Raw genomic sequence first — 56,402 nt, 5'->3', positions numbered from 1 at the left:
CGAGCAGTTCGAGGGCCCCTGGTGAGGGTACGACGCTGCCGGGCACCCGGCAGTCAACGCAGACACATCCGCCCGCGGCGACCGAGAAGAACCGGTTCGGTCCGGGCAGCCCGCACTTGGCGCAGTCGCCGAAGCTGGGCGCGTAGCCGTTGACGGCGAGGGAGCGAAGCAGGAAGGCGTCCAGAACAAGATGGGGCTCGTGTTCCCCCCGGGCGAGGGTGCGCAACCCACCCACCAACAGCAGATACTGCTGCACGGCGGGCTCCCCTTCATGATCGGTGAACCGCTCGGCGGTCTCCAGCATGGCCGTGCCGGCGGTGTAGCGGGCGTAGTCGGTGACGATGCCGCCACCGTACGGGGCGATGGTCTCGCTCTGTGTGCACAGGGGAAGCCCACGCCCGATCAGCTCACTGCCGCGCGCGAAGAACTGCACGTCGACGTGGGAGAAGGGTTCGAGCCGGGCCCCGAACTTGGACTTGGTCCGCCGCACCCCCCTGGCCACCGCGCGCACACGGCCGTGCCCGCGGGTCAGCAGCGTGATGATGCGATCGGCCTCACCCAACTTCTGAGTCCGCAGCACGACACCGTCGTCCCGAAACAGGCTCATGGGGTCATTGTCTCGTATGGCGCGGGGGTGCTGGGACGGAGTGGGGGACCGGTGACCGGCAGACACCCTCCCCTGACGTCCGGACAGGGTCCGACACCAGCTAGTAGCGCGTGCAGGACGCGGTCTGGTCGCGGATGATGTTGCCGCTGATCTCGGCGGGGCCCCATGCGTGGTCGGTGCCGGCGGCGCCGAAGAGGTGAGGGTGGGCGCTGACCAGCGGGTATGCGGGATTAGCAACCAATGGTTGCGCGATGGGGAGGCGTCGGCTAATGTGATGCGCAACCGAACGTTGCACATTGATCCGAAAGGTGACGCACATGGAGTACGGCAGTATCGAGCGGCAGATCCACGTCGACGCCTCTCCCGAGGTGGTCTTCAAGGTGGTCAGCAGCCCTGAGCACATCGCGGAATGGTGGTCCGACGCCGCCGACTTCGAGGCGACCCCCGGCGCGGTCGGTGAGCTTGTCTGGGGCGATCGGGTGGACGTCGCCCCCATCAGCGTGGTGAAGGCCGAGCCGCCCCACCTGTTCGCGTTCCGCTGGTGCTACCCCGACGGCAAGCTGGACGAGTCCGCCGACTCGCTGCTGGTCACCTTCGAACTCACCCCGTCCGGCACCGGCACCACGGTCCAGCTCACCGAGACCGGGTTCCGGGAGATGGGCTGGGAGGCCGCGAAGCTGGAGGAGCAGTACCGCGAGCACATCGGCGGCTGGGACCGGGCCATGTCCGGACTCGGCGAGTACGTCGCACGGCTGGTGTCGACCCCGTGACCACCGCCGTCGACGACGATCTGTGGTCGGCGGTCGGTGATCCGACCCGGCGGCGGATGCTCGATCTGCTGCTGGCGGACGGCCACGGCACGGCCACCACCCTCAGCGAGCGACTGCCCGTGACCCGGCAGGCCGTCGCGAAACACCTCGGCGTGCTCGACCGCGTCGGGCTGGTGCACGGGACGCCCGCCGGACGCGAGCGCAGATACCGGGTGGACGAGGCCCAACTCGGCCGAGCGATAGCCCAGTTCTCCTCCGTCGGAGCGGCCTGGGACGCCCGGCTCCGGCGCATCAAGCGCATCGCCGAGGCCATCCAGCACGAGCAGGACCAGCTCGACACGCGCCCATAAGAACCACAAGAAGCAAGCGGGGGCGTCAACACCCGAGAGAAGGATCCATCATGGTCGACATTCTGCACAGGGTCGCCATCACAGCACCCGTGGCGGACGTCTACGCCGCCCTGACCACCCCCGACGGACTCGCCGGCTGGTGGACCACCGACACCCACGGCGAGGGCGACCGTGTCGACGGCGCGCTCAGGTTCCGGTTCGGGGCCGGTGGCTTCGACATGAAGGTCATCGAACTCGCCCCGGGCCGGCGCGTGGTGTGGGAGGTGGTCGACGGGCCCGAGGAGTGGATCGGCACCCAGGTGTCCTGGGACCTCGCTCAGGTCGGTGACTACACCGTCGTCCTGTTCAAGCACCAGGGCTGGAAGGAGCCGGTGGAGTTCATGCACCACTGCAGCACCAAGTGGGCGCTCTTCCTGATGAGCCTGAAGTCGCTCATCGAAACCGGCAAGGGCGCCCCGGATCCCCACGACGTCAAAATCGACAACTGGAACTGACGCCCCCTTTCACTCACCGCACCACCCGCCCGCCGGCACCCCTGCCGGGCACCCGCACCCCGCCCAGCCACCCGTGCCGGGGCGGGGCGGGGTGCGGGCACATCCTCACCCCTCCGTCCGGATGATCTCCACTCCCCCGGCGTCCAGCCCCGCCCCCTCCGGTGACAGTGGCAGTACCACATGGATTTTCGTGCCGTCCTTCGCCAGCCGTGTCCTCGCCTGGGTGCCCGGTGGCAGGTTCGGGAGGGTCGGGGGGACGCCGGTCTCCTCCCGTACCCGGTCCATCAGGGACCGCAGTTCCAGTGCGGGCAGGTCCGTACCCACGTACCACGCCGTCCCGCGCCCGTACGCGTGCCGTGTCACCGCCGGGCCGCCGCCGCTCGCCTCGTCCAGGCGGAGTACCGCCTCCGCGCCCTCCAGGCGGATGACCTCCTCCCACCGGCCGTCCGCGCGTGGCGCGAACTCCTCCACCGTCAGGCCGAGCAGGGTGCGGAACGGGGCCGGGTAGCCGCCGAGATGGACCCGGTCGTGCTCGTCGGTGATGCCCGAGAAGTACGACATCAGCACGGTGCCGCCCGCGTCCACGTACTCCCGGATGCGTGCCGCCGTCTCCTCGCTCACCGCGTACAGGTTCGGGACCAGCAGCAGTTTGTAGGGCAGGAGATCCGACTCCACCGACACCACGTCGCACGCCACCGACGCCTCGTACAGCGGACGGTGATACGCCAGCGCGGCGTCCAGCATCGACACCTTCGCGCTCGGATGCGCGTCCAGCTCCAGGGCCCACCAACTGCGCCAGTCCAGGAGCAGGGCCGCGTCGGCACGGAGGGGAACAGAACCGACCAGATCCTCCGCCGACCCCAACTCCGCGCCCAGTTCGGCCACTTCGCGGAAGATCCGGGTGTCCCTGCCGCCGTGCGGGACCATCGCCGAGTGGTACTTCTCGGCGCCGCCGCGCGACTGGCGCCACTGGAAGAACAGGGTCGCGTCGGCGCCGTGCGCCACCGCCTGCCAGGTGTCGAGCCGCATCCGCCCAGGTGGCTTACGGCCGTTCACCTCACGCCAGTTGACCGCCGAAGGGGCCTGTTCGAGCAGCAGCCAGGGGCGGCCGTCCTTGAGGCCCCGCATCACGTCGTACGAGAACGCCGTCCGGTGGAAGGAGTCCGGGTCGTGCGGGTCCGGGTACGAGTCGTACGACACGATGTCCATCGACCTGGCCCACCTGAAGAGGTCCAGGGTCTTCGCCACCGGTACGAAGTTCGTCGTCACCGGCACCTGAGGGGTCAGCCGGTCCAGTACCTCTTTCTCCGCCTCGTAGCAGGCCAGGAGTTCGTCCGAGGAGAAGTGCCAGTAGTCGAGTTGCTGCGTCGGGTTGCGGAAGGACGGTGCCGTGCGCGGCGTGCGGATCTCGTCGAAGGAGCCGTACCGCTGGGACCAGAAGTCCGTCGACCAGGCGTCGTTGAGGGCGTCGACCGTGCCGTACCGGGCCCGCAGCCAGATGCGGAACGCCCGCGTCGACACCCCGCAGTGGCAGTGCCGCGAGATATGGCAGCCGTACTCGTTGCCGATGTGCCAGAGGGCGAGCGCCGGGTGCCGCGCGTACCGGGTGGCGAGTTCCGAGACCAGGCGGACCGCCTGGTCCCGGAACACCGGGCTCGACGGGCACCAGTGCTGACGCGACCCGGCGTGCAGCCGGGTGCCGTCCTCCATCACGGGCAGGATCTCGGGGTGCAGCCGGCTCAGCCACGGCGGCGGGGACGCCGTCATCGTCGCGAGCGAGACCGCGACGCCCGCCTCCGCGAGCCGGTCCATGTGCGGGTCCAGCCAGCCGAAGTCGTAGACGCCCGGGGCCGGTTCGGAGCGGGCCCAGCCGAAGATGCCGAGCGTGACCAGGTCGACGCCGGCCTCCCGCATCAGTTTCATGTCCTCGACATGGACGTCGGCGCCCCACTGTTCGGGGTTGTAGTCGCCGCCGTATCCGATGCCGCGCAGCCGTGCCCGGAACCCCGCGAGCCGGTCCCGGTCCTGAAGCTCCGCCGGCCGGTCACCCGCGCCGTTCATCCGACCCCCCACACCGGTCATCCGACCCCCCTCGTCGCCTGTCCCGCACGTGATTCGATGCCCCGGAAGTGGTCCGCCATCGCGCGCTGCGCCTGCTGTACGTCGCGGGCGCGCAGTGCGGTGAGGATGTCGCGGTGGCGGCGGACGGTGAGCGCGGGCGACGGGTCATCCGTCCAGCCACGCACCCCGGCGACCCGCCGGAAAACGTTCCAGAACGCGCCGAGCAACTGCGGTACGAGCACATTGCCGAGCGACTGGTACAGCAACTCGTGGAAGGCGCGGTCGAGTTCGGGGAAGGGATCACCCGCGCGGCCCGCCTCCTCCATCCGGACGACGATGCCTTCCAGCTCATCGAGTTCGGCGTCCGTGACGGTGGCGGCGACCCGGCGTATCAGGCCCTCCTCCAGAACCTCGCGGACCTGGAGGATCTCCAGGAGCGCACGGGTGTCGTCGGCCTGCTGGGAGAGTGCGCGGAAGGTGAGGCCGTCGACCAGGGGCGTGAGGGACACCTCGCCGACATACGTGCCGTAGCCGTGCCGGATCTCCACGATGTCCAGGGCCTGGAGCGCCTTCAGTGCCTCGCGCACCGAGTTGCGGCTGACGCCGAGGCTGTCCATCAGATCGGCCTCGGTGGGCAGGGGGGTACCGGGCCTGAGCCCCTGGTCGAGGATCAACTGCATGACCTCGCGCTGGATCTGGCTGCTCACCCGCCGCTCGCGCGCGGGCCGCCCCCGGGAGTTTTTCGGCTCCTCAGACATGCGGCACATGGTACGCGCGTCAGACATCCCACGTCCCATGTCCGACAGAACTTTCCCTTCCGGTCCCGTACGCAGGCACTGCGGGGGTGCCTCCGGTGTCACACGAGACCCCCACCCCACACAAGGCCCCGCAGTCCCACGCAAGACCCTGGCCCCACACAGGAGCCCCACCGTTCCCCCACCGGACCTCCGCACGCAAGCCCCCGGACGCCCCCGGTTCCCCGAAATCCCCCACCCCCCGATCGGCGGGCCGCACACCGACCCTCCACGGGTGATTCGTGCGCACCCCCTTGACCACCCCGGCACCCGCTTCTATGGTCACGGCGACGTAGGACGTCCCATCTCCTGTATGGAGGCACTGTGCGAAACGTGACCGACGGACCGGCACTGCACCGCCGGTCCTTTCTTCAGTACTCCGGTGCGATCGGCGCCGCGGCCGTCATCACCTCGACGCTCTCCGCGTGTTCGTCCGGACCGAAGTCGACGAACGAGACGGACGGTGGCGGCAAGGGCGCCCTGGAGACCCTGACCGCCGTCATCGGCTATGGAAACGACGGCAGTTGGGACCCGACGCAGACCGCGTCGGCGTTCGCGGTGGCCGCCAACCACCACATCTACGAGGGCCTGCTCGACACCGACCCGATCACCCGTGAGCCGTATCCCGCGCTCGGTACCGAGATGCCCAAGGACCTCAACTCCACCTCGTGGAAGTTCACGCTGCGCGAGGGCGCGAAGTTCCACGACGGACAGCCGGTCACGGCGGACGACGTCGTGTTCGTCTTCGACCGGATCCTCGACCCGGACACCCAGACCCTCGCCAAGGGCTTCTTCGCGAGCTGGCTGCAAGAGGTCAAGAAGATCGACGCCAAGACCGTCGAACTGGTGCTGAAGTTCCCCTTCCCGGACGGCGCCGCGCGGCTCACGCTCGCGAAGATCATGCCGAAGCACGTGTTCTCCAAACCGGGTGCCTGGGAGGACGCGATCAAGGGCAAGGCGATCGGCTCGGGCCCGTACCGGCAGACCTCGCACCAGCCGAAGACGAACACGACCTTCGAGGCGTTCGCCGACTACAACGGGCCCCGCAAGCCCAACTTCAAGAAGATGAACTGGTTCACCATCGTGGACGCCGCTCCCCGGGTCGCGAAAATTTCCGGTGCCAGCGCGGACGCGCAGATCGCGGACAACATCCCGTACGCCAATATCGAGCAGTTGAAGAAGGGCGGGCTGACCGTCGAGGGCGGGGCCGGGATGAACAATCTGTTCCTGCTGTTCAACACCGGGCACGAGCCGTTCGGCGATGTCCGGGTGCGGCAGGCGCTGCACTACGCCATCGACACCGACAAGATGATCGAGGCCGCCCTGAAGGGCCACGGCAAGGCGTCGACGTCCTTCCTGGACGAGGGGAACCCGGCGTACCGGCCCGCGAAGACCGTCTACGGCTATGACCCGGACAAGGCGAAGGCGCTGCTCAAGGAGGCCGGGGTCTCCGGGCTCAAGGTCAGCCTGATGTCCGTCAACGTCTCCTGGATCGTGGACTGTCTGCCGACCATCAAGGCGTCCTGGGACGCGATCGGCGTGGAGACCACCCTGGAGCCGCAGGAGACCACCGCCGTCTTCACCAAGCTGGACCAGAAGCGGGACTACCAGATCGTCGCCGCCGCCTCCAACCCGAACCAGCTCGGGATCGACGCGGATCTGATCATGCACTACAACTACGGGCCGCAGAACCTGTGGATGGGGTACGCGCGCTGGGCCGGGAACTCCGAGGCCAAGCGGCTGTTCAAGCTCATGGACCAGGCGACCCGGGAGCCGGACCCGGCGAAGAAGAAGACGATGGTCCAGGACTACATCGACCTCGTCGCGGAACAGGCCGTGCTGTATCCCGTGGTGCACAACGAACTCGTGACGGCGTGGAATCCCAAGAGGATCACCGGGATCCGGGCGCAGCCGTATCCCGGCATCAATGTCCTCCAGGCCAAGCCGGCCGCCAACTGACCGGCACCGGAACCACTGCCGGAACTACTGCCGGAATCGCTGCCGGAACCAGCACCGGAGCCGGCTCCAGAGCCAGGGACATACATGGGATCGATTCTCCGTATCCTGATCCGCCGCATCGCGCTGCTCGTGCCGCTGATGCTCGGGATCGTGCTGTTCGTCTTCCTCGTGATGCGGTTCTCGGACAGCGATCCGGCGTCCGCGTTCTTCCAGGGCGCCAATCCGACCCCCGAGCAACTGCACCAGTTCCGCGAGGAGAACGGGCTGCTCGATCCGCTGCCCGTCCGGTACGCCCACTTCGTCGGGGACCTGGTCCAAGGTGACCTGGGCATCAGCGTGCTGACCCGGGCGCCCGTGACGGAGCAGGTCACGACCGCGCTGCCGCTCACGCTGCAACTCACCTTCCTCGGCCTGGGTATCGCCGTGGTGCTCGCGCTGGTTCTCGGGGTCACCGCCGCGATCTATCGGGACCGGCTGCCCGACCAGCTCATCCGGGTGGTGTCGCTCACCGGGGTCGCGGCGCCCGGGTTCTGGCTGGCGCTGCTGATGATCCAGTACCTGGCCGTGGACCGGGGCTGGTTCCCGACCGGCGGGTACATCAACCCCGGGGACTCGCTGAGCGGCTGGCTCAAGACGATGACGCTGCCCGCGTTCGCGCTGTCGCTGCCGGTCGCCGCGCAGCTCACCCGGATCGTACGGACCGCCGTCGTGGAGGAGTTGGACAAGGACTACGTCCGCACCGCGATCGGCAGCGGTCTGCCACCGGTCGTCGTGGTCGGGCGCAACGTCCTGCGCAACGCCCTCGTCAACCCGCTGACCGTGCTCGGGCTGCGCGTCGGCTATCTGCTCGGCGGAGCCGTCGTGATCGAGACGATCTTCTCGCTGCCCGGCATGGGCAAGCTGATGATCGAGGCCGTGAAGAACGGTGACCCGGCGGTCGTGCAGGGCGTCGTCCTCACCACGGCCGTCGGGTTCGTCGTCGTCAACCTCGTCATCGACATCCTGTATCTGCTGGTCAATCCACGTCTGAGGGGGGCCGCCGGATGAGCCGCCTGATGCTGTCCCGTAAGCAGCTCACCGATCGGCTGGCCCGGCCCGGGGTGCGGCTGCGCGGTCTGCGCCGGCTGCCGGTGCCCACCCGCGTCGCCGTCGTGTTCCTCGCGATCGTCGTCCTGATGGCGGTGTTCGCGCCGCTGCTCGCACCGCACGACCCCTTCGACCAGGCCACGTTGGTCGACGGTTCCGGGCGTCCGTCCGCCGAACACTGGATGGGCCAGGACAGTCTCGGCCGCGACATCCTGAGCCGGCTGATGTACGGGGCGCGGTGGTCGCTCGCGATCGGGCTCGGCGCGACCGGGCTCGCGCTCGTCGTGGGCGCGGTGCTGGGCGCGATCGCCGCGACCTCGCGCAAGGCCGTGGACGAGACCCTGATGCGCTGCCTCGACGTGGTGATGGCGTTCCCCGGGATCGCGCTCGCCGCCGTCCTCGTGGCCGTGTTCGGCGGCGGGATCACCGTTCTGATCTGCGCCATCGCGTTCCTGTTCACCCCACCGGTGGCCCGCGTCGTACGGGCCAATGTGATGGACCAGTACGGCGAGGACTACGTCACCGCCGAACGCGTCATCGGCGCCCGTACCCCGCACATCGTCATCAAGCACGTCGCCGTCAACTGTGCCGCTCCCGTGCTGGTGTTCTGCACGGTCCAGGTCGCCGAGGCGATCGTGTTCGAGGCGTCGCTGTCGTTCATCGGCGCCGGTGTGCGGCCCCCCGACCCGTCGTGGGGCAGTGTCATCGCGGACGGCAAGAACATGGTCCTGACCGGGGGTTGGTGGGCGACCGTCTTCCCCGGGCTGCTGATGCTGATCACCGTCCTGGCACTGAACATCCTCTCCGAGGGGGTCTCCGACGCCTGGGCCGCGCCCGCCGCCCGTGACGTACCGACCGACAAGGCCCGTACGCAGGACCGTTTGGAGGCCGCCGCGCCGGGTGCCGGGACCGTCGACGAGCTGCCGGGGCTGAACCGGGCGGCGGCCCGATTGCGGGAGCGGGCCCGTCCGCTGCCGCAGGGGCCGCCGGTGCTCGCCGTCGAGGATCTCGCGATCGGGTTCGACGGGCGGCACGGCGGCGTCGACATCGTGGACGGCATCAGCTTCGACGTACGGCCCGGTGAAGTCCTGGGCCTGGTCGGCGAGTCGGGCTGCGGCAAGTCACTGACCGCGCTGACCGTGATGGGTCTGGAGCCCAAGGGCGCGCGGGTCCGGGGCACGGTCACCTTCGACGGGCAACAGCTCGTCGGGCTGCCGATGCGGGCCCGGCGCCGGCTCCTGGGCCATGACATGGCGATGATCTACCAGGACGCCCTGTCCTCGCTGAACCCGGCGATGACCATCCGCGCCCAGCTCAAGCAGGTGGTACGGCGCGGGGGCCGGCGCAGTCCGGAGGAACTGCTCGGTCTGGTCGGGCTCGATTCCGAACGGACCCTGCGGAGCTATCCGCACGAGCTGTCCGGCGGGCAGCGGCAGCGCGTCCTCATCGCGATGGCGCTGTCCCGCTCCCCGAAGCTGATCGTCGCCGACGAACCGACGACCGCGCTCGACGTGACCGTACAGGCCCAGATCATCGAGCTGTTGCTGCGGCTGCGTGAGGAGTTGGGGTTCGCGCTGATCCTCGTCTCGCACGATCTCGCGCTCGTCGCCGATGTCACCGACCGGGTGGTCGTGATGTACGGCGGGCAGATCGTGGAGACCGGGGTCACCGCGGACCTGGTCGAGGCGCCCGCGCACCACTACACGCGCGGGCTGCTCGGTTCCGTGCTGTCCCTGGAGTCGGCGGCCGAGCGGATGACGCAGATCCGGGGTGTCGTCCCGTCGCCCGCCGACTTCCCCGCGGGGTGCCGGTTCGCGGACCGGTGCCCGATGGCGAGTGAGGTGTGCCGGAGTACGGCGCCCGCGCTCGACGGGGACGGCCGGCGGCACTCCGCCGCCTGCCACCATCCGGCGGTCGCCGTCCGGGTGCCCGCCCCGAGGGGAAGCGAGGCCGTGACGTGAACAGCCTTTCAGAGAACGGGAGTTCACCGGCATCCTCCGTCAAGGCGCCGTCGTCCGCCGAGCCGCTGGTCTCCCTCGCCGACGCGCACGTCGTCCACAAGGCGCGGTCCGGCGGTCTGTTCGGGCGGGACCGGGTGTACGCGCTGACCGGCGCCGACCTCGACATCAGGGCCGGGGAGACGGTGGGCGTCGTCGGTGAGTCGGGCTGCGGCAAGTCGACGCTCGCCAAGGTCCTGGTCGGGGTGCAGCAGCCGACGGCGGGCACCGTGTCCTTCCGGGGCCGCGACCTGTGGACGATGCGGCCCGCCGAGCGGCGCACCGCGATCGGCGCCGGTACCGGCATGATCTTCCAGGACCCGTCGACCGCGCTGAACCGGCGGCTCAGCATCCGGCAGATCCTGCGGGACCCCCTCGATGTGCACCGGCGCGGTACGCCCGCCGAACGTGAGGAGCGGGTACGGGAGTTGATGGGTCTGGTCGGGCTGCCGAAGGTGCTCGCGGACGGGCTGCCCGGACAGCTCTCCGGCGGGCAGCGGCAGCGGGTCGCCATCGCGCGGGCGCTCGCCCTCGACCCCGATCTGGTGATCGCGGACGAGCCGACGAGCGCGCTCGACGTATCGGTGCGCGCCCAGATCCTCAATCTGCTGCTCGACCTCAAGGAACGGCTCGGCCTCGCACTGGTGTTCGTCTCGCACGACATCCAGACCGTGCGGCGGATGAGTGACCGGGTCATCACGATGTACCTGGGGCGGATCGTGGAGGAGTCACCGGCCGGCGAGATCACCGACCGGGCGCGGCACCCGTACACCCGGGCGCTGTTCTCGGCGACACCCGGACTGCTCGATCCGATCGATCCGATCCCGCTGGTGGGTCCGGTGCCGTCGGCGACGCGTCCGCCGAGCGGGTGTCCGTTCCGTACGCGGTGCTGGAAGGCCGACGAGCGCTGCGCGGCCGAGATGCCGGAGTTCGTGTCGACGGGGGTGGACCGGCGGTTCCGGTGCCATCATCCGGTGGCGGACGACCAGACGAATCGGGACCTTGTGCGAACAGTTCGTGACCGGGTTCAGGGTGCGACGTGATGGTGCGGAGGCCCAAGATTCTTCCCACCCACCCGCCCCTGTCTCTGGCTGTCGCCTCCTGCCCACCGCCCACCCTTACGGAGAGTTCATGACCTTGCCTGCCCCGCTGCACGGTGTCGTTCCTCCTGTCTGTACTCCTCTGACACCGGACGGCGAGGTGGACACCGGTTCGCTGGTGCGGCTTGTCGACCATCTGCTCGCGGGTGGGGTCGACGGGCTGTTCGTGCTGGGGTCGTCGTCCGAGGTGGCGTATCTGCCCGACCGGCATCGCAGAACCGTCGTGGACACCGTCCTGGGACATGTCGGCGGGCAGGTGCCGGTGCTCGCCGGGGTCATCGACACGGCGACGCCCCGCGTCCTCGACCATGTCGCGGCGGTCGTCGGTGCGGGCGCGGACGGCGTCGTCGCCACCGCGCCCTTCTACACCCGCACCCATCCGGCGGAGATCGCCCGGCACTTCGGGCTGATCGCGGAGCGGGCGGGGGTGCCGGTGTTCGCGTACGACCTGCCGGTGTCGGTGCACTCCAAGCTGGGCGCGGATCTGGTCCTGGAGCTGGCCGGTGCGGGGGTGCTGGCGGGGCTGAAGGACTCCAGCGGTGACGAGGGCGGTTTCCGCAAGGTGATCCTGGGGGTCCGCGCGCGGACCGCCCTCGGTTCCTTCAGCGTCCTCACCGGTTCCGAGCAGACCGTCGACTCGGCGCTCGCGATGGGCGCCCACGGTGTCGTACCGGGCCTGGGGAACGTCGATCCGCACGGGTACGCGCGACTGTACGCGGCCTGCGCCGCCGGTGACGGGGAGCGGGCGCGGGGTGAACAGGAGCGGCTGTGCGCCCTGTTCGGGATGGTTGGGGTGGGAGATCCGGCGCGGATGGGCGGCAACTCGTCGGCGCTCGGTGCCTTCAAGGCGGCGCTGTATCTGCGGGGTGTCATCGACTGCCCGGCCACCGCCTTTCCGCAGATCCCGCTCTCCCCCGATGAAGTGGAGCGGGTCGGCAAGTACTTGGCGGCGGCCGGGCTGTTGTAGGCCCCCCTGGGTTACGGGCGGGTCAGGTCGGTGAGCGGGATACGGCGGAACTCGATGGACTCGTACGTACCGGTGACGCCCGTCTCGTACAGGATGCCCACGGTCTTGCGGTCGGGCTGGACGAGGTCGGAGTAGGCGGCGGGCTGCTGGGACAGGGTCGTCGCCTTGGCGAAGGTCGTCCCGGAGTCGGTGCTGCTCCAGATCGCCATGGCCCGGCGGGCGGTGGGGACGGAGGGGCCGGAGAACAGCAACGGGGCCCGGCGGCCTTCGAGTTGGAGGACGCTGCCCTGGACCACGGGGACCTCGTCGAGGGTGTGCTGCACCTGGTAGGGGCGGTCGAGGGTGCGGGCGCCGTCGCTGGAGTAGGAGTCGAGCCGGTTGCCCGGACTGCTGCCGTTCTGGTCACGGGAGCTGAAGTAGAGGCGACCGTCGGGGAGTTGGGCGGCGGTGGACTCGTTGGCGTTGGTCACGCCCTCGTAGGCGGCCTCGATGAAGCCGAGGCGCCAGGTGGCGCCGCCGTTGTCGCTGTAGAGGGCGTGCGCGCCGTAGTACTTGGCCTCCTGACCGGTGTCGGAGGAGCCGGCGGGTGGCGCCGTGGAGTGGTTGGCGGGGACCACGAGGCGTCCCTTGTGCGGGCCGTGGGTGAGCGCGACGGCGTGCCCGGGTCCGGTCGCGTACCAGCGCCAGTCGGGGAGTTTGGCCGTCGCGGTGATCTCCCGCGCGGCGGAGAAACTGCGGCCGTCGTCGCGGCTGGTCTGCACGAACACGCGGCGGGCCTGTTCGGGTGTGACCTGACCGCGCATGATCTGCGCCTCGGTCACGGCACCGCTGTTGTACGTGGTGAGCAGCACGATCCGGCCGGTGCGCGGGTCGACCACGGGCGCCGGGTTGCCCTGGGTGTCCTGGCCCGCGTCGACCACGACGCCGAGCGGGCCCCAGGTGCAGCCGCCGTCCGTGGAGCGTCTGCGGACGACGTCGATGTTGCCGGTGTCGCCCGCCCCGCCGACCCGGCCCTCGGCGAACGCCACCAAGGTCCCGGCTCCGGTCCTGACGACGGCGGGGATGCGGTAACTGGCGTACCCGCCCTGCCCGGAGGTGAACGGCACCGATGACGTGCACCGGGAGCCGGAGGCGGCGGGCGGACCCCCGGTCGGGGCGGAGGACGCCATACCCCCCAGCGCGAACAGGGCGAGCCCGGAGGCGACCAGCGAAACGAAGACAGGACGCGTGCGGATCACGATGCTCCTCTCGAAGCAGCAGACATGGGTCGTCGGACGTGGGATGTCCGGTTCAGTGAAGGTAGTGCGCCTGAGGGGGCAGGGCAATACCTGTGCGCGGAGCGGCAGATGGGAAACCCGCTCCTCGGGAGACTCGGGAGGTCGGACGGCGCCTCGGAAGATCAGACGGTGCCCGGGGTCACCAACCCTGACTCATAGGCGACGATGACCAGTTGGGCCCGGTCCCGGGCCACCAGTTTACCCATGATGCGGCTCACGTGGGTCTTGGCCGTCAGGGGGCTCAGGCCCAGGGTCGCCGCTATCTCCGTGTTGGTGAGACCCCGGGCGACCAGGGTCAGGACCTGGCGTTCGCGGTCCGACAGGCCGTCGGGACCCGCTCCCGGCAGCAGCGGTCGCGGGTCCGGGGCGCGCAGGGCGCGGGCGATCAGGCGGGCCGTCGGGCCCGGTGACAGCAGCGCGTCGCCCGCTGCCACCAGCCGGATGGCGTCCAGGAGTTCGGCGGGGCGCGTGTCCTTCACCAGGAACCCGGACGCGCCCGCCCGCAACGCCTCCACGATGTGCTCGTCGGTGTCGTAGGTGGTCAGAACCAGGACCCGTACACCCGCCAGATCCTCGTCGGCCGCGATCAGCCGGGTCGCCTCGATACCGTCGAGGTCGGGCATCCGGACATCCATCACGATCAGGTCGGCGCGTGCCGAACGGGCCAGTTCCACCGCCTCCCGGCCCGTGCCCGCCTGCCCGACCACCTCCATGTCGCACGCCGAGTCCACCAGCATCGCGAACGCGGCCCGTACCAGCGTCTGGTCGTCGGCGAGCAGCACCCGGATCGTCATAGCGCCCCACCTCCCTGCTCCGTGCCGTGTGCCGTCAGCGGCAGTTCCGCCGTCACCCTGAACCCCCCGTCAGGGCCTGGCCCCGCCTCCAGCGAACCCCCCACGCTACGGGCCCGCTCACGCATACCGGTGAGCCCGAACCCAGGTGCGTCGCCCGAGAGTTGGGGCCCAGGGCCCGGTCCGTCGTCCGTCACGCTGACCCGCAGGGCATGCCCCTCGGACCGTATCCCGATGCCGACACCGACACCGGGGCCCGCGTGCCGTACCGCGTTGGTGAGGGCTTCCTGCACGATCCGGTAGGCGGTGGCGCCGACCGCCGGCGGGGTGCCGTGCGCCCGTACGGACAGGGTGACCTCCGCGCCCGCCGTACGGGCCGCCTCCACCAGATCCGGCAGTCCGTCGAGCCCCGGCAGCGGGCCGCGCGGCTCCTCCAGGCCGTCCGCGCGCAGGACTTGGAGGGTGGTCCTCAGTTCCCCGCGCGCCGTACGGCAGGTCTCGGCGATGTCGTCCAACGCCCCCGCGACGGCCTCCCGGTCAAGGCGTCCCGGCGACGCGGACAGGACGTGCGCGGCCACCGATGTCTGCACCCCGATCAGCGTGATGGTGTGCGCGAGCAGATCGTGCAGGTCCCGGGCGATCCGCAGCCGCTCCTCGGCGACGCGCCGCCGCGCCTCCTCCTCCCGGGTCCGCTCGGCCCGTTCGGCCCGCTCGACGACGGACGCGACATGCTGCCGGTGCACCCGTACATACGCGCCGAGCACGAGGACCGAGACGACCCAGCCGGAGATCCGCAGCAGGTCGACCGCCCGATGCGTGTCCACCATCAGCATCACGCTCGTGGAGACCCCGACGACGAGGATGCCCGTCAGCAGGGTGCGGCGCGGGCGGCCGGTGACGGCGACGGTGTAGAGGGCGACGTACGAGGCCGGGGTCGGGGCCATGTGGTTGTTGTCGAGCGCGTGGTACGGGACGACACAGGCGACCGTGATCAACAGGGCCGTCACGGGGGCGCGGTGGCGCCACAGGAGCGGGGTGTGGGCCGCCAGGAGGAGGGTCCAGCCGAGCGCGTCCGGACGACGGGCCTCCTCGCCGAGCACGGCGAACGCCGTGCCGACGAGGGTGACCAGGGCGACCAGGGTGCCGTTGTGGTGGACCGGGTCGTACCAGCGGGCGGATCGCCTGGCCACGACGGGAGCGGGAGTCACCCCCTCATCCTGCTGTACGGCCGTTCACGCACGGTGGGCGCGGTCGTCGCGGGCCGCTTCGACAAGGGCCCCGGCCACCACACCTTGCGGCCCAGCGCCACACTCGCGCTGGTCACCAGATACGTGCGGACCAGGAACGTGTCCAGGAGTACGCCGATCGCGATGACGAAGCCCAGTTCGACGAGTTGGACCAGGGGCATGTTGGTAAGGACGGCGAAGGTCGCGGCGAGGACGAGTCCCGCCGAGGCGATGACGCCGCCCGTGGTGCGCAGGGCGGTGAGCGCGGCGGCGGCGGGTTCGGCGCCCGCGAGGGACTCCTCGCGCATCCGGTGCATCAGGAAGATCCCGTAGTCCACGCCGAGCGCCACCAGGAACACGAACGACAGCAGCCCGAGCCCCGGATCCGTACCGCCGAAGCCGAACACCGGCCCGAAGACGAGGCCCGCGATGCCGAGGGACGCGCCCCAGACCGCGACGACCGCCGTGATCAGCAGGAGCGGCGCGACCAGGCTGCGCAGCAGGGCGATCAGGATGAGCAGGACGGCGACCAGGACGAGCGGCACGACGACGTTCCGGTCCCGCGCGTTGGTGTGTTCCAGGTCGATCTCCTGGGCGCTCGGACCGCCCACGTAGGAGTCGGGGAGCGCGGACCGGATGGCCTTGATGGTGGCGGTCTCGGCGGCCGACTGGGGCGGAGCCTTGGCGATGACGGAGATCTCCGTCCAGCCGGCGCCGCTGCGGCCCCGCTCGGCGGCCTCGACACCCCGGGTGCCCTCGATCGTGCCGAGCGTGTCGGCCGCGCGGCCGGTCGGGGTGAGGACGGTGACGGGCTGGGTGCCGCGTTCGGGGTAGGCGTCGGCGAGGGTACGCATCGCGGTGACGGACTCGGGACGCTTGGTGAAGGAGTCCTCCTGCTTCAGGTCGCCGGGCAGGTTGAAGGCGCCGAGCGCGAGCGCCCCGAGCAGGACGGCGCCGCCCGCGAGTACGGTCAGCGGCCGGCGCCCGGCGGAGTCGCCCATCGCGGCGAACAGCGACCTGCGGGCCTTGGGCGTACTGCCGAACGCGGGGACCAGCGGCCAGAACACACGGCGCCCGAGCAGCACCAGGACGGCGGGCAGCAGCGTCATCATCGCGACCAGCGCGCACAGCACACCGACCGTGCCGAGCGGCCCCATCCCCCGGCTGCTGTTGAGGTCGGCGGCGAGCAGGCAGAGCAGTCCGGCGGCGACGGTCCCGGACGAGGCGAGCACGGCGGGCCCGCAGCCGCGCAGGGCGGCCCGCATCGCCTCGTACGGCCGTTCCACGCGCCGGAGTTCCTCGCGGTAGCGGGAGACGAGGAGCAGCGCGTAGTCGGTGCCCGCGCCGAAGACGAGGATGGTCATCACGCCTTGGCCCTGGCCGGTGACCGGGGTGTCGAAGACCTGGTTGAGGCCGTACGCGACAGACATCGCGAGGAAGTCGGCGACTCCGGCGACGACCAGTGGGACCAGCCACAGGAACGGGCTTCGGTAGATCAGGATCAGCAGCAGCGCGACGACGGCGACGGTGGTGTAGAGCAGGGGTCCGTCCAGGGAGTTGTAGACCTTGCCCGCGTCGGTGGCCAGCGCGCCGGGCCCGCCGACCTCGACGCTCAGCCCTCCGGTGTCGTGGGCGATGTCACGGACGGCCTCGACGAAGGTGTCCCGCTTGGTCTCGTCCTGTCCGGGCGCGGTGCTGGCGACCGGGTACATGAGCGTGGTGCCGTCGCCGGAGGGGACGCCTTCCGGGGTGCCGGTCAGCTGCTGCGTGCCGGAGATCTCGGCGAGTTGGCGGTCCGCGGTGGCGCGGTCGGCGGCCGTGAGACCGCCGTCGCGGTGGTAGACGAGGACGAGTTCGGTGCTCTCGCCGCCGGGCAACCGGTCCTGGATCTTCGCGGCCTGCGTGGAGTCCGCGCTCGCCGGGAGATAGTCGATGGCGCGATTGTGCTGGACATCGCTGAGCTGTGTGGCGAAGGGACCCGCGATCGCCAGGACGGCGATCCACAGGGCCAGCATCACCCAGGGCACGGCTCTGCGCCGCGCATGCGTACTTCCGGTACTTCCGGTGTTTCCCGTACTTCCGGTACTTCCGGGGCCCATCGAGGGCCTCCCCTCCCGAACGGATACGTCTGGTGGGCCGGTCGGAACCGGCCGCTCTCCAGACTTCCGTCGCCCGGGGGTCTCTTCTTCGGGCGTGAGGGCGAGTTGGGCATTACTGCCGGGGGTGACGGAGGGCCGGAACTACTCCCCGGGGAGTACCCCGGACGCGGTACGGAATCGGCTCCCTGGGCACCACGGGCGCCGCCGCCCGTCAGAACGGGGTGCGCCCGTCAGAACGGGGTGCGTGCCGTCGCGAGAAGCCGCGCCGTGTCGTCCGCGCACAGTTGCAGCGCCGCCCCGACCGTCGTGAGCGCGTCCCGCTCGGCGGGGCTGTAGGGCCCGTCGGCGAGGGCGATCCGCGCGCCCTGGAGCAGGATCGCCTCGCGGCCCGCCGGGGCCAGATGCGGGGCCAACGGCTCAAGGGCCTCGTGGAGTTCGATCGCGAGGGTCGCGCCGCACGGCCCGGTCTCGGTGACGAACCGCCCGGTGTCCGCGACCAGCGCCTCGATCAGACCGATGAGCTGGTCCTCCGTGCAGTTGTCGAGTCCGGCCGCCCGTACCGTCGCCACCGCGGTCTCCCTGACCGGGCGGGATGACGTACCACCGGCCACCAGAACGGCGAGCGCGACCGTGTGCACGGCGTCCCTGAGCATCGCCGAGAAGCGGGCGGTCGTCGGGTGGTCGAGGGCCTCGGTGCCGAAGTGGCTCTGACAGGCCGCGCATTCGAGGACCGGACCCACGTCACCTCGGGACAGCAGCGGAACACCGAGAAGGGTGAACCTACGACGTCCCGTACGCCGGAGATAGTTGCGGTCACCGCCGCACGAGGAGCAGAAGAACTCACCGTCGCTCACCGTGTGCCACGCGGTGTGCATGCCGCAGACCAGCGGCTTTCGGCCGAATAGTCCTCGGTCTGCCCGCACCTGGCACCTCCGTGACGCACCCCGGCAACACTGCCGCGTTGACGTGATGTTAACCACAGCGACGATGCGCCGTCAGCACCTCGGACAGCAGTACGCCGGGACATGGCCAAATCATGGCCCTGCCACGCAACCGCCGGCGCGCCGGGCCCGCGCCCGCGTGTGCCCGGCGTACACCCGGCGCGTGCCCCGCATGCGCCCCCGGTGCCCCTTTTGTCCGCCGAGTCGCCCTCCGAGCCGAAGGACCGCGCATCGCCCCGCACCGGCTGAGGATGGTCCGGGGTGGTCCGGGGCGAGCCAGGATTCGGCCGGTACCGGTCGATCGCCCACGAGCGGGGCGCCCCGCAACTGCTCGGCTACGGCAGGGAGTCGGCACCCCCGGCTCCGACGGAGCCCCGGCCGGCCCGCACCGCTCCCCTCCGCAAACCACCTTCCCGCCACGACGGCGGCGCGCCCCGGCCGCGAAGGACCGGCGGAATCCGCAGCCGGTCCGGGCCGGGGCGCCTCCGTGGCAGCGGGTCAGTTACCGGTCGTGTGAGCGGTGCGCCCGGCTCGGTTGACGGCGGAGACGACCGCCTTCAGGGACGCCCTCGTCGTGTTGGCGTCGATGCCGATGCCCCAGAGGACCTTGCCCTCGATCGCGCACTCGATGAAGGACGCGGCCTGTGCGGACGCGCCTTCGCTCATCGTGTGTTCCGTGTAGTCCAGCAGCCGTACGTCGACTCCCACGGAGTGCAGCGCGTCGAAGAAGGCGGAGATCGGGCCGTTCCCGGAACCGGTGAGCACGGTGTCCGTGCCGTCGACCGTCGCCTCGACGGTGAGTGTGTCGACGCCGTCCTTGTCGGTGGTGGTCTGCCCGGCCCGTACCTGGATCCGGCCCCACGGGTTGCCGGGGTTGGGCAGGTACTCGTCCTGGAAGACGCCCCAGATGTCCTTCGGGGTGACCTCGCCGCCCTCGGCGTCCGTCTTGGCCTGGATCAGCTTCGAGAACTCGATCTGCATCCGGCGCGGCAGGTCCAGCTTGTGGTCGTTCTTCAGGACGTACGCGATACCGCCCTTGCCGGACTGCGAGTTGACGCGGATCACGGCCTCGTAGGAGCGGCCGACGTCCTTGGGGTCGATGGGCAGGTACGGCACGGCCCACTCGATGTCGTCCACGGTCTTGCCGGCGGCCTCGGCGCGGGTCTCCATCGACTCGAAGCCCTTCTTGATGGCGTCCTGGTGGGAGCCGGAGAAGGCGGTGTAGACCAGGTCGCCCGCGTAGGGGTGGCGCGGGTGGACCTCCATCTGGTTGCAGTACTCGGCGGTGCGCCGGATCTCGTCGATGTCGGAGAAGTCGATCTGCGGGTCGACGCCCTGTGAGAACAGGTTCATGCCGAGGGTGACCAGGTCGACGTTCCCGGTCCGCTCGCCCTGCCCGAACAGACAGCCCTCGATGCGGTCGGCCCCGGCCATCAGGGCGAGTTCGGCGGCGGCGACGGCGGTGCCCCGGTCGTTGTGGGGGTGGACGGACAGGCAGACGAACTCGCGGCGCGACAGGTTGCGGGACATCCACTCGAAGCGGTCCGCGTGCGTGGACGGCGTCGAACGCTCCACGGTGGCGGGCAGGTTGAGGATGATCTCGCGCCCCGCCTCGGGCTGCCAGACGTCCATGACGCCTTCGCAGACGTCCAGGGCGAAGTCCAGCTCGGTGTCCGTGAAGATCTCGGGGCTGTACTGGTACCCGAAGGTGGTGCGGGCGTCGAGCAGCTTCTCGGCGTACTCCATCACCAGCCGCGTACCGTCCACGGCGATCTGCTTGACCTGCTCGCGGGAGCCGCGGAAGACGACCTCGCGCCAGACGGGGGCGGTCGCGTTGTACAGGTGGACCGTGGCGCGGTGGGCGCCCTTCAGCGAGGCGACGGTCCGCTCGATGAGTTCTTCGCGGGCCTGGGTCAGGACGGAGATCGTCACGTCCTCGGGGATCGCGCCGTCCTCGATGATGGACCGTACGAAGTCGAAGTCGGTCGCGCCCGATGACGGGAAGCCGACCTCGATCTCCTTGTAGCCCATGCGGACCAGCAGGTCGAACATCTCGCGCTTGCGGGCCGGGGACATCGGGTCGATCAGTGCCTGGTTGCCGTCGCGCAGGTCGGTCGACAGCCAGCGGGGCGCCTGGGTGACGCGCTGGTTCGGCCAGGTGCGGTCGGAGATGTCGACCTGCTCGTACCGGCCGTACTTGTGGATCGGCATCGCCGTGGGCCGCTGGAAGTGTGCGGCGGTGGTGACGGGCGTGGATCGGCCGATGGAGGAATCGGCGGGGTTCGACATGATGCGTGGGCTCCTCTGGGGTCCGCGGGGGACGGCCGACGGTCTAAGCGCAACACCGCACTCCGCGGGGAGGGGGTCGGCCTACGACTACAGGCCCTCGCCGCGGCAGCTAAGGAGAAGCAGCCCGAAACGCATGATGCTCAGCAGCCTAACCGAGCCACGGCGGACACGGGGGACCCGTCCCAGTATGCGGGACGCCTTCGAGGTAACGGCCATCCAGTGACCAATCACTCCATTTCGTCAATCATGGTCGCTACTAGTGACAGCTCGGTGACGCAGTGCCACATTGCTGAACATGACAGCAACGCCGGCCCCCGGCCGCACCCCCCACCGCTCCCCCTCGCCCGTGTTCTGCTCGATCGTGCCGCCGCACGTCCTGGACCGCCTGGCCCGGCAGGAGGATCCCGCCCTGTCGGGGCCCGCCCGCCGCACTCTGGAGCGGGACGCCCTCGAACGGACCCGCCGCCGGCTGACCGCCGTCGCCGCGCCGACGGTGACCGCAGCGCCCCCGACCGGGGCCGGCGCGGGCCCGCGCCGGTCGATCCATGACGCCCGGCACGGTACGGAGCTGCCGGGGCGCGTGGTGCGGGCGGAGGGGGCCGAGCCGGGCCGGGACGCGACCGTCAACCGGGCGTACGCGGGTCTGGGCGCGACGTTCGACACCTACCTCAAGGCGTTCGCGCGCGACTCGATCGACGGCGCGGGTCTGCCGCTGACCGCGACGGTCCACTACGACCGGGAGTACAACAACGCCTTCTGGAACGGCGAGCAGATGGTGTTCGGCGACGGGGACGGCGAGATCTTCCTCGACTTCACGATCCCCGTCGACGTCATTGGGCACGAACTGACGCACGGGGTCACGCAGTACACGGCGAACCTCGCGTACTACGGGCAGTCGGGCGCGTTGAACGAGTCGGTGTCGGACGTCTTCGGCTCGCTGATCAAGCAGTACGCGCTGGGGCAGAGCGCGGCCGAAGCGGACTGGCTGATCGGCGCGGGTCTGCTGGCGCCGCGCGTCACGGGCAAGGCGCTGCGCTCGATGAAGGAGCCGGGCACGGCGTACGACGACGACGTACTCGGCAAGGACCCGCAGCCCGGCACGATGGACGACTATGTCCGCACGAGCAGCGACAACGGCGGCGTGCACATCAACTCCGGTATCCCGAACCGGGCGTTCTACCTGGTCGCCACGGCGCTTGGCGGCCACGCGTGGGAGCGGGCCGGCCGGATCTGGTACGCCACGCTGACCGGCGGCGAGCTGGCGGCGGACGCGGACTTCGCGGCTTTCGCCCGCCTCACGAACGCGGCGGCGCGGGCGCTGTTCGGTGACGGGGGCGAGGAGCACGAGTCGGTTCTCAAGGCGTGGTCGCAGGTGGGGGTCCCGGCGGCGGGGTAGGAGTCAGGCATGCGGATCGAAGTGAGACGGACGGGCGGGTTCGCGGGGATCGAGCGGCGGGCGGCACTGGACACGACGGGCCGCCCGGACGCGGCGACATGGACGGCCCTGGCCGAACAGGCCCTGGCGGCGGGCCACGCGACGCCGCCGCTGGGCGTTCCGGACGGCTTCGCGTACCGCATCACGGCCGATGGCCGCACCCGCTACTGCACGGACCCCCATCTGACGGAACCACAACGCCAGTTGATCACGGGGGTACTGAAGGAAGGGGCGTGAGCCTCCGGCGGTGCCGAACCCACCCCGACCACCCGGTTCGGCACCGCCGGTCTCCGCCGTGTGGCGTCCCGCCGTCGGGGAAAATTCGCTCTGGATTGGTCTGGCGTAGCGCGATCCCCGTATGGATGATCCGGCCATGACAGCCACCACCACCCCTTCCCTCCCCACCTTCCCCGCGGGTTTCCTGTGGGGCGTGGCCACCTCGGCACAGCAGATCGAGGGCGCCGTGGACCAGGACGGCCGGGGCGCATCCGTATGGGACGCCTTCACCGCCGAACCGGGCCGAGTCAAGGACGGCAGCACCTCGGCCACGGCCTGCGACCACTACCACCGGTACCGCGAGGACGTCACCCTCGTCCGCGACCTGGGCGTGGACGCGTACCGCTTCTCGATCTCCTGGCCCCGGGTGATCCCCACCGGCTCGGGCGCCGTCAACCACCGTGGCCTGGACTTCTACGACCGGCTCGTGGACGAGCTGTGCGCGCAGGGCGTCCGCCCCGTACCCACCCTCTTCCACTGGGACACCCCGCTCGCCCTGGAGGAGGCGGGCGGCTGGCTGCACCGGGACACGGCGGAGCGCTTCGCGGAGTACGCGGCTGTCGTCGCCGCCCGCCTCGGCGACCGTGTCACGAAGTGGATCACGATCAACGAGCCCGCCGAACACACCCTTCTCGGCCACGCGATCGGCGAACACGCACCCGGCCGCAAGCTGCTCTTCGACGCGCTGCCCGCCGCCCACCACCAACTCCTCGCCCACGGCCTGGCGTTGAGGGCGCTGCGCGCGGCGGGCGCCGACGACATCGGTATCGCGAACTCGCACGGCCCGACCTGGCCGGCGTCCGACGCCCAGGCCGACCGTGACGCGGCCGACTTCTACGACGTCCTCCTGAACCGTCTCTTCGCCGACCCGGTCCTCACCGGCCGCTACCCGGACGGCATCGCGGATCTGCTGCCTGGCGATGTCGCCGCCGACCTGGAGATCATCGCGGGGCCCGTCGACTGGTACGGCGTCAACTTCTACGCGCCCACGAAGGTCGGCGCCCCGGGCGCGGCCGGCTCCGAGTACGGCGGAGTCACCCTCCCCGCCGAACTCCCCTTCGCGCCACGGCAGATCGAGGGCCGCCCGCTCACCGACTTCGGCTGGCCGGTGGTCCCCGAGGCCCTGACCGAACTGCTGACGGGATTCAGGGACCGGTACGGGGACCGGCTCCCGCCCCTCGTGATCACGGAGAACGGCTGCTCGTACCAGGGCCTGGACGACCAGGACCGTATCGCCTATCTGGACGGCCATCTGCGGGCGCTGCACGGGGCGTTGACCGCGGGCGTCGACGTCCGCGGCTACTTCGTCTGGTCGCTGCTGGACAACTTCGAGTGGGCGGAGGGGTACACCCAGCGATTCGGCCTGGTCCACGTCGACTACGCCACACAGGCGCGGACACCGAAGGCGTCGTACCACTGGCTGCGCGAGGCACTGCGGAATCTCACGTGACAGCACCCCGCCAGGTGGGTCACAAGGCTCCGCTGTCCACGGCGCACCACACGCTCGGCAGCAACGGCCGGTAGCCCAGCTCGCGCCGGATCCGCCCGGTGGACACGACCCCGTGCCAGAGGTCGGGGATCTCCCGGTCGTTCATGGCGGCGGGGATCTCTACCCCGTTGACCTGGTGCAACTCCACCGCCGTGACGGGGGCGTGGTCCGCGATGTTGTAGACGCGTCCGGCGACTCCGGGCGCGTACAGCAGCCGTATCAACCCCTGTGCCACATCGGCGTGATGCACGACCTGCAACCGCTGCGAGGCCGCCCACTCCGACGCCCACCGCAGCGACTGGGCCAGGTGCGGATCCCCGTCCCCGTAGACGAACGCCAGCCGGCCGACGCGTACGTCGAGACCGTCCAGGGCCAGCAGCCCGCGCTCCGCCTCCTCCTTGGACGCGGGGTACGCGCCCCACATCGGACCGCCCGGCACCACCGGATCGTCCTCGGTGAGCGGCCGGCCGCGCCCGGCCCCGTACACAAGGTTCGTGCTGACCTGGACGAACCGTCGCACCCCGGAGGCGACGGCGGCCCGCCCCAGTTCCAGCGCGGCGTCCCGGTTGACGGCCCACGCCTCCTCGTCGGGGACGCCCCGGAACGCGGCGGCGACGTTCACCACGGCGTCCGTTCCGGCGAGTGCCTTGCCGAGAACCCCGTCGTCCCGCAGATCGCCGACGCTCACCTCGGCGCCGAGCGCGGCGAAGGGGGCGCCGTGTTCGGCGTCCCGTACGAGCACCCGGACCCGGTCCTCCGGCTCCGCCGCCGAGCGGGCGATGAGCCGGGGCACGAGACGGCGCCCGACCTGTCCTGTGGCCCCCGTCACCAGAGTGAGCATCGTGTTCCCCGTCCGTAGTGGCCGACCATGTACGTGTGTCCAGCGTGACTCCGTGGCGTACGTGGCGGGAGAGACCCGGTGGTCCCGGGAGTGGGTATCAGGGGACCGGTACTCCCTGGCTGGGAGCTGGTCGCGGGGGTCGGTGAGGGGTGATGCTGGGGGTGTGGAACGACTCGACCGACCGCAGCTCGCCGACTTCCTGCGCCGGGGGCGTGCCCGCCTCGACCCGTCCGACGTGGGTCTGGAGTCCGGGTCGCGGCGGCGTACGCCGGGCCTGCGCCGTGAGGAAGTGGCGCAGCTCGCCGGGATGTCCGTGGACTACTACACCCGGCTCGAACAGCGGCGCGGGCCGCGTCCGTCGCGGCAGATGCTGGGCGCCCTCGCGCGGGCGCTGCGGCTGTCCGACGACGAGCGGGACCACCTGTTCAACCTTGCGGGCGAGCAGCCCCCGCGCTCGGGCCCGGCGTCCGGCCATGTGCGCCCCGGTCTGCTGCTGATCCTCGACCGGCTGTACGACTCGCCCGCGCTGATCGTGAACGACTACGGCGATGTCCTCGCGCAGAACCGGATGGCCGCCGCGCTGTCCGGCGACGTCAGCGCGCTTCCGGCCGGCGACCGGAACATGGCGCGCCGGTTCTTCCTCAATCCGGCGGCGCGGGAGCTGTTCCCGCCCGAGGACCGGCCCAGGCACGCGCGGGCGCATGTCGCAAGCCTGCGCGCGGTGACGGCGGCCCGCCCGGACGACCCGGCACCGGCCGCGCTGGTCGCCGAACTCCTGGCGGCGAGCGAGGAGTTCAGGACCCTGTGGGACTCACATGTGGTCGCCGTACGCCGCGCCGACACGAAACGCTTCCTGCACCCGCAGGTCGGTCTCCTGGAGCTCGACTGCGAGATCCTGCTGACGGCCGGCGGCAACCAGTCCCTCCTGGTCCACTCGGCCCGCCCCGGTACGGAGTCCCACGAACGCCTGGAACTCCTCAGGGTCATCGGGCTCCAGAACCTCACCCCGAGCCCGGACGGCTCCCACACCTGAGTCCGGTCACTACCGGCACCATCAGGCCGCTGACCAGGAGCACATCCGCACAGGGTTTTCGCTGGTCAGAGGTGCCCCCGGCACTCAAGTGCTGGTTGATTCCCCAGCTCGGAGCGCGAGTTCGATTCTCGTCATCCGCTCCATACGTTCCATACGAAAGCCCCAGGCCAGTGGCCCGGGGCTTTGTCGTTGCCCGGGGCCTGCAGGAGCACCTGCGGCGCTTCGGGCAGCAGGAGGCGCGGCGGGGAGGAACCGTTTCCTGATGTTGCTGTTCCGGTCCGGCCCGATGCCGAAGAATACGCACATGGCTGAGGGTGGGCAGTTCCGGGAAGGGCTCGCTGCGCGCATTGCGCACTTTGATCGGGAGGGGGCGCAGCAGGCCGCCAACCTGGCGGAGGACGAGCGGCAGAGGGTGCTGACCTCGTTTTCGCTGGAGAGCTGGGGAGAGCTGGAACTGGAGCAGTACGCGTTGGGGCCTGACGGCCGCAAGAGCGGGCTCTCCTTCTGCCGGCTGATGGAGTACGGCACCGACAATTTCGGCAGTATCCGCGGCGGCAGCGCGGCAAAGCACATCGTCTACCAGCACCGGTCGGGCCAGTGGCGAGTCGTGCCCAGCGCGTTGCGCGAGCTAGAGGTGGAAGCGGCGTGGGCCCAGGTGCGCTCCGAGTTCGTGACGGCCTTCGACGCGGCGCGGAAGGGGGCGTACGAACTTCTGGACGACCTGGAGTCGCTGTCGTACGGACAGGCGCTGACCACCAAGGCACTGGCGGTCTACTTCCCCGGTGAGTTCCTGCCCGTCTTCTCAGCCGCGCACGTCCGCCACTTCACCGCACTGCTGGGCGGCAGGCCGCGTGCGTACTCCTCCGGCGTGCGTACGTGGCGGGCAAACCGCGAGCTGCTCGAACTCCTTGGTGAGTACGAGGAGTTCAAGGGGTGGAGTCCGCATGAGGTAATGGACTTCCTGTACACCTTCCACGATCCGCGTCCGCATGACCGCGTGGTCTGGAAGATCGCGCCCGGGGAACGCGCGAGCCTCTGGGACGACTGCCTCCAGAACCGTCGCATCCGGATCGCCTGGGACGAGGTCGGCAGTCTGGTGCACTACGAGAGCGACCAGGAACTCAAGGCCGCACTGGACCAGCAGTGGCCGCGCAGCACCGGCGGAAACCTGAAGCTTGCACGGCAGATGCTGGCCTACCGCGACCTGGAGCGCGGCGATCTCGTCGTCGCCAACCGAGGAAAATCGGAGGTGCTGGCCGTGGGCACCGTCGTGGGAGGGTACGCGTACGATCCCGGCGCACAGACGCACCGCCACACCGTGAGCGTGGACTGGGACACCTCGTACGCCCAGAGCTTCGATGCGCCCCGGCACGCCTGGCAGCAGACGCTCGCCAAGGTGCCTGGCACCTTGATGCGGGAGATCCGGCGCGGGCGGGGCCAGCACGACGCCGACGAATTCCTCGGCCTGGTCGGTGACGCCGACGGGGCCGGTGAAGCCGGTGTCGTGGAGAAAGCTGCAGCGGTGGAGGGGGCCGGGCTGCCCGATGACGAGCTGCCCGATGACGTACGGAAAGTACGGGATCTGCTGGAGCACAAGGGGCAGGTCATACTCCAGGGCCCGCCCGGCACCGGCAAGACCCGGCTGGCGCTCAATGTCGCCCTCGCCCTTGCGGGACGCGCGGACCTGATCGAGGCGACTCCGGGAGAGCGGGCCGCGGTTCTCGCGGAACTGTCCGCAGTGCCCAAGAAGGCGGAAGGGGCCGGAGAAGCGGGAGGGTCTGAGGAGGCACGGGCGGCACGGCTCACGATGGTGACCTTCCATCCGTCCTACGGATACGAGGACTTCGTCGAGGGTTTCAGGCCGGACACGGCGGCGGACGGGGCTGGGCTCCATCTGAAGATGAAGGACGGGGTCTTCCTCCGGGTCTGCGAGGCGGCCGAGAAAGCCTCGAACGACCTCTTCCTGATAGTCGTGGACGAGATCAATCGCGGTGATCTGCCCCGCATTCTCGGCGAGTTGATCACCTTGCTGGAACTCGACAAGCGAGGATCGGTCTCCATCACCCTGCCGACCAGCGGACGACAGCGGACCGTGCCGCCGAACGTCCGCATCATCGGCACCATGAACTCCGCAGACCGCAGCGTGGGCCACATCGACTCCGCGATCCGGCGCAGATTCGCGTTCCTCGACGTACCGCCGGACCTGGACTCTCTGGACGGCGAGGTCGAAGGGCTTGGGCTGGCCTCCTTTCTGGAGGGCCTGAACGAGCGGCTCGACGCGCAATTCGGCCCGGACCATCTGCTCGGCCAGGCGTACCTCCTCTCCGACGACCGGCCGCTCGCCACCGCGGAGCAGCTCTCGCACGCCTTCCACCACGAGATCGTGCCGATCGTGACGGACTACTGCCTCGGCCGCCCCGAAATGCTGCGGGCCGTGCTGGGCGAGCTGGTGGACGACAGGACGGGACGGGTCGTTCAGACGAATCCGAGGGACCTTCCGGGCATGCTGGCGAAGGTCTTCGTCACCGCCGGGACCGTCGGAACCGCCGACGAGGACGGCGCGTCGGCCGAGGCCGAATGGAACGAGGGGTAGCCGGGTGCCGCAGGGAGCCGCCAGGCGGGAAGTGACGCTCGACGAGTACAAGTCCGGCAAGATACCGAAACATGATCTGAGCTCCGCCGATCTCCACAGGCTCCGTGAGCTCAAGGCCGTCGGTGTGGTCGAGAAGCCGGACCACTGTGTCCTCACCGCACGGACGATCACCGGGGTTCTGGAACTCAGCCGCATCCGGCTGGTGCTCCGCCCCAAGTTCCCGATCGCAGGCAATCGACTGATTGACTGGCTCTCGTACGCCAACGGACAGAACAGCACTACCGACGAGGGGCTGCGCAATTGGCCGCTCGGCAAGGACGGGTACGCGGGGCTGGTACCCGCCGCCTTGCTGTACGAGTGTCGTCTGCTGTCGCGCCGCGGTCTGCGCAGGGACTACGTACGCCGACAGCGTGTAGACACCACGCTGCGGGGTCGGCTGAACGTAGAGGCGCAGGCCACCAGATGTTTCGGCGCGGTCGACCAGCTGCACGTCAGGACCTTCGAGTACGAGGACGGAGGCTGGGAGAATCTGGTGTGCGGAGCCGCCCTGGCCGCCGCAGCCCGCCAAGTGAGCGATCCGCTCCTGAAGCACCAACTGGCCGCCACGGCACAGGACTTCCCGGCCCCTCTCCGGGTCCCGGACGCGTTGCCGCTGCTCGCCTGCGGGCGGTACTCCGTACTCAACGACCACTACCGGCCCGCCCACGCATGGGCACGCATGGTGCTCGGCGGCGGCGGACCCAACGATCTACTGAACCCGTACGGCTTCGGGGCGCAAGGGCTGCTGCTCAAGCTGGACGATCTCTGGGAGAGCGTCGTCCAGCGGATGACGGTCGAAGCAGCAGCTGCTGTCGGTGGCCGATGGGCCCGGGACGCGGGCCACCGCATCGAGACGCACGGAAGGCACGGGAGCAGAACCCCGCACTTTCCTCCCGACGTACTGCTGTCCTTCGCCCCGCCTGCCGCACCCCCCGGAACCACGCCCTACCTGGTCGTGGACGCGAAGTACAAGAACTACGCGAAGACGAACGTCTCGCGTGAGGACCGCCACCAGCTCCTCACCTACATCGCCGGCTACACCGACCCCGGCAATCCCCTCGCCCTGGTGGTCCATCCCGACCCGAAAGGACCGTCCGACCACCAGCTTGAAATCCGTGGGCCGCGCGGGCTGGTGGGGCGCATCCTGGTGCTCGGGCTGGACACCCGCGCCGATCCGAAGACCGCGGCCGAACCGCTGCGGAAGGCGATCGCCGACTTCGCCGCATCCGTGGCCGACCGTGGCCAAGGTCTGACCGGGGAAGTGGGCGGCTGAGCCTTCGTACGTCGGCATCCGCTTCTCGTCACTCACCCGGACGCGGAACCCTCAGGTCAATGGCCTGAGGGTCCCCGTCGACCGGGCTCAGCCGCACAGACGGTCGATCCGGGTCAGCCCTGCCGCTTGAGTTCGCGCACGGCCATCCGTGCCGCGAAGCGTTCCCCAATTCGGCGGAGGATTTCTTACCGGCCCGACGATGGAAGAGATCGACGCGAACTGTGTGAACGGCCGAGCGACCGGTCCTGTCACGCTTCGGCCCAAGGGGTGCACTTCGACCATGCCTGAGGGAATGCCAGCGCCTGACCCAAGCCACTCGAAGCTCCTCGTGACATCGTTTCGGGCCCTCGCGTGGCGACCAAGGTTACCTGCGTCCACACCAAGTAGACCTCATCCGGCGGTGGTTTCGGCGAGCTGGGGGCCTTTGCCCGGGCGGCGTTCAAGGTGGACGACAACGCTGGTGTAGAAGCGGTCCACGGCGTCGTCGACGCTTCGGATGAAGCCGGAGTCGGTGTTACCGCGCGTGCTGCCCATGCCCTTCAAGAGGGACAGCCGGAAGCCGGTGATCTGGGCGCCGTCTCGCGGGAGGATGTCCGCCGGTTCGGGGCGGAGTCGTTCCAGGGTGCCGCGCGGGCCCCCGCCTTGGCCCTCGACGAGCGTCTCGATGTGCAGGTCAGCCGGCGCTTCGGCGAGTTGGCGGATCAGGCGCTTGGCCCAGGTGAGGGGATAGCCCTGTTCCGGGGCCGGGATGTCGATGGAGGTGCGCAGCTTGCCGGTGCGCAGGTCGGCCGCGACGGACAGGGCACCCGGTGTGCCGTCCATACGGAGTTCGGCATGCAAGCGGCCGTCCTCGCAGAGACGGTCGGCCAGAGTGACGCGGCGGGTATGGGGATCGGTGCCCCGCTTGGCCCGCTGTACGGGCAGCACCTTCTGGCCCAGTTCTCCTCCGAGCCGCAGGCAGACCTGGCGGACGAGGCGTTCCCAGCTCTCGACCACCTGGATGGCGTGCGGGTCGCCCTGACAGAGCGTCTCCTCGTCGATTCCCTTGCGTACCGGCACCCAGGCGGGTCCCATGTTCTGGAAACCGTGACAGCCGGAATTCTCGTGCTGGAGGTAGTGGAGAAGTTCGAGGAGGAGCCACGCGTGGGCGGCGTTGCCGACGCCTTCGTGGCGGATCAGCATCTGCGCCTGGTGAGCGACCTCCGCCCAAGACAGGTGCCACAGCGCCGCCTTGTGCTTGCGCCGGCCGTCCACCTTGACATCCACCAGGGGGCTGCCGTCCAGAGCCACGTCGTTCGACAACGTGATCACGGCCTCGTAGCCACGCCTCGCCGCGATGTCCATGTAGTCCTGCACCTGGGCAGCCTTGAGCGCGTTGCCGTTGGTCTTCGTCTCCACCAAGGCCGTCCACAACTTTCCCGCACGCTCCACACGGATGACGCCGTCAGGGCGCTTGGGCGTGTCCCCGTGCGGCAGTGTGACCTCCGTGAAGGTCTCCATGCGGCCAGCGGGAGCGCCGAAGGCGGCGGTGAGCCTGCGCCCGAACTCCGGCACCTGGGCCATCACCGAGAGCAGGACGGATGTCGCCCGCGTCTCCCGTTCACGATCGCTCTTGAGGGACGGGACGGGGAAGAGCCGGGCACGTCGCCACGCGTCATTCTCGGCGAGTGACCTCCCGCCCGTCTTGGGAAGAACGACCTTCTTCTTGGCGGTACGGGGACGCCGAGGCGCGGGCACGCCGACGACTTCGGGTGCTGTGGGCCGAGCAGGCGGCGTCGCCGGAAGCTCTGTGGCCAAAGTACCCAGCACCGCGGCGGAAGGCACTGGGGCGGCATCCTCCACCGACGCTTCAGGATCCTCCTCGGACGCATCGTCCACATCGATACCGAAATCCGTCGCCAGACCCGCCAGACCGCTCTCGTACCCCTGGCCGACGGCCCGGAACTTCCACTCCGCACCCCGGCGATACAGCTCACCAAAGATGAAGGCACTTTCCACCCCCGCGTCGTCGATGGAGAACATGAGAAGCGGCTCGCCAGTACGGTCGGCCAGCGTAATGCGCAGCTCATCCAGATCTCCGAACCGCGCGCCGCCATACCTGCTGGCCGCCAGGACGACGCGTTCCACACCCGACGACATGGCGCTCAGATCGAGGGTGATCCGGTCCTCACTGCCGTCGGCCGTCGGTGTCTTGCCGAGCAACTGCACGCTGCCGTCGGCCGAAGCCGGATTGTTGTAGAAGAAGAAGTCCGCGTCATTGCGCACCTTTCCGTCCCCGCCCACCAGCAGCAGGGACACATCCGCGTCCCCGTCCCCTGTCGCGCTGCGCCAGGCCAAGCTCAGGACCACAGAACCGATGTCCTCGCTCAGGGCGTCCAGTCCGACATTGGCACCCTTGACCATCTCCAGCATGTGGCCCCCAGCCATGCGACCGCGCCGGGCCCGCGACATGGGCCGACCGGTCGTGCAATGTGATCCAAAGCACACTCCCCATGTGCGAAGTGAACCCTAGCGTGCGATGCGCACCCCTAGAGCGCCAATGTGACGATTGAGTAGTGATTCCCCCGATGCGCGGCGGTCAACTGGTCTCCCCCACGCCGGCAGACGATCTACTCGTATGCACACCGACACTCCCGCCCACTCCTTCTGCAACCGTCGGCACCCAGGGGCGGTACGAGCGACCAGTTGGCCCTGACCCGCTGCTGTTGTTGCACAGGAGTGGGCCGACGACATCAGCGTCCGGTTCTGGGAACTGGGCGCTCTCCCCAAGGAGAGTGACGTAGTCAAAGCGCGAGTTCGATCAGGTCGGCCGCGACCCACCCAGGCAGGACGCTACGACGCATCCCGCACGCGGCTCCCCTGCTTGACCGCAGCAGACTTCCACGACACGGCACGCACCGCCGCCGCCGCCGCCGCCGACACCAACATCAGGCCGACCGACCTGCCTGTGCTTTACGGCGGACGCCCATGCCATCGGCCCAGAGTTTCCCCGGAAACCGATGGCCGGGGCACTGTCGCAAAACCCTTCGCGTCAGCACACCACCGCGCAACCTTGGGTCCGGCGTCGCTCGTCGCTCCGGCCCGAGCGGTCCTCATTTCCGCCCGACCGCAGGCCAGCCCCATCCCAGCCCTTTTACCGCGGTATACCAGGGTCAGAAGCGGTCAATGCGACCGGCTGGGGTGTGATCCCCTCCAGCCACGCGTCGGTGTCCCCGAGACCGTCGACCCACTGGAGGTGCTTGTGCTGCTCCTTCAGATGGCCCCAGCTGGGCCGCTTCGCGGGTTTCTTCAGCCGGTTCAGCCCGCTCTTGCGGTCCAGCCCGCCCATGTCCAGCAGGGCCAGCAGGCGGGACCGGTCCTGCATCGTCATCCGGGATCTGATGGCGTCGAAGATGTCCTCGTTCACCTCCCGGCTGGTCCCGGGCTGCCATCACGTCCAGGGTGCGGAATGTAGGCAGCTCACCGGTCGTCAGAACCAGTTCCTCCAGCGCGACGTTGATCAGGTCCGGCGGGTTGTTCTACACCAGCGCCGCCCGCCGGACCGCCTCCTCGGCAATCTGACGGGCCCGCTCCTAGTCGTAGGAGACCCCCTGCCGCTCGCGCACCAGCTTGCGGTGCAACTTGGCGGTGTTAGCCGATTCGTAGTGCGGCCGGCCCATGCCCTCGGGCAACTCCAGGGCACCGCGCACATGCTCCACCACCGTCTCGGGCACCTCGGCGGCCTTCGGGAGGTAGCCCAGTTTCTGGTAGCACTTCAGCGCCAGCGACAAGGCAAGCAGATGCTCGTCGGAACGGGTCCGTTCCAGCACCCAGGCCGCTTCCTCGGGCTTGGGAGTGAAGAAAACATGCATCTCCCGCGCAGACATCAGCCGCTTGAACCGCGGATACGCGGTCCATTCTATCGAGGTCACGCCGCAGGGCCCTACGCTCGACTCCCGTGACCGACATCAAGCAGCCCCCAGAGGCGGCGGTCACTCGCTCAAGACCGCGCTACCATCCCTTCCGGCCGTTATCTCGGCTGACCCCCTACAGTCGCGGAGGCACTCTCCGGTCTGACCGGACATACGGTCTCGTGGCGGGTCTCGGCGAAATCGGGCGCGACGATGGCCACCGTACGGAGCGGGCTGCTGCCGGACTGACCGACCCGGCGACGCGCTGGCGCCCGGACCTGGTCCTGGTCGCGGCGGGCGTCAACGACGCGCTGCGGCTGCGCAGACCCCGGGCGTTCCGCCGCGAGGCCGCCCTGCTGGTACGGGACGTCCGGCTGCGGCTCGGCGAGGATGTGCCGATCGTGTTCGCGGGTCTGCCGAGCGTGGACAACTTCGACAGCTTGCCGCGGGGGGTACGGGGGCCACTGGGCCTGTACGTGCACCTCTTGGACCGGCAGTTGAGGCTGGTCGCGCGACGAGGGTTCGCGGTACGGCACGTACGATCGGGCGCCCTCCCGAAGGCACCGGGCAAGTGGCTGGCGGCCGACCACTTCCACCCGTCCCCAGCGGGCTACCGAGCCTGGTCCCACACCCTGGCCCCAGACCTGGCGACCCTGACAACGTGGAACCGCCCTTGACGGTGAGGCTACGGCACCGTCGCGCCTGGGCCGGTGGATCGGCCGGTCAGCGTGGGTTCAGCGCACGCCGTGCGGCATTGATGACGTTCTGAGCCTCGGCTCCGTACACAGCCGACTCCCGGAGTGTGTTCCAGACCCGCAGATAGGTGGCGACGGAGTCGGCGTCATCCAGCCACAGCTCAGCATGCCAGTCCTCGGCGATCACGAGCCTGTCGTCCAGGACACAGAAGCCGTTGGCCGTCGGGATCTTGAGCGAGGCGCCGAGCGGGATGATGCCCAGCTCCACGGTGTCCATGCCGATGACGCCCGCGAGGCGGTCGAGCTGACCGGCGAGGACAGCCGGAGGGCAGATCAGGGCGTGGAGGGCTGCCTCCCACACCAGGGCGTGGAATTTGCGGCCGGCTTCGTACAACCACTCCTGACGCCGCATGCGGGCACGAACAGCCTCATCGGTATCGCGTACCGTCCCGTGCAGATCCGCGTAGCGGAGGAACATGTGCCGTGCGTAGTCGGCGGTCTGGAGCATGCCGGGGACGACGGACTCCTCCCAGACGTAGACGACCTGGGACCGCCCGACCTCAAGGTTCCAAGTGTCCTGCACGGGGCGATGCCCGGCGGCCAACTGTCGGCGCCAGGAGCGGATATGGGACTCGAATCCTCTGAGGCGGGCGTCCAGTTCCTCGAAGAGGTCCGGCTGGTCGACTCCGTCGACCCAGGCGCGCAGGTCTTCGCTGGTGGCGGTCTGCTGACCGTTCTCCAGCTTGTAGATCTTGGAGTGTGGCCAGCCGAGCCGCTGAGCGAGTTGAGTACCGGTGAGCCGACCACCAGGGGCCGCGAGTCGTAGTTCCCTCAAGCGCAGCCCGAGAGCCTCCCTGGCCTGCTGGAAGTCTGTACTCACCGGCTCTCCGCTATCGGACGGCGCGCAGTCGCGTCGCGAACTCGTCGTACGGGACTGAGTGATGCATGGCGGTGTCACGGACTTGGCAGTAGCGCAGGACTTCGGCGGGCTCCGTGAGCACTTCTACGGCGTGGAACTCGTCCTGCTCGTTGAAGCAGAGCACCGTCACCAGACGGCTGTCGAAGATCCAGAAATCTTCGGCAGGCAGGTGCGCGCGCTCGGCGTCCTCACGCCACACGTTCCGCACGTCCTCGCCGGTGGCCGCGTTGCACCGGGCGTAGTCCAGCAGGAACAACTGGCCCTCGGCGGGCGGGTTGTCGACGACTCGGACACGGCCGACGTACTTCCCGGCGGCCGTCTGCCGTCGGATGTTCGCGCACCACTCGCTGTCGTGGTCGCACGGGGCGGTACCGCTCGCAAGGAACTCGGCGTACCCGGGGTCCTCCCGGTCCGATGCGTAGCCCCGCCGGGTCTCCAGGTGCCAGGCTGAATGCTCGAAGGTCTCGAAGAGCCTGCCGAACTCATCCAGATCGATCAGCTTGGACACGCGGGCGCCCTCCTTGGGGCCGTGGTTGGCGAGGAGTTCACGGGGCACGATCACCGCCGTGTCTCCGGGGCCGAAGTGCCGAAGCTGGGCGATGTCCTCGGGGTCGTTGAGCGGTGTCCCTTGGACGATGATCTCACCGGAGTCGAGATCCTCGTGAACCGCGGGGCAGTTACCGTTCTTGCTGTCGGTCCCGTTGAAGCGCAGCCGTCGCGCCATGGTCGCCTCCCGTGGTGTGGGGCCCTGTCGCCCTCACCATCACCTGCGCTGATGCGCCCGCACTACAGCTTGCACACCTTCGTATGAGATCAAACGAGAACATGTGGCCAGTCTGCGAGAACATTCGAGAACATTGCATCGCGACCGGTAACTCCCCGTCCCTACCGTCCTCTCCATGGTCACAGAACGCGATGATTTAGATCCCTCCACAGCCGGGGAGCCCCTGCGGGCGGTCCCGATCAGGCAGGCGTCGTACTGCTGTCGCTCGCCGTGGCACCTGCGGCACCGAGTCTCCGCCTTGTCGACTTCGACCGTGTCCGCGCGGACGTGGCTGTGCGACTGGCCGACGCACTCCAGCGGGGAGCGGCAGCGTGAGCGCAGAGACAACAGTCCTCACCACAGTGCCCGATCCGGACCCTGCCCCCACACTGCTGACCGACCGGCTCACCGCGTGGGTGCGGGACCAACCCTCTTGCGAGCGAGCCGCCTTGGCCGCGCTGGTCGAGGAGGACGAGTTATTGGCGCGGGAGTGGGTGCGTCGGCTTCTGGTGACCGAGCACGACGGTGCGGTGTCGTGTGACTGGTTGCAGTTCGAGGCCCGGTACGCACGGGCGCCGGGGCTGACTCCGGAGGACAAGGCGTTCCTCGCGCTGATCGTCGCGGTCCGTTTCCCCCGCACTGTCAAGCTGTGGAACCTCGAACTACTGGATGACCGACGCCTGTGCATCGCGCTCCGCGCCATGGCCAGACTGGCCGGGTCCGACACGGTCGCCGTAGGGACACGGGTATGACCGGGCCCCAGCTCACCTACGTGACCGAGGACGGCCGCGTCGAGTTCTTCCCGGAGGCCGCCATCGCGTACGAGGCCCTGATCGAACACACCGTGACGTGCGCACAATGCAACGCCGACCAGTCCAAGTGCGTACCCGGTACGGCTCTGCGCCGCGCGCTGAGGGCGGCGCGCCGGTGATCTGCTGCCGCTGCCAGATCTCCATCCTCCCCGGCGAGGAACCCGAACGGCTCGTCCTGGACCGGGCGTCCGGCCCACCCCTCATCAATCACAGGAAGGCATGAAGCTCTTGGTCGTGATGAACTTCATGAACCATGCGATCACCGCCTACTCCACGGTGGGTGTCAGCGCCCGCAAGGCGCTGGTCCCACGGCGGGACGTCCGCCGAGGTGCCGGGGGCCGTCGGTGGGAGGGGACCGTGGTCGAAGGTGCGGTTGGTTAGAAGCCCAGTTTTCGGAGCTGGCGAGGGTCCCGTTGCCAGTCCTTGGCCACCTTCACATGAAGGTCCAGGAACACCGGCGTACCGAGCAACGCCTCGATCTGCTGACGTGACTTGATCCCGACCTCCTTGAGCCGCTTGCCCTTGGGTCCGATCACGATGCCCTTCTGGCTCGGGCGCTCGATGTAGACGAAGGCGTGGATGTCCAGGAGGGGACGGTCGGCGGGGCGGTCCTCACGCGGCAGCATCTCCTCCACGACCACGGCGATGGAGTGCGGCAACTCGTCCCGTACCCCCTCAAGCGCCGCCTCACGGATCAGCTCCGCGACCATGACCTGCTCGGGCTCGTCGGTGAGGTCGCCCTCGGGGTAGAGCGCCGGCCCCTCCGGCAGCAGCGGTGCGATCAGGTCGGCGAGAAGATCCACCTGCTGGTCCCCGACCGCCGACACCGGCACGATCTCGGCCCACTCGAAACCCAGCTCCTTGGCGAGCTGATCAGCCGCGATCAACTGCTCCGCGAGGGTCTTCGAGTCGACCAGGTCGGTCTTCGTGACGACCGCGATCTTGGGGGTCTTCCGGATCGCCGCCAGTTCCTTGACGATGTACCGGTCGCCAGGCCCGAGCTTCTCGTTCGCGGGCAGACAGAACCCGATGACGTCGACCTCGGCCCAGGTGGTGCGGACGATGTCGTTGAGCCGCTGCCCGAGCAGCGTGCGCGGCTTGTGCAGGCCCGGGGTGTCCACGAGGACGAGCTGGGCGTCCGATCGGTGCACGATGCCGCGCACGGTGTGCCGGGTGGTCTGCGGCCGGTTCGAGGTGATCGCCACCTTCTGGCCGACCAGAGCATTCGTGAGGGTGGACTTGCCCGCGTTGGGGCGGCCCACGAAGCAGGCGAAGCCCGCCCGGTGGGTGACCTCGGACGGCTCGGATGACTGGGTACGAACGCTCATGGCGCCCATTGTCCCTGATCGACCGGACCCCACCGCACCGTGAGGTCCCGGAAACCTCCCCGCAACACGAAACACCCCGGAAACACCCCCGTACACAATGTGAAACCCCCACCCAACAAGCTCTCCCCCGGCCCGCATCCTCAGCGCACCCCACCGCCGTTCCGAGGAGAGACCCCCGTGACCCCCCTCGTACTCGCCGCCACCACGAGCGCCGCCACGACCGCCGCCACGAGCACCCCCACCGGCCCCGACACCGGCGACACCGCCTGGCTGCTCGCCGCCACCGCCCTCGTCCTCCTGATGACCCCGGGCCTGGCCCTCTTCTACGGCGGCATGGTCCGTACGAAGAGCGTCCTCAACATGCTCATGATGAGTTTCGTCTCCATCGCGCTCGTCACCGTCGTCTGGCTGCTCGCGGGCTACTCACTCGCGTTCGGCGACGACACCTTCGCCGGGCTCATCGGTGGCCTCGACCACATCGGCATGGCGGGCATCGGCCCGGACACGCTCACCGGCACGGTCCCCACCCTCCTGTTCACGACCTTCCAGCTAACCTTCGCGATCATCACGGCGGCCCTGATCAGCGGCGCGGTGGCGGACCGTACGAAATTCGCGGCCTGGCTCGTCTTCGTACCGGTGTGGACCCTCCTCGTATACGTCCCCGTGGCGCACTGGGTGTGGGGTCCCGACGGGTGGATCGCGAACACGCTCGGGGCGCTCGACTTCGCGGGCGGTCTGGTGGTCGAGATCGCGTCCGGCGCGTCCGGACTGGCGCTCGCGCTGGTGCTCGGCCCGCGCATCGGGTTCCGGAAGGACGCGATGCGCCCGCACAATCTGCCGCTGGTGGTCCTCGGCGCGGGCCTGCTCTGGTTCGGCTGGCTCGGCTTCAACGGCGGCTCGGCCCTCGGCGCGAACGGCCTCGCCGCCGCGTCCTTGCTCAACACCCTGGTCGCGGGCTGCACCGGCCTGCTCGGCTGGCTCTTTGTGGAGCAGCGGCGCGACGGGCACCCCACCACCTTCGGTGCCGCGTCGGGCGCGGTCGCCGGACTCGTCGCGATCACCCCGGCCTGCGGCACGGTCGGCGTCGTCGGCGCGACGGTGGTGGGCCTGGCGGCGGGCGTGGTCTGCTCGTACGCGGTCGGCTGGAAGTTCCGTATCGGCTACGACGACTCGCTCGACGTCGTCGGGGTGCACTTCGTCGGCGGGGTCGTCGGCACCCTGCTCATCGGCCTGTTCGCGACGGCCGCGATGACCGGCGGCAGCGAGGGCCTGTTCTACGGGGGCGGCCTCGGCCAACTCTGGCGGCAGGCGGTCGCGGTGGTGGCGGTGGCCGCGTACACCTTCCTGGTGACGTACGGGATCGGCAAACTCATCGACCGGCTGCTGGGGTTCCGGGCCTCGGAGGAGGAGGAAGTGACGGGGCTCGACCAGACGGTGCATGCCGAGAGCGCCTACGATCACGGCGTGTTCGGCCACGGCGCCCCGACCGCGGCCCCCGCCCACTCCGCCGTCCCCCGGAAGGCCACGCCATGAAGCTCATCACCGCGATCGTCAAACCCTTCCGTCTCGACGAGGTGAAGACGGCGCTCCAGGAGCGGGGCATCCAGGGCCTGACGGTGACGGAGGCCAGCGGGTACGGGCGTCAGCGCGGGCACACCGAGGTGTACCGGGGCGCCGAGTACCAGATCGATCTGGTGCCCAAGGTGCGGATCGAGGTCGTGGTCGAGGACGCGGACGCGGAGCCGGTGATCGAAGCGATCGTGGCCGCCGCCCACACCGGCAAGATCGGCGACGGCAAGGTGTGGGCGGTGCCCGTCGAGACGGTGGTACGGGTCAGGACCGGCGAGCGCGGACCCGACGCGGTCTGAGCACCGCCGCCACAATTCCCTTTACGGTACGGGTCCTTGGGCTTCCAGTACTGGTCCTGGGGCTTTTGCGCAGTCTCAGGGCCACGCCCGTGATCACGAGGGCCGCGAGGAACAGGACGGCGACCAGCCAGGGGAGGGCGAAGAACGACGCGCTCGCGGACTCCCGGGTGTGCGGCGCGCTCGCCGTGAGGGTGATGTCGCCCCAGTCCAACTGCGGGGCGCCGCGCCACGGTTCGCTGAGCCGGACCTCCTGCCCCGGCAGCAGTTCGGAGGGGATCTTCGTCAGCGCCCGGGACAGCAGCGTCCGCCCGAACAGGCCCTTCGCGGTCAGTTCGACGCGCGGGTTGAGGGTGACATTGCCGGTGTTGCGCAGGGTGTACGCGATGACGGCGGTGCTGTCGCCGAAGCCGGGGACGAGGGGCTGCCGGTGTGTGACGCGGACCTTCTCGACGGCGAGCGCGGGCATGGTGGGGCCGCCGACCCGCAGATAGATCCGGGCACCCACGGCGCGCCGCACACCGACCGCGACGGCTCCGTCGGCGGGGTCGACGCGTTCGTCGAGGGCGACCAGGGCGCCGGGGTGGTCACCGGGTTCCGCGTTCTCGGGCACCCGCAGTGTGAAGGGCACGGTGACCGAACCGTGCGGTTTCACCGTGACCTTGTCGCGGGCGGGCCTGGCCCAGGCGCCGACGCCCCGCTGTTTCTCGTCCTTCGTGCGGACCGCGAATCCGCCGTCGCGCGCGGTGTTGTAGGCGTCGGCCGCGTACAGCCGGAAGGTGAGCGGCTCGCCGGTCTTGTTGGTGACGGTGACCTTGTCGGTGAGGGTGCTTCCCGGGTCGGCCGAGAGGAAGAAGTACGGGCGCTGGGCGAGCTGTGACGAGGTGGGGAACACGGACCAGCTGCCGTTGTCGGCGGCCCGCGCGGGGGCCGCGGACAGCGTGGTGGCGGCGAGCACCGCCGCGAGGAGCGTCAGAAGGGTGGCGTACAGCTTGCGCACGGGTGCGGACCCCCGGGTGATCGGGGCGGGCAGGGCGGGTGCGCGCCCGGCCCACCGGGTGACTAGGGCACGGCCTGATCCAAAAGGCCCTAGCTGAGGGTGAGGGTGAGCACGCCGGAGTACGCGCCGGGGGCCGTGAACGCCGGGACGTTCAGGGAGACCCGGGCGTCGACGGTGAACTCACCACCGGTGACGGTGCCGTTGGGTGCGGAGGCGAGGGTCGCGCCCGCGCTGCCGACGCTGCCGGGGGATCCGGCGACACAGGTACTGGGGCTGCCGTCCTTGGTCGTGCAGACCGGTGTCCAGCCCAGCTTGGCCGCGTCGATGGTCGCGCCGCCCGGTCCCTTGAAGTCGGTGACCTTACCGGTGAGGGACCAGCCCGCGGGTCCGCCGCGGAAGTCCTTCACGGTCACCGTGTTCAGGGAGCCGCGCGAGAAGCCGCCCTTGCCGAAGTCGACCGGCGCCATGGCGACGGTGTCCCCGGCCTGTGACATCGACAGGGTGCCCGCCTGTACGGAGGTGGTGAGCTGCTGGCTGTTCTCCGGCAGCGGTGTGTCGTCGATGACGACGTACGCGGCCGGCCCCGCGCCCTTCTCCGCGCTCCAGGCGCTGCCTTCGTACGCCACCACGCCGGTCGTCGCCTTGTCGTTGACGGCGAGGGTGCCGGTGAAGGAACCCTGTGCGTCGGCGGTGAGGGTCGCCCGGTCCGCGGACTCGGTGGCCCCGGCGCGGCCCGCGAGGGTCACCGTGGCTCCGGCCGTGAACTTGCTGCCTCTGACCTCGACGCTGTCGCCGGGCTTGCCGGAGGCCGCATCGAGCGAGATGGCCCGGAGGTTGGTCTCGCCGCCGCCGGTCGCCGCGACCGTCTCGGAGACGGGGGCGGGCGGGTTGGTGACCGTGCAGGGTGTGTCCAGCTCCATGATGTAGCTGGTGTGGATGTTGTAGTCGCCGGGCGACAGGTTGATCGCGCCGGCCTTGGTGACGGTGAACGTGCCGGTCATGCTGAACGACGGGAAGGAGCCCTTGCCCGGCACGGGCGGGTTCTTCTTCGGTCCGGCGACGGTCACGTCACCGGTCTGCGCACCGGTCAGGGTGACCTTGCCGGTCGGCGTCATGATGTCGGCGGGCAGGGCGAGGTCGACCGGGTTGCTCGCGGCCGGGGTGACCACCGTGTAGGTCACGGTGACGGTGTCTCCGACCTTGGGTGCGGCGTTGTCGACCGTGATCTCGGCGGTGGTGGTGCCGTCGATGGGTGGGATGCCGGCGATCGGCGGTGGTATGCAGTGCGTCGCGAAGTCGACCTGCTGGGAAGCTGTCGCCAGAGCGCTCGCCGGGGTGGCGAGCGTCCCTCCCCCGGCGACCGCGAGCGCGGCCACGCCCAACAGGGCCGCCCAGCGGCGTCTTCGGGTCGGTGAACCCATGGTGCCCCCTTCTGACTGCTGAAGAATGCGGCCATTGATGTGCGGGTCGTGTGAAAAGTCAATGCACTCGCCGAACGTTGCCTGATGGCCCATCAGATTCTGTCAAGATCCTTGTACGGTACGGGAGTTGGTCGGCGTCGACTCCCGGGCAGCGCAGTGACCGGTACCGCCCGGGACGGCACCGGTCACTGGTCAGTGATCACTGGTACGAGCTGGGCCCGGCCTTGAGAACCCTCAGAAGACGAAGGGGCCGGGCGACTGGAGGCCGGTGGAGGTACAGGTCACCGAGATCCCGAAGATCACCATCGTCATGGAGCCGGGATTCGCGTTGAGGCTGTCACCGGCCGCGACGGTGCCGGACAGGGGTCCGACCGCGACACCGCCCCGTGCGACCATCGCGGGGTTCTTCGTGCCGGTGAACGTTCTGGTGCCGCCGCCTGCCTTCGCGAGGGTGAGCGTGGCGTTCACGGTGTCTGCGGCGACGGCGATCGGTGTGGTGATCTCGGACGACGTCAGCTTGATGGTGGCCGAGGTGCCGCTCTGGGTGGCCGTGAGGGTGGCTTCGCCACCGCCGTAGAGACCGCAGTTGTACTCCGCGGTCGCCGTCGTCGGAGTCACCGCCGCCGCGGTGGGCGCCGCCGCCAGGGCGGTCGCCGCGAGAACTCCGGCCCCGAGTGCCGCACCGAGGCCGATTCGCTTGTGTGTCATTGTTCCCCTTCCCGAATTGGGAGAGCCATGTGCCGGGGGGTGGACCAGACCGGTTCGGCGCGCGGGGTGCGGCACGCGCCGCCGAACTGACGGTCCGTCAACTGAAGTGCGCTCCATTGACCCGCGAGCGCCATGGGATTACAAGGGGCGTGAGCGGGGGGCCAACCTTTGGCCAAAACCAACCCTGTCGCCGGGGGCGCCCTGACCGGTGTGCGCCGGTGCGGGGCAGTCCCGCCGCCCGATCCCTCGGGGGATTGCTTCCGCCGACCGCAAAAGCCGGGGTCAGGGCGTCGGGTGGAGGGTTCCGTCCGGAGCGGCCACGTGGATCGGGGTGGCCGGGGTGCCCAGGTCGGATACCGCTGCTCGGTCCTCCGGGGGGAGGGTCGGGGACGTTGTGACCACGGCGGCGGCTTCCAGGGAGGTCGCCCCGGACGCCACGGCCATCGCCACCGCCGTCCGCAACGCGCTCAGCTGGAGGGATTCCAGCGCCACCGTTCCGGCCACATAGGTGCGGCCCGTCTCGTCCCGTACGGCCGCCCCCTCGGGCACCCCGTTGCGCGCCCGTGCCGAACGGGCCAGGGTGACGATCTTGCGGTCCTCGGGGTCCAGCTCGCTGATCTCGGTCATGCTGCGAGCATACGAAGTCACGGCCGGTCCAGGCGCAGCCGGTCCGCGCGCGGCAGACCCGCCACCACCAAGTCGTAGGAGTCCTCGACCAGTTCCCGCACGAACCGGGCCGGCAACTTCCCCACCGTCACGGTGTTCCAGTGCCGCTTGTTCATGTGCCACCCCGGCACGACGGCCCCCGGATGCTCCCCGCGCAGCCGTACCGCGTCGTCCGGGTCGCATTTGAGATTGACGGTCAGCGGCTCACCGTCGAGCCGGGTCAGGGCGAACATCTTGCCCTGGACCTTGAACACCGACGCGTCGGGACCGAAGGGGAAGTCCTCGACGGCGGCGTTGAAGGAGAGGCAGAGCGCCCGCAGCTCGGGCGGCGTCATCCCACCCCTCACCCCGCCGCCCCTTTCGGCTCCACCAGCACCGTCACGATCTTGTTGCGGCGCCCGGCGGCGGACTCGGCGGTGAGGAGCAGTTCCCGCCGGTCCGGCAGTCTCACCGGCGCCGACGCCCCGGCGATCGGCACCCGTCCGAGCGCCTTCGCCAGCAGCCCGCCCACGGTCTCCACGTCCTCGTCGTCGTACGCCTCAAGGCCGTACAGCTCGCCGAGGTCGCCGATGTCGAGGCGGGCCGTCACGCGGTACCGGCCGTCGCCGAGGTTCTCCACGGGCGGCAGTTCCCGGTCGTACTCGTCGGTGATCTCGCCGACGATCTCCTCCAGGATGTCCTCGATGGTGACGATGCCGGCCGTGCCGCCGTACTCGTCGATGACGACGGCGACGTGATTGCGCTCCTGCTGCATCTCGCGCAGCAGATCACCGGCGTTCTTCGTGTCCGGTACGAAGGTGGCCGGGCGCATCGCCGTGGACACCAGTTCCGACTCGGCGTCCCGGCTGATGTGCGTCTTGCGGGCCAGGTCCTTGAGGTACACCACGCCGACGATGTCGTCCTCGCTCTCGCCGGTCACCGGAATCCGTGAGAAACCGGAGCGCAGCGCGAGGGTGAGGGCCTGCCGGATCGTCTTGTACCGCTCGATGACGACGAGGTCGGTACGCGGCACCATGACCTCCCGGACGAGGGTGTCGCCGAGTTCGAAGACGGAGTGCACCATACGGCGCTCCTCGTCCTCGATGAGGGACTCCTTCTCGGCCAGGTCGACCATCGCGCGCAGCTCGGCCTCCGACGCGAACGGCCCGCGCCGGAAGCCCTTGCCGGGCGTGAGCGCGTTGCCGATGAGGATGAGCAGCGGCGGGATCGGTCCCATGACGCGGGCCAGCGGCAGCAGGACGTACGCGGCGGCCGTGGCCGTGTTCAGCGGGTGCTGGCGGCCGATGGTGCGCGGCGAGACGCCGACGGCGACGTACGACACGAGGACCATCACGCCGATGGCGAGGAGCAGCGCCTCCCAGGTCTGGTCGAACTCCTTGAGGCAGGCGTACGTCACCAGGGCCGCCGCGGCCATTTCGCAGGCGACGCGGACCAGCAGGGCGACGTTGAGATAGCGGGTGGGGTCGGCGGCGACCTGGGCGAGCTTGGCGCTGCCGCGCCGGCCACCGCGGACGGCTTCCTCGGCGCGGAAGCTGGAGACCCGGGCGAGGCCCGCCTCCGCACAGGCGGCGAGCCACGCCACGACGACCAACAGGACGGCGCCGAGGATCAGTTGGACGCTCACGGCGCTACGAGACGGTGGGCGCCGGGGAAGGGCCGGTGAGGCCCTTCTCCGCGCGCCAGCCGTCGACGATGGCCGACTGGAGGCCGAACATCTCGGCCTTCTCGTCGGCTTCCTCGTGGTCGTAACCCAGCAGGTGCAGCACTCCGTGGACGGTGAGGAGGTGCAGTTCCTCGTCCATGGAGTGCTGCGTGTCGGCCTCGCGGCCCTGCCGCTCGGCGACCTCGGGGCAGAGCACGATGTCGCCGAGGAGACCCTGCGGGGGCTCGTCGTCGTCCTTCGTCGGCGGACGCAGCTCGTCCATCGGGAAGGACATCACGTCCGTGGGGCCTGGCAGGTCCATCCACTGGATGTGCAACTGCTCCATCGCCTCGGTGTCGACGACGATCACCGACAGTTCCGAGAGGGGGTGGATGCGCATGCGCGCGAGGGCGTAGCGCGCGATGTCGAGGATCGCCTGCTCGTCGACCTCGGTACCGGATTCGTTGTTGACGTCGATCGACATGACGGTGCTGGTCTACTTCCCTCTGCTGCCGTTGCGGCGGGAGCCGTTCTCCGTGCCGTTCTCGTTGTCGTACTTCTCGTAGGCGTCGACGATACGGCCGACCAGCTTGTGCCGTACGACATCCTGCGAGGTGAGCCGGGAGAAGTGGACGTCGTCCACGCCTTCGAGGATGTCCTGCACCTGGCGCAGACCGGACTTCGTGCCGTTCGGCAGGTCGACCTGGGTGACGTCGCCCGTGACCACAATCTTCGAGTCGAAGCCGAGGCGGGTGAGGAACATCTTCATCTGCTCGGGGTTCGTGTTCTGGGCCTCGTCGAGAATGATGAACGCGTCGTTGAGGCTACGGCCACGCATGTACGCGAGGGGGGCGACCTCGATGGTGCCGGCGGCCATCAGACGGGGGATGGAGTCCGGGTCGAGCATGTCGTGCAGCGCGTCGTAGAGCGGGCGCAGATACGGGTCGATCTTCTCGTAGAGCGTGCCCGGCAGGAAGCCCAGGCGCTCGCCCGCCTCGACCGCGGGGCGGGTGAGGATGATGCGGGTGACCTGCTTGGACTGGAGCGCCTGCACGGCCTTGGCCATGGCGAGGTACGTCTTGCCGGTGCCGGCCGGGCCGATGCCGAACACGATCGTGTGCTTGTCGATCGCGTCCACGTAACGCTTCTGGTTGAGGGTCTTGGGGCGGATGGTGCGGCCACGGGAGGAGAGGATGTTCTGGGTGAGCACCTCCGCGGGGGTCTCCGGCCCGTCACCCTCCCCGTTCTCACTGGCTCTGAGCATCGCGATCGATCGTTCCACGGCGTCCTCCGTCATCGGCTGTCCGGTGCGGAGCACCAGCATCATCTCGTCGAACAGGCGCTGGATGAGGGCGACCTCCGGGGCGTCGCCGACGGCGCTGATCTCATTGCCCCGGACGTGAATGTCGGCCGCCGGGAAGGCCGTCTCGATCACACGCAGAAGGGCGTCACCGGAACCGAGGACGGTCACCATCGGGTGCTTTGCCGGGACGGTGAAGCGGGCGTGCGCCTGTCCCCTCGCGGGGTCGTGAGCTGTGGGTGTCTGCGTCATGGGCCGGCTCTGTGGCCTGCTCATCCTCCTCGATGCGGGGCCGCTGACCGCTGGGTTGACCTGTGTACTGCCCAGCGTACGACGCCCCACCGACACAGCCCCGTCTTTTTTCACCCCCACCCACCCGCCCCTCTCCCCTGCGGGGGGCTTCGCCCTGCGGGCGGGGACCCCTGCGGGGGGCTTTGCGCCGGTTCCCCTACCGGGGGCTTCGCCCTCGGGACGGGTGACCCGTGCAGGGGCTTTGCGCCGGGGGCGCCATCCCTGCGGGGCTCGACGAGACGGGGCGGTGCCGCCGGCCCCGGGGGGCGTCGCACCGGGGAGACGGGGCCACCCCCTTGCGGGGGGAGCCTTACGCCGGGGCGGAGGGCACACCTTCCCCCTGCCGGGGGAATCACGCCGGAGGCGGGGCACCTGCCGGAGGGCTCCGCGCCGACTTCCCTGCCGGGGGAACTACGCCGGAGGCGAGGCTCCTGCCGGAGGGGCTCCACGCCTGTTCCCCTGCCGGAGGCTTCGCCCTCGGGACGGGTGACCCGTGCAGGGGCTTTGCGCCCGGGGCCGCCACCCCTGCGGGGCCTGGCGGGACGGTGCGGTATCCCCGGCGCCGGGGGGCGTCGCGCCGGGGAGAGCGGGCTACCCCTGCGGGGGGCTCCGCGCCGGTTCGCGCGGGGGGTGCGGAGGGGCTTCGCGGCGGTTTCCGTGTCGGGGGCTTTGCGTAGGGGTGTCATCCCTGTGGGGCTCGGCGAGACCGGTTGGTCCCGGACCCGGGGCCGGGAGGGGAGGCTCGGTACCGTCGTGGCCTGGCGCCGCTGCCCGGAAGCTGTGCGGCCCTGCGGCGCAAGCGCGGGTTTGCTCCTCGCGGTAGCGAGGGGTCGGGGGATGTGTCCGGCACACTGGGGGCGTTCTGTGGAAGTCCCGCCAGGGGGTGTTCGACCGTGACCGATGATGATCTGTGGGGGCGCGCCCACGTCGATCCGCTTGTGGGGGTTCGTGCGCCGGGGGATCCGCCCTGGGACGTGTATCTCACCGGCACGGTTTTCCTGGACATCATCTTCACCGGCCTCGACTCCGCCCCGGTACGCGGCACCGAGTCCTGGGCCCGGGGCATGGGCTCCAGTCCGGGCGGCATCGCCAACATGGCCACGGCCCTCGCCCGCCTGGGGCTGCGTACGTCGCTGGCCGCCGCGTTCGGCGACGACCACTACGGCGAGTACTGCTGGGACGCCCTGGAGCAGGGCGAGGGCATCGACCTGGCCACGTCCCGTACCGTCCCGCACTGGCACTCCCCCGTCACCGTCTCCATGGCGTACGAGGGTGAGCGCACGATGGTGTCCCACGGGCACGAGCCGCCCCCGGAGGAGCCGGCGCCGGACCGCCCGCCCCGCGCGCGTGCCGCCGTCGCCGCGCTCACCCCGGGCACCACGGCCCCCTGGATCGCCGAGGCCGCCCGCGAGGGCACCCGGATCTTCGCGGACGTCGGCTGGGACGACACGGGCCGCTGGGACCTGTCGGGCCTGGCGGACCTGGAGCACTGCGAGGCGTTCCTGCCGAACGCCGAGGAGGCGATGCGCTACACCCGTACCGACTGCCCCCGCGCCGCCGCGCACGCCCTGGGCGAACGGGTGCCGCTGGCCGTGGTCACGCTCGGCGCGGAGGGCGCGTACGCCGTGGACGGCCGTACCGGCGAGTCCGCCGAGGTACCCGCGATCCGCGTCGCGGCGCTGGACCCGACGGGCGCGGGCGACGTGTTCGTGGCCGGCTTCGTGACCGGCACGCTCGCGGGCTGGCCGCTGGCCGACCGGCTGGCCTTCGCGGGCCTGACGGCGGCCCTGTCGGTGCAGGACTTCGGCGGTTCCCTGTCGGCGCCCGGCTGGTCGGAGATCGCGGCGTGGTGGCGGCGGGTCCAGCAGTACGAGGACCAGGACCCGACCGCCCTCACGCGCTACGCCTTCCTGGAGGCCCTGCTCCCCGCCACCTCCCGCCCGTGGCCGCTGCGCAGGGCGGTCCCCACGATCGGCTTCCGGCACTCGGCCTGAGCCACTCGGGTCATGTCCCTCAGCACTCGGGTCATGGCCCTCAGCATTCAGGTCATCACCCTCACCAGCGCGGGACCCGGGGCGCGGTCCACCCCGGCTCGGCGACCCGCATCGCCGCGCCGTCGTCCCGGTCCCGCAGATGACGGTGCGCGTCGTCCCGCCACCGCGCGTGCAGCGCGGCGAGCCGGTCGCGGTCGAGCGTGACGCCGAGTCCCGGCGCGTCGGAGACCGGCACCGCGCCGTCCACGAAGGCGACGCGTTCGGTGAGGACGTCCTCGGACTGCCAGGGGTAGTGCGAGTCGCACGCGTGACGCAGTTCGGGGACGGTGGCGGCGACCTGCGTCATCGCGGCGAGGCTGATCCCGAGGTGGGTGTTGGAGTGCATGGAGACGGCCACCCCGAACGCCCGGCAGATCGCGGCCAGTTCACGGGTTCTGCCCAGCCCGCCCCAGTAGTGGTGGTCGGAGAGGACGACCTGTACGGCGCCGCGCGTGAACGCCTCCGCGATCTCGTCCACCGTCGTCACGCACATGTTGGTCGCCAGCGGCACCGACGTCCCCGCCGCGACCTCCGCCATGGCGGGCGTGCCGAGCGCCGGGTCCTCCAAGTATTCGAGTACGTCCCCGAGTTCGCCGGCGACCCTGAGCGAGGTCGCCACGGACCAGGCACCGTTGGGGTCCAGCCGCAGCGGGTGTCCGGGGAAGGCGTCGGCGAGTGCGCGGACGGCGGCGATCTCCGCGTCCGGCGGGAAGACACCACCCTTGAGCTTGAAGGACGTGAAGCCGTACCGCTCGGTGAACTTCCGTGCCTGGGCGACGACTCCGGCCGGATCGATCGCCTCGCCCCAGTCGTCGGCCTCGGCCGCCACGCCCTCGGGGTGGGCGCCCCATTTGTAGAAGAGATAGGCGCTGTACTCGACCCTGTCCCGGACCTTCCCGCCGAGCAGCGCGTGCACGGGCAGGCCGAGAGTCTTGCCGAGCGCGTCGAGGCAGGCGACCTCGAAACCGGAGACAACGGACAGCCGCAGTTTGTCGGCCGTCTGCACACCGCGCAGTCCGCCGACGTCGACGGCGTGGTCGACCCGGGAGGCATCCACGGACACGTTGTTCATGACCGTGAACAACCCGTTGAGGTCGGAGAGTTGATGACCAGCCAGCGCGGCGGCGAACGGCCGGGCGAGTTCAAGGTATTTGGCGTCTCCGTAGGTCTCGCCGACGCCGGTGATGCCGTCCTCCGTGACCACCTCCACGATCAGACGGGGCGTGTAAGGCTGGTGGACACCCTGCGTGTTGAGGAGCGGCGGATCGGCCACGAGGATCGGGGTGAGACGTACCTCGGCGATGCTCGTGTTCAGCGGGGCTCCGGCGCTCATCGGGCCGCTCCGACCAGGGCGAGCCCGGTGTCGAGCAGGTTCTCCAGCTCCCCGAGATGGGCGTCGGACGGATCGGTGAGCGGCGCCCGTACGGGCCCCACGGGACATCCGCGCAGCCGGGCGGCGGCCTTCACCAGCGACACGGAGTAGCCGGGCACCCGGTCCCGCAGCTCGACCAGCGGCACATAGAAGTCACGCAGCAGCTTCTCGACGCCTGCGTCGTCGCCGCCGTGCAGCGCCGCGAAGAAGGCGTCGGCGATCTCGGGCGCGAAGGCATGGACGGCCGACGAGTAGGCGGGGACGCCGACGGTGGCGTACGCGCGGGCCTGGATCTCGGCGGTGGCGGCGCCGTTGAAGAAGAGGAAGCCGTCGGGCGCCGCGAGGGTGAGGCGCTGGAGCCGGTCCAGGTCGCTGTGGCCGTCCTTGAGCCCGATGACGCCGGGTATCCGGGCGATACGGCGGACCGAATCGGCGTCGAAGGTGACCTGTCCGCGCTGGTAGGCGATGAGCGGCAGGCGGGTGCGCGCGGCGAGTTCGGCCAGTTGTCCGACCAGGCCGTCCTGGGGCGCGTCGACGAGGTAGTGCGGCAGGACGAGCGCCGCGTCGGCGCCCGCCTCCTCGGCGATACGGGCGAACCGGGCGGCCTGCGCCCAGCCGTAGCCCGTACCCGCGACCACGGGCATCCGGCCCGCCGCCACCTCGACGGCGACCCTGACGACCTGCCGGTACTCGTCCTCGTCCAGGGAGAAGAACTCGCCGGTGCCGCAGGCGGGGAAGACGGCGCCGGGCGCGGCGTCGAGCCGCCCCGCCAGATAGGTACGGAAGCCGTCGAGGTCGAGGGTGCCGTCGGCATGGAAGCTGGTGAGCGGGAAGGACAGGACACCACGCCGCATCCCGTCCCGCAGCCGCGCGGTGACGCTCATTCCGACCCCGTCTCGTCATGCAGATGATGTCCACACATGAGAACACAGTCTAGATACACGAACAGACACCGTCAATGGAGCCCCCTGTCCAGAGGGCAGCCGACCACAGCCCACTCTCGGGCCCACAGGGCAGCCGGCCGGAGCCACCTCCGCCCCGCCCGCAGGGGCAGCCGGGGCCGCAACCCACCTCTTCCCCGCCCGCAGGGCCAGCCAGGCCGCAGGCCACCTCTTTCCCGCCGCAACGGCGAGCACCACAACGGCGCACCCCGGCGGTGCCAAGCCTCCGCGCGCCCGCCCACGACAGGCAGGCCGCAGGCCACCACCCCGGAGGGGAAACCGGCCGCAGGCCACACCCCGCCCCGGGAGGGGGAGCCGGCCGCAGGCCAATATCCGGTCGAGCGCCGCAGGTAACTGCTACCGTCCACCCCATGAAGCGCGCTGCCAACACGACGACGCCGGAGAGTGTCCCGGCGCGCTGACTGCTGACTGAGTCCGAAGCCCCGGGGCGAGTGCCCCGGGGCTTCGCCGTGTGGTCACTCGCCCCCACCGCGAGGAGACCACCATGTACGACCACCGCAAACTCGGCCGCGAACTGGGCCTGTTCGACACCGACCCGCTGATCGGCGCGGGACTCCCCTACTGGCTACCGGACGGCGCCGTAGTCCGGCACACCCTGGAGGAGTACATCCGGGACGCCGAGCGCCGCGCGGGCTACCAGCACGTGTACTCGCCGGTGCTCGGCAAGCGGGAGCTGTACGAGATCTCCGGGCACTGGTCCCACTACAGCGAGGACATGTTCCCTCCGATGGACCTCGGCGGCGAAGAGTTCGTCCTGCGGCCGAGTCTGTGCCCGCACCACGCCCTGATGTACCGCTCCCGTTCCCGCAGCTACCGCGAACTCCCCGTCCGTATGGCCGAGTTGGGCGGCATGTACCGCGCCGAGCTGTCGGGTGTGCTCGGCGGCCTGACCCGCGTACGGGCGATCCAGCTCAACGACGCGCACATCTTCTGCACCCTGGACCAGGTCGCGGACGAGGCACGCGGCGCCCTGGACCTCATCCGCGAGGCATACGCGGCGCTCGGCATCACCCCGGCCCGCTTCCGCCTGTCGCTGCCGGGCCCCGGCGGCAAATACGTGGCCGACCCCGCGCTGTGGGAACGGTCGGCGGCGCTGCTGACCGACGTACTCGACGGGTCCGGAGTGGCGTACGAAGCCGTCGAGGGCGAGGCCGCCTTCTACGGTCCGAAGATCGACGTACAGGTCACCGACAGCGCGGGGCGCGAGGCCACCCTGTCGACCGTGCAGGTCGACTTCCACCAGCCGGAACAGTTCGATCTCCGGTATGTCGGCGCGGACGGCGCCAAGCACCGGCCCGTGATGGTGCACCGCAGCGTCATCGGCAGTGTGGAGCGGGCCGTGGCGTATCTGATCGAGCGGCACGGCGGGGCGTTCCCGGCGTGGCTCGCACCCACCCAGGTGGTGGTGCTGCCGATCTCGGAGGCCGAGGCGCCACAGGCCGCCGACCTGGTACGTCGCTGCGCGGACGCGGGACTGCGGGCCCGGCTCTCCGGCCCCGAGCACGGCACCCTGGGGGCCAGGATCCGGGCCGACCGGCTCGTCCCGTACCAGGCGGTGATCGGCCCCAAGGAGGCCGCGGACGACCTGGTCGCCCTCCGCCTGCGCGACGGCACCCGCCTGAACGCCCTGCCGTCGGCGGAAGCGGTGACCCGGATCGCGGCGGCGGCCCGTCCGGGCAACGGCGACTCCCTGTGGGAGACCGGGATCTAAGCCGCGTCCGCTGCTGCCCGCCCCAACTGATCGCGGTACTCGCGGGCCACCGCCATCACCTCGTCCAGGGTGTCCCGGGTCCGTACCAGGTCGGCGATGTGGCGGGTGAGCCGGTCGCGTTCCTGCGCCATGCGCTCCAGGGCCGCGTCGGAGTGCTCTTCGCTCGGCGCGTCACGGCAGGGCAGCAGCGCGGCGATGACCCGGCTGGACAGGCCCGCCGCGTACAGCTGCTGGATGAACTCGATCCGCCCGACGTCCGAGTCCTTGTAGTGCCGCTGCCCGCCCGCGCTGCGGCGGCTGGCGAGCAGCCCCTGCTCCTCGTAATAGCGCAGCGACCGGACACTCACCCCGGCCCGCGACGCCAACTCCCCGATCCGCACACTGCCCTCCCGGTCGCCATCCGCATCTGTGACCCGCGTCACAGCGCTTGCCCCTGACGTCAATGTCAGCTTTTAGCGTAGCTCCCGTGTCCGGGATCCGGGCACGGGAGCTACGAAGGAGTCCTGACGTGACGACCCTCTTCACCAGCCACCGGCTCAACGGGCTGACGCTGCCCAACCGGGTGGTCATGGCCCCGATGACCCGGGTCAGGGCCGCCGCCGGCGGTCTGGCGACGCCGTCGATGGCGGCGTACTACGCCCAGCGGGCCACGGCCGGGCTGATCGTGAGCGAAGGGGTGCAGCCGAGCCTGATCGGGCAGTCCAACCCGGGGACACCGGGGCTGTACACCGATGAGCAGGTCGCCTCGTGGCGGCCCGTGACCGATGCCGTGCACACCAACGGTGGCCGGATCTTCGCCCAGATCATGCACGGCGGCCGGGTCTCGCACCCCGACACCATCGGTACGCGGCCGGTGGGCCCCTCGGCCGTCCCCGCCGTCGGCGACGTGTTCACCCCGACCGGACGCGTGCCCGCCCCGATGCCCCGGGCCCTGGACACCGCCGAAGTGCCCGAGCACGCCGAGTCGTACGCCCTGGCCGCCCGGCGCGGCATCGACGCGGGCTTCGACGGCGTCGAACTGCACGGCGCCAACGGCTACTTGATCTCCCAGTTCCTCTCGTCCAACGCCAACCTGCGCACGGACCGGTACGGCGGCCCGATCGCCCACCGGATCCGGTTCGCCGTGGAGGCGGTCACCGCCACCGTCGAGGCGGTCGGCGCGGAGCGGACCGGCATCCGGCTCTCGCCCGGCACCTCGTTCTGGGGCGTCGAGGAGACCGAGGTCCTGGACCTCTACACCGCGCTGTTCGCCGAACTGGCGCCCCTGGACCTGGCCTACGTGCACCTGGAGGCCACCGCCGACGAGGACATCCTGGTCGCCCTGCGCCGGCAGTGGCCGGGCACCCTCATCATGAACCCGACGCTCCCGATGGGCCCCCGGCTGACGGGCCGCGACGACGCCGACCGCTGGCTCGGCCTGGGCGCCGAACTCATCAGCTTCGGCCGCTCCTTCATCTCCAACCCCGACCTGGTCGAGCGGCTGCGCGCCGGCCTCCCGATCGCACCCGTGGACGAGGCCACGTACTACGAGGGCGGCGACGCGGGCTATCTGACGTACCCGGCCCATCAGTACGCGGCCTCGGCGGCCACGGTGATCGCGGAGCCCCAAGCGGCCTGACCGGGCTGCCCGGCCTAAGGGTGAGTCGGCTCCTGCCGCCTCTTGGGCAACGACACCCTCATCAGGTCCGCCGCCACCGTGAGTTCGCCCGTGAAGCCCGCGTCCCTGGCCTCCTCCTCGAAGGCGGCCGGGTCCGGGTAGCGCTGGCTGAAGTGGGTCAGGACCAGATGGCGTACCCCGACCTCGACCGCTACGCCCGCCGCCTGGGCGGCCGTCAAGTGGCCGTGGTCCTCGGCCAGTTGCTCGTCCTGCCGCAGGAACGTCGACTCGATGACCAGCATGTCGCAGTCGGCCGCGAGCGCGTACACGCCCTCGCACAGGCGGGTGTCCATGACGAAGGCGAACCGCTGGCCCCCGCGGATCTCGCTGACGTCGTCCAGCGTGACGCCCCGGAGTGTGCCCTCGCGTTGCAGGCGGCCCACGTCCGGGCCCGTGATGCCGTGCTCGGCGAGCAGGGCGGGCAGCATCCGGCGGCTGTCCGGCTCGATCAGGCGGTAGCCGTACGCGTCGACCGGGTGCGAGAGATGGGCCGTCTCCAGGCGGTACCCGGGCGCGGTGGCGAGCGGGCCTTCGGCCAGGACCGGTGAGTCCGTCAGACGGACCGTCTCGCGGTACGCGGTGGCGTACCGGAGGCGGTCGAAGAAGCGCCGGCCCGAGACCGGGTAGTGGACCGTCACCTCGTGCGGCACCCGGTCGAGGTTGATGCGCTGGATCACCCCGGCGAGCCCCAGCGCGTGGTCACCGTGGAAGTGCGTGACACAGATCCGGTTGATGTCGTGGGCGGCGACCCCGGCCCGCAGCATCTGGCGCTGGGTGCCCTCGCCGGGGTCGAAGAGGATGCCCTCGCCGTCCCAGCGCAGCAGATAGCCGTTGTGGTTGCGGTGCCGTGTGGGCACCTGGCTCGCGGTGCCGAGGACGACGAGTTCCCGTACGGACAAGGCGGGTCAGCCGGGAGGCCACTGGAGGCCGCGGCCCCCCAGGACGTGTGCGTGCGCGTGGAACACGGTCTGGCCCGCGCCGGACCCGGTGTTGAAGACGACACGGAAACCGGTGGCGTCGACCTTGTCCAGGGCGGCGACCTCGGCGGCCTCGCGCAGTATGTCCGCGGCGATCTGCGGCTCGGCGGCGGCGAGCGAGGCGGCGTCGGCGTAGTGCGCCCTCGGGATGACCAGGACATGGGTCGGCGCCTGGGGGTTGATGTCGCGGAAGGCGACGGTCGTCGCGGTCTCGCGGACGACGGTCGCCGGGACGTCTCCCGCGACGATCTTGCAGAACAGGCAGTCGGCCTGCGGCTCTCCGGCCACGGTCACGCCCTCCTCGACGGTCGGAACGGTACGTCGGCATGCTATCCGCCGCCGGGGGCCCGCTCCTCGGGGACGCGGGCACCCCTTCCGTACGGGGACGGGTCAGCCGAGGGGCGGCAGCTCCGGCGGTGTCTTGGCCGGGTTCTCCGCGAGGGCCGCGAGCGCCAGCCGGATCGCCTCGTCCAATTGCGGATCGCGGCCCGCCGCGTGGTCCTGCGGGGTCTGGACGACCTCGACGTCCGGGTCGACGCCGTGGTTCTCGACGTCCCAGCCGTAACCCTCCAGCCAGAACGCGTACTTGGGCTGGGTGACGAG

The 56,402-nt window shown here is 70.2% G+C and carries 53 protein-coding genes (2 of these 53 only partly in view); 22 read left to right on the top strand and 31 right to left on the bottom strand.

Annotated features, from left to right (window positions below; translation table 11 throughout):
* Together recO and ACFVT5_RS05950 are read right to left on the bottom strand one after the other, a co-directional pair.
* Window positions 1–607, bottom strand: partial view of a DNA repair protein RecO gene (recO, locus tag ACFVT5_RS05955; RefSeq protein ID WP_389881829.1) — the 5' portion only. 143 nt of this gene lie to the left of the window's left edge; 607 of the gene's 750 nt are visible here — the first part of the coding sequence; its start codon is at window positions 605–607; its stop codon lies off the left edge, out of view.
* A 100-nt stretch (window positions 608–707) separates the two neighbouring features.
* Window positions 708–848 carry a hypothetical protein gene (locus tag ACFVT5_RS05950; protein WP_389881827.1) on the bottom strand — a complete coding sequence of 47 codons (141 nt, stop codon included), beginning with the start codon at window positions 846–848 and terminating at the stop codon, window positions 708–710.
* Window positions 849–924: 76 nt separating this feature from the next.
* Between ACFVT5_RS05950 and ACFVT5_RS05945 the strand changes: the two genes are divergently transcribed.
* From ACFVT5_RS05945 to ACFVT5_RS05935, 3 genes are read left to right on the top strand one after another with little or no spacing between them, the layout of a single operon-like run.
* On the top strand, window positions 925–1,377 hold the full coding sequence (locus ACFVT5_RS05945) for an SRPBCC family protein (protein ID WP_389881825.1): 453 nt from the start codon (window positions 925–927) through the stop codon (window positions 1,375–1,377).
* Window positions 1,374–1,727 carry an ArsR/SmtB family transcription factor gene (locus tag ACFVT5_RS05940; RefSeq protein WP_389881823.1) on the top strand — a complete coding sequence of 118 codons (354 nt, stop codon included), beginning with the start codon at window positions 1,374–1,376 and terminating at the stop codon, window positions 1,725–1,727. The genes ACFVT5_RS05945 and ACFVT5_RS05940 overlap by 4 nt, the downstream gene beginning before the upstream one ends.
* A 50-nt stretch (window positions 1,728–1,777) precedes the next feature.
* Window positions 1,778–2,221, top strand: a complete 444-nt coding sequence (locus ACFVT5_RS05935; RefSeq protein WP_389881821.1) for an SRPBCC domain-containing protein — start codon at window positions 1,778–1,780, stop codon at window positions 2,219–2,221.
* Between the two features lie 105 nt (window positions 2,222–2,326).
* On the opposite strand, the gene ACFVT5_RS05930 is transcribed toward ACFVT5_RS05935, so the two are convergent.
* Both ACFVT5_RS05930 and ACFVT5_RS05925 read right to left on the bottom strand, forming a co-directional pair.
* A complete protein-coding gene (locus tag ACFVT5_RS05930) occupies window positions 2,327–4,303 on the bottom strand; it encodes a beta-galactosidase (protein ID WP_389881819.1) in 1,977 nt (658 codons plus the stop codon).
* Window positions 4,300–5,049, bottom strand: coding sequence for a FadR/GntR family transcriptional regulator (locus ACFVT5_RS05925; protein WP_389881817.1), 750 nt, complete (start codon window positions 5,047–5,049; stop codon window positions 4,300–4,302). The genes ACFVT5_RS05930 and ACFVT5_RS05925 overlap by 4 nt, the downstream gene beginning before the upstream one ends.
* Window positions 5,050–5,400: 351 nt before the next feature.
* Here ACFVT5_RS05925 and ACFVT5_RS05920 point away from each other — a divergent pair, with 351 nt between their 5' ends.
* From ACFVT5_RS05920 to ACFVT5_RS05900, 5 genes are all read left to right on the top strand, one after another.
* Window positions 5,401–7,035 (top strand): ABC transporter substrate-binding protein, encoded by a 1,635-nt coding sequence (locus ACFVT5_RS05920; protein WP_389881815.1) that lies wholly within the window; start codon window positions 5,401–5,403, stop codon window positions 7,033–7,035.
* An 84-nt stretch (window positions 7,036–7,119) separates the two neighbouring features.
* Window positions 7,120–8,082: an ABC transporter permease gene (locus ACFVT5_RS05915; protein WP_389881813.1), complete on the top strand. Its 963-nt coding sequence runs from the start codon at window positions 7,120–7,122 to the stop codon at window positions 8,080–8,082.
* 8 nt (window positions 8,083–8,090) lie between these two features.
* Entirely contained in the window at window positions 8,091–10,082 is a 1,992-nt protein-coding gene (locus ACFVT5_RS05910) for a dipeptide/oligopeptide/nickel ABC transporter permease/ATP-binding protein (RefSeq protein ID WP_389882108.1), read from the top strand.
* 65 nt (window positions 10,083–10,147) lie between these two features.
* The gene (locus tag ACFVT5_RS05905; protein ID WP_389882107.1) at window positions 10,148–11,161 is read left to right on the top strand and encodes an oligopeptide/dipeptide ABC transporter ATP-binding protein; all 1,014 of its coding nucleotides are present in this window, start codon (window positions 10,148–10,150) and stop codon (window positions 11,159–11,161) included.
* An 88-nt stretch (window positions 11,162–11,249) separates the two neighbouring features.
* Window positions 11,250–12,185 (top strand): dihydrodipicolinate synthase family protein, encoded by a 936-nt coding sequence (locus ACFVT5_RS05900; protein WP_389881812.1) that lies wholly within the window; start codon window positions 11,250–11,252, stop codon window positions 12,183–12,185.
* 11 nt (window positions 12,186–12,196) lie between these two features.
* On the opposite strand, the gene ACFVT5_RS05895 is transcribed toward ACFVT5_RS05900, so the two are convergent.
* The 6 genes from ACFVT5_RS05895 to leuA form a co-directional block, all read right to left on the bottom strand.
* The gene (locus tag ACFVT5_RS05895; RefSeq protein WP_389882105.1) at window positions 12,197–13,354 is read right to left on the bottom strand and encodes an exo-alpha-sialidase; all 1,158 of its coding nucleotides are present in this window, start codon (window positions 13,352–13,354) and stop codon (window positions 12,197–12,199) included.
* A gap of 230 nt (window positions 13,355–13,584) precedes the next feature.
* Window positions 13,585–14,256, bottom strand: a complete 672-nt coding sequence (locus ACFVT5_RS05890; protein WP_389881810.1) for a response regulator — start codon at window positions 14,254–14,256, stop codon at window positions 13,585–13,587.
* Complete coding sequence (locus ACFVT5_RS05885) at window positions 14,253–15,443, bottom strand: sensor histidine kinase (protein WP_389881808.1); 1,191 nt, start codon at window positions 15,441–15,443, stop codon at window positions 14,253–14,255. The genes ACFVT5_RS05890 and ACFVT5_RS05885 overlap by 4 nt, the downstream gene beginning before the upstream one ends.
* Window positions 15,444–15,457: 14 nt before the next feature.
* Window positions 15,458–17,578 carry an MMPL family transporter gene (locus ACFVT5_RS05880; protein ID WP_389881806.1) on the bottom strand — a complete coding sequence of 707 codons (2,121 nt, stop codon included), beginning with the start codon at window positions 17,576–17,578 and terminating at the stop codon, window positions 15,458–15,460.
* A gap of 230 nt (window positions 17,579–17,808) precedes the next feature.
* Window positions 17,809–18,453 carry a TerB family tellurite resistance protein gene (locus ACFVT5_RS05875; protein WP_389882103.1) on the bottom strand — a complete coding sequence of 215 codons (645 nt, stop codon included), beginning with the start codon at window positions 18,451–18,453 and terminating at the stop codon, window positions 17,809–17,811.
* A gap of 564 nt (window positions 18,454–19,017) precedes the next feature.
* Entirely contained in the window at window positions 19,018–20,808 is a 1,791-nt protein-coding gene (gene leuA / locus ACFVT5_RS05870; RefSeq protein ID WP_389881804.1) for a 2-isopropylmalate synthase, read from the bottom strand.
* Between the two features lie 295 nt (window positions 20,809–21,103).
* Between leuA and ACFVT5_RS05865 the strand changes: the two genes are divergently transcribed.
* From ACFVT5_RS05865 to ACFVT5_RS05855, 3 genes are all read left to right on the top strand, one after another.
* Window positions 21,104–22,204, top strand: a complete 1,101-nt coding sequence (locus ACFVT5_RS05865; protein WP_389881802.1) for a M4 family metallopeptidase — start codon at window positions 21,104–21,106, stop codon at window positions 22,202–22,204.
* Window positions 22,205–22,213: 9 nt separating this feature from the next.
* Window positions 22,214–22,480 (top strand): protealysin inhibitor emfourin, encoded by a 267-nt coding sequence (locus ACFVT5_RS05860; RefSeq protein WP_389881800.1) that lies wholly within the window; start codon window positions 22,214–22,216, stop codon window positions 22,478–22,480.
* A gap of 136 nt (window positions 22,481–22,616) precedes the next feature.
* On the top strand, window positions 22,617–23,969 hold the full coding sequence (locus ACFVT5_RS05855) for a GH1 family beta-glucosidase (protein ID WP_389881798.1): 1,353 nt from the start codon (window positions 22,617–22,619) through the stop codon (window positions 23,967–23,969).
* A 19-nt stretch (window positions 23,970–23,988) separates the two neighbouring features.
* Here ACFVT5_RS05855 and ACFVT5_RS05850 read toward each other — a convergent pair whose 3' ends face one another.
* The gene (locus ACFVT5_RS05850; protein ID WP_389881797.1) at window positions 23,989–24,849 is read right to left on the bottom strand and encodes an NAD-dependent epimerase/dehydratase family protein; all 861 of its coding nucleotides are present in this window, start codon (window positions 24,847–24,849) and stop codon (window positions 23,989–23,991) included.
* Between the two features lie 163 nt (window positions 24,850–25,012).
* Here ACFVT5_RS05850 and ACFVT5_RS05845 point away from each other — a divergent pair, with 163 nt between their 5' ends.
* The 3 genes from ACFVT5_RS05845 to ACFVT5_RS05835 all read left to right on the top strand — a co-directional run bounded on the left by ACFVT5_RS05845 (window position 25,013) and on the right by ACFVT5_RS05835 (window position 29,787).
* The gene (locus ACFVT5_RS05845) at window positions 25,013–25,882 is read left to right on the top strand and encodes a helix-turn-helix transcriptional regulator (RefSeq protein WP_389881795.1); all 870 of its coding nucleotides are present in this window, start codon (window positions 25,013–25,015) and stop codon (window positions 25,880–25,882) included.
* A gap of 304 nt (window positions 25,883–26,186) precedes the next feature.
* Entirely contained in the window at window positions 26,187–28,475 is a 2,289-nt protein-coding gene (locus tag ACFVT5_RS05840) for an AAA family ATPase (RefSeq protein WP_389881793.1), read from the top strand.
* A 31-nt stretch (window positions 28,476–28,506) separates the two neighbouring features.
* Complete coding sequence (locus ACFVT5_RS05835) at window positions 28,507–29,787, top strand: PE-PGRS family protein (RefSeq protein WP_389881791.1); 1,281 nt, start codon at window positions 28,507–28,509, stop codon at window positions 29,785–29,787.
* A 390-nt stretch (window positions 29,788–30,177) separates the two neighbouring features.
* Here the strand turns inward: ACFVT5_RS05835 and ACFVT5_RS05830 are convergent, their stop codons facing one another.
* From ACFVT5_RS05830 to ACFVT5_RS05820, 3 genes are all read right to left on the bottom strand, one after another.
* Window positions 30,178–32,190: a TerD family protein gene (locus tag ACFVT5_RS05830; RefSeq protein ID WP_389882101.1), complete on the bottom strand. Its 2,013-nt coding sequence runs from the start codon at window positions 32,188–32,190 to the stop codon at window positions 30,178–30,180.
* A gap of 730 nt (window positions 32,191–32,920) precedes the next feature.
* Window positions 32,921–33,193 (bottom strand): hypothetical protein, encoded by a 273-nt coding sequence (locus ACFVT5_RS05825; RefSeq protein WP_389881789.1) that lies wholly within the window; start codon window positions 33,191–33,193, stop codon window positions 32,921–32,923.
* A gap of 166 nt (window positions 33,194–33,359) precedes the next feature.
* Complete coding sequence (locus ACFVT5_RS05820; protein WP_389881787.1) at window positions 33,360–33,698, bottom strand: DUF4158 domain-containing protein; 339 nt, start codon at window positions 33,696–33,698, stop codon at window positions 33,360–33,362.
* A gap of 161 nt (window positions 33,699–33,859) precedes the next feature.
* On the opposite strand from ACFVT5_RS05820, the gene ACFVT5_RS05815 reads away from it, so the two are divergent.
* Window positions 33,860–34,354 carry a GDSL-type esterase/lipase family protein gene (locus ACFVT5_RS05815; protein WP_389881785.1) on the top strand — a complete coding sequence of 165 codons (495 nt, stop codon included), beginning with the start codon at window positions 33,860–33,862 and terminating at the stop codon, window positions 34,352–34,354.
* A 46-nt stretch (window positions 34,355–34,400) separates the two neighbouring features.
* Here ACFVT5_RS05815 and ACFVT5_RS05810 read toward each other — a convergent pair whose 3' ends face one another.
* Together ACFVT5_RS05810 and ACFVT5_RS05805 are read right to left on the bottom strand one after the other, a co-directional pair.
* A complete protein-coding gene (locus ACFVT5_RS05810; RefSeq protein ID WP_389881784.1) occupies window positions 34,401–35,252 on the bottom strand; it encodes a helix-turn-helix domain-containing protein in 852 nt (283 codons plus the stop codon).
* A gap of 10 nt (window positions 35,253–35,262) precedes the next feature.
* On the bottom strand, window positions 35,263–36,015 hold the full coding sequence (locus ACFVT5_RS05805) for a DUF6879 family protein (protein WP_389881782.1): 753 nt from the start codon (window positions 36,013–36,015) through the stop codon (window positions 35,263–35,265).
* 371 nt (window positions 36,016–36,386) lie between these two features.
* Between ACFVT5_RS05805 and ACFVT5_RS05800 the strand changes: the two genes are divergently transcribed.
* Window positions 36,387–36,806 (top strand): hypothetical protein, encoded by a 420-nt coding sequence (locus ACFVT5_RS05800; RefSeq protein WP_389881780.1) that lies wholly within the window; start codon window positions 36,387–36,389, stop codon window positions 36,804–36,806.
* Entirely contained in the window at window positions 36,803–36,985 is a 183-nt protein-coding gene (locus ACFVT5_RS05795) for a hypothetical protein (RefSeq protein WP_389881778.1), read from the top strand. Before ACFVT5_RS05800 ends, ACFVT5_RS05795 begins: the two co-directional genes overlap by 4 nt.
* Window positions 36,986–37,243: 258 nt before the next feature.
* Here the strand turns inward: ACFVT5_RS05795 and era are convergent, their stop codons facing one another.
* Window positions 37,244–38,203 carry a GTPase Era gene (gene era / locus ACFVT5_RS05790; RefSeq protein WP_389881776.1) on the bottom strand — a complete coding sequence of 320 codons (960 nt, stop codon included), beginning with the start codon at window positions 38,201–38,203 and terminating at the stop codon, window positions 37,244–37,246.
* A 261-nt stretch (window positions 38,204–38,464) separates the two neighbouring features.
* Here era and ACFVT5_RS05785 point away from each other — a divergent pair, with 261 nt between their 5' ends.
* Both ACFVT5_RS05785 and ACFVT5_RS05780 read left to right on the top strand, forming a co-directional pair.
* Window positions 38,465–39,727, top strand: coding sequence for an ammonium transporter (locus ACFVT5_RS05785; protein WP_389882099.1), 1,263 nt, complete (start codon window positions 38,465–38,467; stop codon window positions 39,725–39,727).
* Window positions 39,724–40,062 carry a P-II family nitrogen regulator gene (locus ACFVT5_RS05780; RefSeq protein WP_389881774.1) on the top strand — a complete coding sequence of 113 codons (339 nt, stop codon included), beginning with the start codon at window positions 39,724–39,726 and terminating at the stop codon, window positions 40,060–40,062. The genes ACFVT5_RS05785 and ACFVT5_RS05780 overlap by 4 nt, the downstream gene beginning before the upstream one ends.
* Here ACFVT5_RS05780 and ACFVT5_RS05775 read toward each other — a convergent pair.
* From ACFVT5_RS05775 to ACFVT5_RS05740, 8 genes are all read right to left on the bottom strand, one after another.
* Complete coding sequence (locus ACFVT5_RS05775; RefSeq protein ID WP_389881772.1) at window positions 40,028–41,059, bottom strand: WxL protein peptidoglycan domain-containing protein; 1,032 nt, start codon at window positions 41,057–41,059, stop codon at window positions 40,028–40,030. The genes ACFVT5_RS05780 and ACFVT5_RS05775 overlap by 35 nt on opposite strands.
* A gap of 89 nt (window positions 41,060–41,148) precedes the next feature.
* Window positions 41,149–42,480, bottom strand: a complete 1,332-nt coding sequence (locus tag ACFVT5_RS05770) for a beta-xylosidase (protein WP_389881770.1) — start codon at window positions 42,478–42,480, stop codon at window positions 41,149–41,151.
* 234 nt (window positions 42,481–42,714) lie between these two features.
* Window positions 42,715–43,188: a hypothetical protein gene (locus ACFVT5_RS05765; RefSeq protein ID WP_389881768.1), complete on the bottom strand. Its 474-nt coding sequence runs from the start codon at window positions 43,186–43,188 to the stop codon at window positions 42,715–42,717.
* Window positions 43,189–43,470: 282 nt separating this feature from the next.
* On the bottom strand, window positions 43,471–43,815 hold the full coding sequence (locus ACFVT5_RS05760) for a cytidine deaminase (RefSeq protein WP_389881766.1): 345 nt from the start codon (window positions 43,813–43,815) through the stop codon (window positions 43,471–43,473).
* 17 nt (window positions 43,816–43,832) lie between these two features.
* Window positions 43,833–44,189, bottom strand: coding sequence for an MmcQ/YjbR family DNA-binding protein (locus ACFVT5_RS05755; protein ID WP_389881764.1), 357 nt, complete (start codon window positions 44,187–44,189; stop codon window positions 43,833–43,835).
* Between the two features lie 8 nt (window positions 44,190–44,197).
* Window positions 44,198–45,478 carry a hemolysin family protein gene (locus ACFVT5_RS05750; RefSeq protein ID WP_389881762.1) on the bottom strand — a complete coding sequence of 427 codons (1,281 nt, stop codon included), beginning with the start codon at window positions 45,476–45,478 and terminating at the stop codon, window positions 44,198–44,200.
* 4 nt (window positions 45,479–45,482) lie between these two features.
* Window positions 45,483–45,980, bottom strand: coding sequence for an rRNA maturation RNase YbeY (gene ybeY / locus ACFVT5_RS05745; protein ID WP_389881760.1), 498 nt, complete (start codon window positions 45,978–45,980; stop codon window positions 45,483–45,485).
* 12 nt (window positions 45,981–45,992) lie between these two features.
* Complete coding sequence (locus ACFVT5_RS05740) at window positions 45,993–47,048, bottom strand: PhoH family protein (protein ID WP_389881758.1); 1,056 nt, start codon at window positions 47,046–47,048, stop codon at window positions 45,993–45,995.
* Between the two features lie 932 nt (window positions 47,049–47,980).
* On the opposite strand from ACFVT5_RS05740, the gene ACFVT5_RS05735 reads away from it, so the two are divergent.
* A complete protein-coding gene (locus ACFVT5_RS05735) occupies window positions 47,981–49,081 on the top strand; it encodes a carbohydrate kinase family protein (protein WP_389881756.1) in 1,101 nt (366 codons plus the stop codon).
* Window positions 49,082–49,142: 61 nt separating this feature from the next.
* On the opposite strand, the gene ACFVT5_RS05730 is transcribed toward ACFVT5_RS05735, so the two are convergent.
* Together ACFVT5_RS05730 and ACFVT5_RS05725 are read right to left on the bottom strand one after the other, a co-directional pair.
* Window positions 49,143–50,453, bottom strand: coding sequence for a glucarate dehydratase family protein (locus tag ACFVT5_RS05730; RefSeq protein ID WP_389881754.1), 1,311 nt, complete (start codon window positions 50,451–50,453; stop codon window positions 49,143–49,145).
* Window positions 50,450–51,376, bottom strand: coding sequence for a 5-dehydro-4-deoxyglucarate dehydratase (locus ACFVT5_RS05725; protein ID WP_389881752.1), 927 nt, complete (start codon window positions 51,374–51,376; stop codon window positions 50,450–50,452). Before ACFVT5_RS05725 ends, ACFVT5_RS05730 begins: the two co-directional genes overlap by 4 nt.
* A gap of 562 nt (window positions 51,377–51,938) precedes the next feature.
* Here ACFVT5_RS05725 and thrS point away from each other — a divergent pair.
* A complete protein-coding gene (thrS, locus tag ACFVT5_RS05720; RefSeq protein ID WP_389881750.1) occupies window positions 51,939–53,165 on the top strand; it encodes a threonine--tRNA ligase in 1,227 nt (408 codons plus the stop codon).
* Here thrS and ACFVT5_RS05715 read toward each other — a convergent pair.
* Complete coding sequence (locus ACFVT5_RS05715; protein ID WP_389882097.1) at window positions 53,162–53,545, bottom strand: MerR family transcriptional regulator; 384 nt, start codon at window positions 53,543–53,545, stop codon at window positions 53,162–53,164. The genes thrS and ACFVT5_RS05715 overlap by 4 nt on opposite strands.
* Window positions 53,546–53,673: 128 nt before the next feature.
* Here ACFVT5_RS05715 and ACFVT5_RS05710 point away from each other — a divergent pair, with 128 nt between their 5' ends.
* Window positions 53,674–54,783, top strand: a complete 1,110-nt coding sequence (locus ACFVT5_RS05710) for an alkene reductase (protein ID WP_389881748.1) — start codon at window positions 53,674–53,676, stop codon at window positions 54,781–54,783.
* A 14-nt stretch (window positions 54,784–54,797) separates the two neighbouring features.
* On the opposite strand, the gene ACFVT5_RS05705 is transcribed toward ACFVT5_RS05710, so the two are convergent.
* From ACFVT5_RS05705 to ACFVT5_RS05695, 3 genes are all read right to left on the bottom strand, one after another.
* Window positions 54,798–55,721, bottom strand: a complete 924-nt coding sequence (locus ACFVT5_RS05705) for a ribonuclease Z (protein ID WP_389881746.1) — start codon at window positions 55,719–55,721, stop codon at window positions 54,798–54,800.
* Between the two features lie 6 nt (window positions 55,722–55,727).
* Window positions 55,728–56,087: a histidine triad nucleotide-binding protein gene (locus tag ACFVT5_RS05700; protein WP_389882095.1), complete on the bottom strand. Its 360-nt coding sequence runs from the start codon at window positions 56,085–56,087 to the stop codon at window positions 55,728–55,730.
* Between the two features lie 102 nt (window positions 56,088–56,189).
* Window positions 56,190–56,402: the 3' portion of a S41 family peptidase gene (locus ACFVT5_RS05695; RefSeq protein WP_389881744.1), read on the bottom strand. Its footprint extends 3,057 nt past the window's final position; 213 of the gene's 3,270 nt are visible here — the last part of the coding sequence; its start codon lies off the right edge, out of view; it ends in the stop codon at window positions 56,190–56,192.

Origin of the sequence: Streptomyces sp. NPDC058001 (genome assembly GCF_042886315.1) — a bacterium.
Taxonomy (GTDB): Bacteria; Actinomycetota; Actinomycetes; order Streptomycetales; family Streptomycetaceae; genus Streptomyces.
The sequence above is the reverse complement of the archived record's forward strand: the minus strand, read 5'-3'. Positions and strand labels throughout refer to the sequence as shown.

What these genes read in the sequence shown, in the direction of transcription:
- ACFVT5_RS05935 (WP_389881821.1), top strand. Translation starts at nt 1,778, where the DNA reads ATGGTCGACATTCTGCACAGGGTCGCCATCACAGCACCCGTGGCGGAC.
- ACFVT5_RS05910 (WP_389882108.1), top strand. Translation starts at nt 8,091, where the DNA reads ATGCTGTCCCGTAAGCAGCTCACCGATCGGCTGGCCCGGCCCGGGGTG.
- ACFVT5_RS05880 (WP_389881806.1), bottom strand. Translation starts at nt 17,578, where the DNA reads ATGGGCCCCGGAAGTACCGGAAGTACGGGAAACACCGGAAGTACCGGA.
- leuA (WP_389881804.1), bottom strand. Translation starts at nt 20,808, where the DNA reads ATGTCGAACCCCGCCGATTCCTCCATCGGCCGATCCACGCCCGTCACC.
- ACFVT5_RS05795 (WP_389881778.1), top strand. Translation starts at nt 36,803, where the DNA reads ATGACCGGGCCCCAGCTCACCTACGTGACCGAGGACGGCCGCGTCGAG.
- ACFVT5_RS05900 (WP_389881812.1), top strand. Translation starts at nt 11,250, where the DNA reads ATGACCTTGCCTGCCCCGCTGCACGGTGTCGTTCCTCCTGTCTGTACT.
- ACFVT5_RS05760 (WP_389881766.1), bottom strand. Translation starts at nt 43,815, where the DNA reads ATGACCGAGATCAGCGAGCTGGACCCCGAGGACCGCAAGATCGTCACC.
- ACFVT5_RS05780 (WP_389881774.1), top strand. Translation starts at nt 39,724, where the DNA reads ATGAAGCTCATCACCGCGATCGTCAAACCCTTCCGTCTCGACGAGGTG.
- ACFVT5_RS05830 (WP_389882101.1), bottom strand. Translation starts at nt 32,190, where the DNA reads ATGGTCAAGGGTGCCAATGTCGGACTGGACGCCCTGAGCGAGGACATC.
- ybeY (WP_389881760.1), bottom strand. Translation starts at nt 45,980, where the DNA reads ATGTCGATCGACGTCAACAACGAATCCGGTACCGAGGTCGACGAGCAG.
- ACFVT5_RS05765 (WP_389881768.1), bottom strand. Translation starts at nt 43,188, where the DNA reads ATGACACACAAGCGAATCGGCCTCGGTGCGGCACTCGGGGCCGGAGTT.
- ACFVT5_RS05925 (WP_389881817.1), bottom strand. Translation starts at nt 5,049, where the DNA reads ATGTGCCGCATGTCTGAGGAGCCGAAAAACTCCCGGGGGCGGCCCGCG.
- ACFVT5_RS05875 (WP_389882103.1), bottom strand. Translation starts at nt 18,453, where the DNA reads ATGCACACCGCGTGGCACACGGTGAGCGACGGTGAGTTCTTCTGCTCC.
- ACFVT5_RS05850 (WP_389881797.1), bottom strand. Translation starts at nt 24,849, where the DNA reads ATGCTCACTCTGGTGACGGGGGCCACAGGACAGGTCGGGCGCCGTCTC.
- ACFVT5_RS05865 (WP_389881802.1), top strand. Translation starts at nt 21,104, where the DNA reads ATGACAGCAACGCCGGCCCCCGGCCGCACCCCCCACCGCTCCCCCTCG.
- ACFVT5_RS05805 (WP_389881782.1), bottom strand. Translation starts at nt 36,015, where the DNA reads ATGGCGCGACGGCTGCGCTTCAACGGGACCGACAGCAAGAACGGTAAC.
- ACFVT5_RS05770 (WP_389881770.1), bottom strand. Translation starts at nt 42,480, where the DNA reads ATGGGTTCACCGACCCGAAGACGCCGCTGGGCGGCCCTGTTGGGCGTG.
- ACFVT5_RS05945 (WP_389881825.1), top strand. Translation starts at nt 925, where the DNA reads ATGGAGTACGGCAGTATCGAGCGGCAGATCCACGTCGACGCCTCTCCC.
- ACFVT5_RS05860 (WP_389881800.1), top strand. Translation starts at nt 22,214, where the DNA reads ATGCGGATCGAAGTGAGACGGACGGGCGGGTTCGCGGGGATCGAGCGG.
- era (WP_389881776.1), bottom strand. Translation starts at nt 38,203, where the DNA reads ATGGGCGCCATGAGCGTTCGTACCCAGTCATCCGAGCCGTCCGAGGTC.
- ACFVT5_RS05895 (WP_389882105.1), bottom strand. Translation starts at nt 13,354, where the DNA reads ATGGCGTCCTCCGCCCCGACCGGGGGTCCGCCCGCCGCCTCCGGCTCC.
- ACFVT5_RS05730 (WP_389881754.1), bottom strand. Translation starts at nt 50,453, where the DNA reads ATGAGCGCCGGAGCCCCGCTGAACACGAGCATCGCCGAGGTACGTCTC.
- ACFVT5_RS05755 (WP_389881764.1), bottom strand. Translation starts at nt 44,189, where the DNA reads ATGACGCCGCCCGAGCTGCGGGCGCTCTGCCTCTCCTTCAACGCCGCC.
- ACFVT5_RS05725 (WP_389881752.1), bottom strand. Translation starts at nt 51,376, where the DNA reads ATGAGCGTCACCGCGCGGCTGCGGGACGGGATGCGGCGTGGTGTCCTG.
- ACFVT5_RS05930 (WP_389881819.1), bottom strand. Translation starts at nt 4,303, where the DNA reads ATGACCGGTGTGGGGGGTCGGATGAACGGCGCGGGTGACCGGCCGGCG.
- thrS (WP_389881750.1), top strand. Translation starts at nt 51,939, where the DNA reads ATGTACGACCACCGCAAACTCGGCCGCGAACTGGGCCTGTTCGACACC.
- ACFVT5_RS05740 (WP_389881758.1), bottom strand. Translation starts at nt 47,048, where the DNA reads ATGACGCAGACACCCACAGCTCACGACCCCGCGAGGGGACAGGCGCAC.
- ACFVT5_RS05855 (WP_389881798.1), top strand. Translation starts at nt 22,617, where the DNA reads ATGACAGCCACCACCACCCCTTCCCTCCCCACCTTCCCCGCGGGTTTC.
- ACFVT5_RS05840 (WP_389881793.1), top strand. Translation starts at nt 26,187, where the DNA reads ATGGCTGAGGGTGGGCAGTTCCGGGAAGGGCTCGCTGCGCGCATTGCG.
- ACFVT5_RS05915 (WP_389881813.1), top strand. Translation starts at nt 7,120, where the DNA reads ATGGGATCGATTCTCCGTATCCTGATCCGCCGCATCGCGCTGCTCGTG.
- ACFVT5_RS05890 (WP_389881810.1), bottom strand. Translation starts at nt 14,256, where the DNA reads ATGACGATCCGGGTGCTGCTCGCCGACGACCAGACGCTGGTACGGGCC.